This is a genomic window from Legionella fallonii LLAP-10, assembly GCF_000953135.1.
GTDB classification, from domain to species: domain Bacteria; phylum Pseudomonadota; class Gammaproteobacteria; order Legionellales; family Legionellaceae; genus Legionella; species Legionella fallonii.
The window spans coordinates 3,060,970-3,107,500 of the sequence record NZ_LN614827.1 but is presented as its reverse complement, the minus strand read 5'-3'; the positions used below and the strand labels follow the sequence as shown (position 1 = coordinate 3,107,500).

Genomic DNA, 46,531 nt, shown 5'->3' with positions numbered 1-46,531 from the left:
TCGAGCAGGTACGAAAGTAGGTCTTAGTGATCCGGTGGTTCTGTATGGAAGGGCCATCGCTCAACGGATAAAAGGTACTCCGGGGATAACAGGCTGATACCGCCCAAGAGTTCATATCGACGGCGGTGTTTGGCACCTCGATGTCGGCTCATCACATCCTGGGGCTGAAGCAGGTCCCAAGGGTATGGCTGTTCGCCATTTAAAGTGGTACGCGAGCTGGGTTTAGAACGTCGTGAGACAGTTCGGTCCCTATCTGCCGTGGGCGTAGGAAAATTGAGAGGAGCTGCTCCTAGTACGAGAGGACCGGAGTGGACGAACCTCTGGTGTACCGGTTGTCACGCCAGTGGCATCGCCGGGTAGCTAAGTTCGGACGGGATAACCGCTGAAAGCATCTAAGCGGGAAGCCCCCCTCAAGATGAGTTTTCCCATGAAGCCCGTTGAAGACTACGACGTTGATAGGCAAGGTGTGGAAGCGCAGTAATGTGTGAAGCTAACTTGTACTAATTGGCTGATTGTCTTGACCATATAATCTGAGTCGCTTTACAATAGGCGCTTAGAGAATGATACGAATGATGTGTTACCTCAAGATTTACCAGACCCTGTCGGGCGGTTGTTAATGAGTCATTAGCACCTTCCTCTGGGGGTTAAACAGTTTTCCTGGCGACAATAGCGATTTGGAACCACCTGATCCCTTCTCGAACTCAGTAGTGAAACGAATCAGCGCCGATGATAGTGTGAGGTCTCCTCATGCGAAAGTAGGACATCGCCAGGGTTTTATTTTAGATGACAATATTGAATGAAAAAAGTAAAAGTTGTCACAAAGTAGTTTTAAAAGTGTAAAAAGCTAATATGCTGGCGTAGCTCAGTTGGTAGAGCAACTGACTTGTAATCAGTAGGTCCCGGGTTCGATTCCTGGTGCCAGCACCATCTAAAAAGGAGTAGTCGTTAACTAAATATTGACTTTCCTTTGATCTTAAAAGACAATAGCGTTCTTTTTGGAGGGGTTCCCGAGCGGTCAAAGGGATCAGACTGTAAATCTGACGGCTCTGCCTTCGAAGGTTCGAATCCTTCCCCCTCCACCAGTTAAAGAAAAAGATGAAAGCGGGTGTAGTTCAATGGTAGAACTTCAGCCTTCCAAGCTGATAGCGTGGGTTCGATTCCCATCACCCGCTCCAATATATGAGGTAGTGTAGATATTTGCTTGTTCATGTTGGTTAGCAAGCTGATATGTTAAGCCCAGCCCACATAGCTCAGGCGGTAGAGCACTTCCTTGGTAAGGAAGAGGTCGTTGGTTCGAGTCCAGTTGTGGGCACCATGTAAATATTATTTAGCAAACGGGGAGAATTTCCGATGGCGAAGGAAAAGTTTGAGCGTAAGAAGCCACACGTAAACGTGGGCACAATTGGTCACGTAGATCATGGTAAGACAACACTAACAGCTGCGATTACAACAATCATGGCAAAGAAGTTTGGTGGTATAGCTAAGGCATATGACCAAATTGATGCTGCGCCGGAAGAACGTGAGCGCGGTATTACCATATCAACAGCACACGTTGAATATGAATCAGCAAACAGACACTACGCACACGTAGACTGCCCAGGACATGCTGACTATGTTAAGAACATGATTACTGGTGCAGCTCAGATGGACGGAGCTATATTGGTTGTTTCTGCAGCGGATGGTCCAATGCCTCAAACTAGAGAGCACATCCTATTATCACGTCAAGTTGGTGTACCATACATTGTTGTGTACATGAACAAAGCGGATATGGTTGATGATCCTGAGTTGCTAGAATTGGTAGAGATGGAAGTACGTGACTTATTAAGTAGTTACGAGTTTCCTGGCGATGATATTCCTATTGTTGTTGGTTCTGCTTTGAAAGCATTGGAAGGCGACACTAGTGAAATTGGTATTCCATCAATTGAGAAACTGGTTGAGACATTAGACTCATACATTCCAGAACCAGTTCGTAACATTGATAAACCATTCTTGTTACCGATTGAAGACGTGTTTTCTATTTCTGGACGTGGAACAGTAGTTACTGGACGTGTCGAGAGTGGAATAGTTAAAGTAGGTGAGGAAATTGAGATTGTTGGTATTCGCGATACTCAAAAGACGACGTGCACAGGCGTTGAGATGTTCCGTAAATTGCTTGATGAAGGTCGAGCTGGGGACAACGTAGGCGTGTTGTTACGTGGTACTAAACGAGATGAAGTTGAGCGTGGCCAAGTACTAGCAAAACCTGGTACAATCAAGCCTCACACAAAGTTTGAAGCAGAGGTGTACGTGTTGTCAAAAGAAGAAGGTGGTCGTCATACACCATTCTTTAATGGCTATCGCCCACAGTTCTATTTCAGAACAACCGACGTAACTGGTACTTGTGACCTACCGGCTGGTATTGAAATGGTAATGCCTGGAGATAACGTACAATTAGTTGTTTGTTTACATTCACCGATTGCGATGACTGAAGGTTTACGTTTTGCAATTAGAGAAGGTGGCCGTACTGTTGGCGCCGGTGTTGTTGCAAAAATAATCGAGTAAAAGGTAACTGTGTTGGCATAAAATATAATTTTATGCCAATTGAATTTAGGCCAGTAGCTCAATTGGCAGAGTGGCGGTCTCCAAAACCGCAGGTTGGGGGTTCGATTCCCTCCTGGCCTGCCAACTTACCAAGTATATATGAATAGTTCAAACGAAAACCAAAGTAATATTAAGGATATAATGTCATGGCTAGCAGTGGTTCTTATCACTGTAGGGGCCTTTTTTTGTACTTATTACTACAATTTTTCAGGGCCAATCCAAGCGATGATCTGGCTGGGATGGTTTATATTAACTTTATTTTTTGGCTACTTGACTACTAAGGGCAAGCAAGTATTTCTATTTGCCCAAGAAGCTAAAGTTGAATTACTAAAAGTAGTTTGGCCAACACGTCAAGAAACAATCCAGACAACAACTATAGTGATGGTAATGGTTACGGTAACCGGGTTTATCCTATGGGGAATTGATTCTATGATGATGTGGGCAATCGCTAAAATAACACATTTAGGGTAAATACGGTGGACGAACTCAAATCTAAACAGTGGTACGTTGTTCATGCCTATTCAGGATATGAGAATTTTGTAATGCGTGAAATAACGTCACGTGCAGTACACCATAATTTACAAGATAAAATTGGTGAAGTGGTAGTCCCATCTGAAGAAGTGGTTGAAATGCGTTCCGGACAAAAACGGAAGAGTACACGTAAATTTTTCCCCGGGTATGTGTTAGTTAATATGGTTATGGATGATCAAACATGGCACATGGTAAGAGCCATCCCTAGAGTACTGGGTTTTATTGGTGGAACAAGTCAGACTCCAACGCCTATTACCGAGAAAGAAGCTCGAGCAATTATGCAGCGAGTTGAAGATGGTGTCACTAAGCCTAGACCTAAGATTCTCTTCGAGCCAGGTGAAGTTATTAGAGTTAAAGAAGGCCCATTTGTTGACTTCAATGGTGTGGTCGAAGAAGTTAATTATGAGAAAAATAGATTGAGAGTCGCTGTTCTTATTTTTGGACGCTCAACTCCTGTCGAACTTGAATTTAGCCAGGTAGAAAAAACATAACCTGTGCTACATTACAGAACATCATTTATTGATCAAAGTAAAATAAAACAATAATAAAAAGATTGGTTTTTATAAAATCGGGGAGCTAGTAGATAAAGTGATAGCATTTTTGTTGTTGCTACGAGCTAGCGTATGACCCATAAGGAGTAAAAATGGCAAAAAAAGTAGAAGCATATATTAAGTTGCAAATTCCCGCAGGGAAGGCAAACCCAAGTCCACCAGTTGGTCCTGCTTTAGGTCAACGAGGTGTAAACATTATGGAGTTTTGTAAGGCATTTAATGCTGCAACACAACAAATGGAGCAAGGCTTGCCTACTCCTGTTGTGATTACTGTGTATACTGATCGTAGTTTCACATTTATTACTAAAACACCTCCAGCATCAGTTCTTCTGAAAAAAGCTGCAGGGATTCAAAGTGGCAGTGGTACACCTAATACGAAGAAAGTAGCCAAACTAAACGTCAGTCAACTTGAAGAGATTGCAAAGGTCAAGCAACCTGACTTAACTGCAGCAGATTTAGCAGCAGCTGTTAGAAGTATTGCAGGTACAGCGCGCAGCATGGGTATTGAAGTTGAAGGTTTGGAATAAGGGGTTACCATGTCAAAGTTATCTAAAAAACAGAAAAAGATTATAGAAGTGATTAAGCCTAATCATTTATACAACGTTCACGATGCTGTCGCTATAATAAAGCAATTTGCATCTACTAAATTTCGTGAAAGTTTAGATATTAGCGTAAATTTGGGCGTGGATCCACGTAAATCAGATCAAGTTGTTCGCTCTTCAACTAATTTACCAAAAGGTACTGGCAAGGTCGTAAGAGTAGCCGTTTTTGCTCAAGGCGATAATGCAACAAAAGCAAAAAATGCAGGTGCTGATATTGTCGGGTTTGAAGACTTAGCTGAGTCGATAAAAGGTGGCGTAATGGACTTTGATGTTGTTATCGCTACTCCTGATGCTATGCGTATTGTTGGTCAATTAGGACAAATTTTAGGCCCAAGAGGTTTAATGCCTAACCCTAAAGTTGGTACTGTAACAACTAACGTTGAAGCAGCTGTAAATGATGCAAAATCAGGTCAGGTTCGTTATAGAACTGATAAGAACGGAATTATTCATTGTTCAGTTGGTAAAGTTGATTTTTCTGCAGAAGATGTACTCGAAAATATTGTAGCTTTAATTAACGATCTTAAGAAAGCTAAACCGGCTTCTTCTAAAGGACAGTATCTGAAGAAAATATCATTATCTTCAACTATGGGACCTGGATTATCTATTGATATTTCATCAATACCTGTGTAAGATACCAACCCATTTTAAGAATTCACGGCATAGATTAGGTTCCATGTCGTCGAAGACCGCAGGTGCGAAAGCTTAATGTCCTGCGCAGACGGTGAACCGGCTCCGAATATAATCTGAGACGGCCACCATAACTGTCAAATCCATGTGGTTTGTACATATTAGGAGGTCAGTAACGTGACATTAAATTTAGCTGCAAAAAAGGCCGTTGTTGAAGAAGTGACTGCAGTCGCATCTAAGGCTATTTCAGCAGTGGTTGCTGATTATCGTGGTTTAACTGTTAATCAAATGACGCAATTACGTAGTGAAGCGCGTAAGTCTGGTGTTTATCTTCGAGTTGTAAGAAATACTTTAACAAGAAGAGCTTTTAAAAATACTGAATTTGAGTGCTTAAATGACTTACTTGTAGGTCCTTTATTTATAGCTTTATCGCTAGAAGCACCTAGTGATGCAGCTAGACTACTGAAAGAATTCACAAAGACATTTGATAAGCTTGAAATTAAAGCTTTATCTGTTGGTGGAAAAGTTTACAATGCCAATCAAATTGATGCGGTGGCTAGCTTACCAACACGCGATGAAGCAATAGCTAAATTAATGTATGTGATGAAAGCGCCGATTGAGAAATTTGTCCGTACTCTTGCAGAACCTCACGCCAAGTTGGTGAGAACTATTGCAGCAGTAAAAGACAAAAAAGCAGAATAATCCACATAATCATTTATTATTTTATAACTAGGAGCTAGTAATGGCTGTGTCAAAAGATGAAATTTTAGAAACAATCTCCAACATGTCTGTTATGGAAGTTGTTGAGCTTATCGAAGCTATGGAAGAAAAATTTAACGTATCTGCTGCAGCTGCTGCAGTTGCTGTAGCTGCACCTGCTGCTGGTGGAGCTGCTGTTGCTGAAGAGCAAACAGAATTTAACGTAATTATGACTAGCTTTGGTTCTAACAAAGTTGGCGTGATTAAAGTAATTCGTACTATCACTGGCCTTGGCTTGAAAGAAGCTAAAGATCTAGTAGAAGGCGCTCCTTCAACTGTTAAAGAAGGCATATCTAAAGATGAAGCTGCTACTATCAAGAAAGAGCTTGAAGAAGCTGGCGCTACAGTAGAAGTTAAATAATTAAGATATAAAAGTACTATGTGACCCAGTCATGTTTACATGGCTGGGTTTGCGCGTTTGAAGTCATCAATAATTTACAGAGGAAACACCATGGCCGTTGCAGAAGCTAAACCTCAATATTCACATGCTGAGAAAAAACGATTTCGCAAAAGCTTTGGTAAGCAGATTGATCAAATGGCTATACCAAATCTGCTTGAAATTCAACTTAAATCCTATAGGGATTTTCTCCAGACCGATACTCGATTAAGTGAACAACTTAAAACTGGACTACATGCCGCATTCTCATCTGTGTTTCCTATTGAAAGTTTTTCTGGTAATGCAAGACTTGAATATGTGGGATATAAACTAGGTGAGCCCGCATTTGATGTGCGTGAATGTAAACTGAGAGGTTTAACCTACTCAGCCCCCTTACGGGTCACGATAAGACTTGTTGTTCTTGATAAAGACGCAAGCGATGAGCCAAAGCCAGTTAAAGACATTAGAGAGCAAGATGTTTTTATGGGTGAGATTCCTTTAATGACTGATGTCGGTACTTTTGTTGTCAATGGCACTGAAAGAGTCGTTGTATCACAGCTGCACCGTTCTCCAGGCGTTATCTTTGAACATGATAAAGGTAAAACGCACTCATCTGGAAAACTACTATATTCAGCACGTATAATACCTTACCGTGGTTCATGGTTAGATTTTGAATTTGATCCCAAAGATTGTGTTTATGTCCGTATTGATAGAAGACGTAAATTGCCTGTGAGCATATTATTAAGAGCTTTAGGTTACGAAACTGAAGATATTTTGGGTGAATTTTTTGAAGTAACAAATTGTCACCTTAAAAATGGTGAATATCATATTGATTTAATTCCACAACGTTTACGTGGAGAAATAGCTTCATTTGATATTCTTGTTCCTGAAACAGGTGAATTAATTGTTGAACAAGGACGCAGAATCACTGCTAGACACATTAAACAAATGGAAAAAGCCCAAATGCAGGATCTCGTAGTTCCTAGAGATTACTTAATTGGGAAAATATTAGCTAAAAATGTAATTGATACATTAACCGGTGAGTTTTTAGCGAAAGCAAATGATGAAATTACTGAAGAATTATTAGATGCGATGGCTGATAATGGAATTCTTCAAATTGATATGATCTATACTAACGATTTAGATCACGGGTCATACATTTCAGATACTTTAAAGATTGACCCGACGTCAAGTCAGCTCGAGGCCTTGGTTGAAATTTACAGAATGATGCGACCAGGTGAGCCACCTACAAAAGAAGCTGCAGAAGCATTATTCAAGAATTTATTCTTTGTTGATGATCGATACGATCTATCCGCTGTTGGACGAATGAAATTTAACAGACGAGTAGGTAGAAAGAACGATGATGGTCCTGGTACTCTGATTAAAGAAGATATCCTGGCTGTTATTAAGACCTTAATTGATATTCGAAATGGTATCGGTATGGTTGACGATATTGACCACCTTGGTAATCGTAGGGTACGAAGTGTCGGTGAAATGACTGAAAATCAGTTTAGAGTAGGCTTGGTTCGCGTAGAACGTGCCGTTAAAGAAAGACTTAGTCTAGTTGAGTCAGAAAATTTAATGCCTCAAGATTTAATCAATGCAAAACCAGTTTCTGCTGCGATTAAAGAGTTTTTTGGCTCTAGCCAGCTGTCTCAATTCATGGATCAAGTTAATCCATTATCAGGGGTAACTCATAAGCGAAGAGTATCTGCTTTAGGCCCAGGCGGTTTAACTCGTGAACGTGCTGGTTTTGAGGTACGCGACGTACATACAACTCACTATGGGCGCGTCTGTCCTATTGAAACTCCTGAAGGTCCTAACATCGGATTGATTAACTCTCTATCCGTTTATGCTAGAACCAATGATTATGGGTTCATTGAGACACCTTGCCGTAGGGTAATTAATGGTCGTGTAACCGATGAAATTGAATATTTGTCTGCTATTGAAGAAGTTGATCAATACATCGCTCAATCTAGTGTAGAACTTGATGAGCAGGGCAATATTTTGGCTGATTTAGTTCCCTGTAGACATCAGAATGAGTTCTCATTAACGACTCCTGATAAAATTAATTACATGGATATTTCTCCTAAACAGATCGTTTCTGTTGCTGCGTCTTTAATTCCATTCCTTGAGCATGATGATGCGAACAGGGCGCTCATGGGATCAAACATGCAACGACAAGCAGTTCCCACATTGCGCTCTGAAAAGCCACTAGTTGGTACCGGGATGGAACGAATTGTTGCTTCTGATTCTGGGGTTTCCGTTGTTGCAAAACGCGGTGGAATAATAGATTCAGTTGATGCTTCACGTATTGTCGTTCGTGTAAACGATAATGAAACAACAGCAGGTGAAACAGGGGTTGATATTTATAACCTTACTAAATATTTCCGCTCTAACCAAGACACGTGTATTAATCAACGTCCAATCGTATCTACAGGTGATCGTATACAAAAAAGTGATGTTTTAGCCGATGGCCCCTGTACTGATATGGGAGAGTTAGCATTAGGACAAAATTTATTAGTTGCCTTTATGCCTTGGAATGGATATAACTTTGAGGACTCTATTCTTATATCAGAACGAGTTGTCCAAGATGATAGGTTTACAACTATCCATATCGAAGAACTAACCTGTATCGCACGTGACACTAAATTGGGAACAGAGGAAATCACCGCAGATATTCCTAATGTTGGTGAGTCTGCTTTATCTAATTTAGATGAGTCAGGTGTTGTTTACATAGGTGCTGAAGTAAGTGCTGGTGATATATTGGTGGGTAAAGTGACGCCAAAAGGTGAAACACAATTAACACCAGAGGAAAAGTTACTAAGGGCAATATTCGGTGAAAAGGCTTCTGACGTAAAAGACTCTTCACTTCGAGTTCCTTCAGGAATGAATGGTACAGTAATCGATGTACAAGTATTTACTAGAGATGGCTTAGATAAAGATGCTCGTGCTAAGAGTATCGAAGAAGAACATTTAGCGAGAGTTCGTAAGGATCTTATTGATGAGCGACGTATTCGTGAAGAAGATATTTACCATCGTGTATCTAATTTACTTCTAGATAAGGTAGCAAATGGCGGACCTAATAACTTAAAGCCAGGCTCTAAGATCACTGATGATTATTTGTTAAAAGTAGCTAGAGATAAGTGGTTTGATATCCGTTTGGATAATGATGAAATTAGTCAACAACTTGAGCAGTTATCAAAGCAGCTCGAGCTTTTAACAAAAGAAATGGAAAAGCGTTTCAACGATAGCCGTAAAAAAATTATCCAAGGTGATGATTTAGCACCAGGCGTCTTGAAAATCGTTAAAGTCTATTTAGCTGTAAAAAGAAGGATACAGCCTGGTGATAAAATGGCTGGTCGACATGGTAACAAAGGGGTTATTTCCATCGTTGTTCCTATTGAAGATATGCCTCATATGGAGGATGGAACCGCAGTTGATATCGTGCTCAATCCATTAGGCGTACCATCACGTATGAATATCGGACAAGTTCTAGAGACTCATCTAGGATTGGCTGCAAAAGGCCTAGGGATTAAAGTTGCCCAGATGCTTGATAGTAAGCAATCGGCTGAAGAAATTAGAGGGTTTTTGAACAAAATATACAATCATAGTGATATTCAACGAGTTAATCTTGATTGTCTCAATGAAGAAGAACTCTTCAGATTGGCTGACAATTTACGTGCGGGCGTTCCTATGGCAACCCCTGTGTTTGATGGTGCTTCTGAAGAAGAAATCAAGCAAATGCTGCAGTTAGCAGATTTACCCTCTGATGGAAAAACGGTACTAATTGATGGTCGCACAGGAAACAAGTTTGATAATCCTGTCACAGTCGGTTACATGTACATGTTGAAACTAAACCATTTAGTTGATGATAAAATGCATGCTCGTTCAACTGGCTCATATAGTTTAGTAACGCAGCAACCACTCGGCGGTAAGGCACAGTTTGGTGGACAGCGGTTTGGGGAAATGGAAGTTTGGGCACTAGAGGCTTATGGTGCAGCATATACTCTGCAAGAAATGCTAACTGTGAAATCAGATGACGTTGGAGGTAGAACAAAGATCTACAAAAACATAGTCGATGGAGATCATCGTATGGACCCAGGAATGCCCGAGTCTTTCAATGTACTGCTGAAGGAAATTAGAGCGCTGGGAATTGATATCGAGTTAGATCACGGTTAACTGTTCAGCGATAGATACTGACTAACCAAATTTTGGAGGCATAAACTTTGGCTACTCTAAACAACGACCCAATGAGAAAAGCACCTGTAATGAGTGATCTGTTAGGCATCCTCAAACAACAAGGGCAAAGTGAAGAATTTGATGCGATTAAAATTGCACTAGCTTCTCCTGAATTAATCCGTTCATGGTCTTATGGGGAAGTAAAGAAACCAGAAACTATTAACTATCGTACCTTTAAGCCAGAACGAGATGGTTTATTCTGCGCTAAGACATTCGGTCCTGTTAAAGACTATGAGTGTCTATGTGGTAAGTATAAGCGATTAAAACATCGCGGTGTTATTTGTGAAAAATGCGGTGTTGAGCTTGCATTAGCTAAAGTTAGACGTGAGCGTATGGGGCACATTGAATTAGCTAGTCCAGTAGCGCACATATGGTTCTTAAAATCACTTCCTTCAAGAATAGGACTTTTGCTCGATATGACTCTCAGAGATATTGAGCGCGTCTTATATTTTGAAGCATTTGTTGTAGTTGATCCTGGAATGACTGAGTTAGAAAAAGGTCAATTATTAAATGATGAAGCTTATCTTGATGCGATGGAACAATATGGTGATGAATTTGATGCACGAATGGGCGCAGAAGCTATTCGTGACTTGCTTCGCCAAATTGATCTAGAAGATGAGATTAGAAACTTACGTGAAGAATTACCTACTACTAATTCTGAAACGAAAATTAAGAAAATTACTAAAAGATTAAAACTGCTTGAAGCTTTCTTTGATTCCGGGAATAAGCCTGAGTGGATGATTATGGATGTATTACCTGTTCTTCCTCCAGATTTAAGACCATTAGTCCCATTAGATGGTGGTCGATTTGCAACTTCAGATCTTAATGACTTATATAGAAGAGTTATTAATAGAAATAATAGATTAAAGCGCTTACTTGATCTAAATGCGCCAGATATTATTGTTCGTAACGAAAAGAGAATGTTGCAAGAGTCCGTGGATGCTCTGCTTGACAACGGACGACGTGGTCGCGCAATAACTGGCACTAATAAAAGACCTTTGAAATCATTAGCGGATATGATTAAAGGTAAGCAAGGGCGCTTCCGTCAAAACTTATTAGGTAAGCGTGTTGACTACTCAGGTCGTTCAGTAATTGTCGTTGGCCCTACTTTAAGACTACATCAGTGTGGTTTACCTAAAAAAATGGCTCTGGAGTTATTTAAGCCTTTTATCTTCAGTAAATTGGAGTTTAGAGGCCTAGCAACTACTATTAAAGCCGCGAAGAAAATGGTAGAGCGAGAAGAGTCTGTAGTTTGGGATATTTTAGATGATGTTATTCGTGAACATCCTATATTATTAAACCGTGCCCCTACATTACATAGACTAGGTATTCAGGCTTTTGAACCTGTTTTGATTGAAGGGAAAGCTATCCAGCTGCATCCATTAGTTTGTACTGCATACAACGCAGACTTTGACGGTGACCAGATGGCAGTGCACGTGCCTCTAACACTAGAAGCACAATTAGAAGCTCGTTCTCTAATGATGTCTACTAACAATATTTTGTCTCCAGCAAGTGGTGAGCCAATTATTGTTCCTAGCCAGGACGTAGTACTCGGACTGTATTATTTAACTCGAGAAAAAGTAAATGCCCTGGGTGAAGGTAAAATATATGTAAGTGCCCAAGAAGCTCAAAACTTCTATGAGTCAGGGCATCTTGATATTCATGCGAAGATTAGAATTCGTATGCCTAAAGAAAATAGTGAAAATGAATATCATTTAGTTGAAACGACTGTGGGGCGTGCTATTCTCGCAGAGATATTACCCAAAGGTATGTCGTTTTCTAATATAAATCGTACAATGACCAAAAAAGTTATTTCAAAGGTAATTGATAGTTGCTATAGAAATTTTGGTCTAAAAGAGACAGTTATTTTTGCTGACCAGTTAATGTATACCGGTTTCAAATATGCAACACGTTCAGGTATATCCATTGGTATAGAAGATATGGAGATACCAGAGGATAAAGCCTCTATTATTGAACATGCTGATAATGAAGTCAGAGAAATTGAGTCTCAGTTCCGTTCAGGATTAGTAACTAATGGTGAGCGATATAATAAGGTAATTGATATTTGGTCGAGAACTAATGAATTAGTTGCTAAGTCGATGATGGCTAAAATTGCAACCGAAGAAGTCACAAATATTAAGGGTGATAAAGTAAGGCAAGAATCCTTTAACCCTATCTTTATGATGGCAGACTCTGGAGCAAGGGGTTCTGCGGCACAGATTAGACAGCTTGCTGGTATGCGGGGCTTGATGGCTGCTCCTGATGGATCCATTATTGAAACCCCAATTACCGCGAACTTTAGAGAAGGGCTAAATGTATTCCAATACTTTATTTCTACTCACGGAGCGCGAAAAGGTCTAGCGGATACGGCGTTAAAAACTGCTAACTCAGGATATTTGACAAGACGTTTAGTTGATGTTGCACAAGACGTTGTTATTACTGAAGATGATTGTGGTGTTGACACTGGTGTCTTGATGCAGCCATTAATTGAGGGTGGTGATATTGTTGAACCTTTACATGAGCGTGTTTTAGGCCGTGTGGTTGCAGCAGATGTCTATATTCCAACCCAGACAGAACCTGTTGTTAAAGCTGGTACATTGTTAGACGAAGAGTGGGTTGAACACTTAGAAAAGCAAGGTGTAGACCAAATCATGGTTCGTTCTCCAATTACCTGCCAAACGCGTTATGGTCTATGCGCTGCATGTTATGGACGTGATTTGGCTCGTGGTCATAAAGTAAATACTGGTGAAGCCGTAGGTATTATAGCTGCACAATCAATTGGTGAGCCTGGAACACAGTTAACAATGCGTACCTTCCACATCGGAGGAGCTGCTTCTAGAGCAACCGCTGCGAATAATATTCAAATTAAAACAAAAGGGGTTATTCGTTTACATAACATTAAAACGGTAACTCATGAAAACAAAAATTTAGTAGCAGTATCAAGATCAGGTGAGGTAACTATCGTTGATGAGTTTGGGCGTGAGCGCGAACGATATAAGTTGCCGTATGGAGCTGTTATTTCCGTACACGATAATTCGCCTGTTGAGGCTGGACAGATCATTGCTACTTGGGACCCACATACTCACCCAATCATTTCAGAGGTGACTGGTAACTTGAAGTTTGTCGATTTGATTGATGGTTTAACAATGCATAGACAAACAGATGAGTTAACAGGGTTGAGTAACATTGTAATTATTGATGCGAAACAACGTGGTACGGCAGGACGTGATTTAAGACCTATGGTTAAATTAGTTGCCAATGATGGTGAGGATATATTCCTGGCTGGAACAAACGTTCCTGCACAGTATTATTTGCCTGTCGATGCGATTGTTAATTTTGAGGATGGCGGTTTAGTGGGCGTTGGAGACGTTATTGCTCGTATTCCTCAAGAAAGATCGAAAACACGCGATATTACAGGGGGTCTTCCAAGGGTTGCTGATTTGTTTGAAGCGCGTAAGCCAAAAGACTCAGCGGTTATGGCTGAAGTATCAGGATTAGTTAACTTTGGAAAAGAAACTAAAGGTAAACGAAGATTGATAATAAACGTCTCTGAAGATCAGTGTCATGAAGAATTGATACCAAAATGGCGTCATATATCCGTTTTCGAAGGTGAGCATGTTGAACGTGGTGAAATTATAGCGGAAGGCGCGCTAAACCCACATGATATCTTACGACTACTTGGTGTGGGTGCATTAGCAAACTATATTGTAAACGAAGTGCAAGACGTATATCGTTTACAAGGGGTAAAAATTAATGACAAACACATCGAGGTTATTGTCAGACAGATGTTACGTAAGCGAGTAATTACATTTGCAGGTGATTCCAGGTTCTTAGTTGGAGAGCACGTTGAAGAAAGTATAATGCTCGACGAAAACGACAAACTTATCGCTGAAGGAAAACAGATTGCCAGAGGTACGCCGATTTTATTAGGTATTACTAAGGCATCTTTAGCCACAGAATCGTTTATATCTGCTGCATCGTTCCAAGAAACCACTAGGGTTCTCACGGAAGCTGCTGTAAGCGGTAAAATTGATGATTTACGTGGTTTAAAGGAAAACGTGATGGTTGGTCGCTTGATTCCTGCGGGAACAGGTTATGCGTATCATCAAGGCCGAAAGGCAAAAAGAGCAAGAGCTGCAGCAGGTGGCGAACATGCGGTACATACTGTTACTGCAAGTGATGTTGAGCACGCGTTAAGTGAAGCATTAAACGCGGATAATCATGATCACTAATTTGGATTCAAATTCGGCAGATTTAAACTTGACAAATCTGCCGTACCTATATAGAATCCGGCCTCCTTATGCATTCAAAATATTCACAAGAGACAGAGCGGAGTTAAGTACATATGGCTACTATTAATCAGTTAGTAAGAAAGCCTCGTGTGGACGTCAAGAAGAAGAGCAACGTGCCAGCACTAGAGTCATGTCCACAGAGACGCGGAGTTTGTACACGCGTTTACACTACTACACCTAAAAAACCTAATTCAGCTATGCGTAAGGTTGCACGTGTACGTTTGACAAATGGATTTGAAGTAACATCATATATTGGTGGTGAAGGCCACAACCTTCAAGAACACTCTGTTGTTCTAATTAGGGGTGGTCGTGTTAAGGACTTACCTGGTGTGCGTTACCACACAGTTAGAGGTAGCTTAGATACATCAGGCGTGAATGATCGTAAACAAGGTCGTTCTAAGTATGGTACGAAGAAACCAAAAGATAAAAAATAACTGATTGTAGGAAATCGAGATGCCAAGAAGAAGAGAAGTTCCCAAACGTGAAATTTTGCCAGATCCAAAGCATCATAGTGAATTGCTAGCAAAGTTTATTAACGTGTTAATGGTTAGCGGTAAAAAATCTACTGCTGAGAAAATTATTTATGGCGCTTTAGATGTATTAGAAGAGCGTATAAAGAAAACGAAAAAATCTGATGAAGAGGGAGATTCAGGTTCTAGTTCAGGTACTAGTACTGTTCTTCGTTATTTTGAAGATGCATTAGACAATGTTCGACCCAGTGTAGAGGTTCGTTCACGTCGTGTAGGTGGTGCGACATACCAAGTGCCTGTTGAAGTCAGAACAGACCGTAGCATTGCTTTAGGAATGCGTTGGATTGTTCAAGCTGCACGTGGACGTGGTGAAAAAGGTATGATGTTACGCTTGGCAGGGGAACTGATGGATGCCTTTGAAAGCAAAGGTTCTGCAGTGAAGAAGCGTGAAGATACGCATAAAATGGCGAAGGCTAACCAAGCATTTGCACATTTTAGATGGAATTAAGAGAGAGAACAGCCGTGTCAACTACTCCATTAAAACTATATAGAAACATAGGTATTGCTGCACACGTTGATGCTGGAAAAACAACAACAACTGAGCGCGTCCTGTATTATACAGGTATGTCTCATAAGATTGGTGAGGTTCATGACGGTGCTGCAACTATGGATTGGATGGTCCAGGAGCAAGAGCGCGGCATTACCATTACCTCTGCAGCAACGACATGTTACTGGACTGGTATGGACAAACAATTCGACAAGCATCGAATTAATATTATTGATACCCCAGGACACGTAGACTTCATGATTGAAGTCGAGCGTTCGCTAAGAGTATTGGATGGTGCCATTGTTGTATTCGATTCTGTATCTGGTGTTGAGCCACAATCAGAAACTGTCTGGCGTCAAGCAAATAAGTACGGCGTACCACGAATTGTCTTCGTAAATAAAATGGATAGGATGGGTGCTAACTTCCACCGTGTAGTAAGCCAAATTAAACAACGCTTAGGGGCGAATCCTGTTGTTGTGCAATTACCCATTGGCGCTGAAGAAGATTTTAAAGGTGTTATTGACATCATTAAAATGAAGGCCATTCATTGGGATGAAGAGAATAAAGGGATGACCTTTAAGTACTTAGATATCCCCGCAGAGCTAAAAGAAGAATGCGAAGAGTTTCGTGCATTGATAGTTGAAGTTGCGGCAGAGGCTTCAGAAGAATTAATGGAGAAATATCTTGAAGGTGAAGAGTTCTCCGAAGGTGAAATTAAGAAAGCATTACGTCACTTAACAGTGACAAACAAAATCGTTCCTGTATTTTGCGGTTCAGCCTTTAAAAATAAAGGTGTACAAGCGGTTCTAGATGGAGTAGTTGAGTATTTACCTTCACCAATTGACATTCCTGATGTCCAAGGTATTGATGAATATGGCAACGAAACACATCGTAAAACAAGTTATGATGCTCCATTCTCAGCTTTAGCATTTAAAATTGCTACAGACCCGTTTGTTGGTACATTAACCTATTTTCGAGCTTATTCAGGAATATTAAAAAGCGGAGATACTGTTCTTAACTCTGTAAAAGATAAAAAAGAACGTATTGGTCGCTTGCTACAAATGCATGCTAACACTCGTGAGGAAATCAAAGAGGTTCACGCTGGAGATATTGCAGCTGCTGTTGGATTAAAAACAGTAATTACTGGCGATACTCTGTGCGATATTGATAACTTTGTTATTTTAGAGCGAATGGATTTCCCTGATCCTGTTATTGCAGTAGCAGTTGAGCCTAAGACTAAAGCAGATCAGGAAAAAATGGGTGTCGCTTTAGGCAAGTTAGCACAAGAAGATCCTTCATTTAGAGTTCATACTGACGAAGAATCAGGACAGACGATTATTGAAGGTATGGGTGAGCTACACCTTGAAATTATTGTTGATCGAATGAAAAGGGAATTTAATGTTGAGGCTAACGTAGGTAAACCTCAGGTTGCCTACCGAGAAACAATAAGACAAACAGTAGAACAAGAAGGTAAATTCGTGAGACAATCAGGTGGTCGAGGACAGTACGGTCATGTTTGGTTGAAAATTGAACCTCAAGAACCAGGTAAGGGTTATGAATTTATCAACGCTATTGTTGGCGGTGTAATTCCAAAAGAATACATCCCTGCAGTAGATAAAGGGGTACAAGAGCAGTTACAAAATGGTGTTATTGCCGGTTATCCAGTTGTTGACGTTAAAGTCACTTTATTTGATGGATCATTCCATGAAGTAGACTCTAGTGAAATGGCGTTCAAGATTGCTGGTTCTCAGTGCTTTAAGCAAGGTGCATTAAAAGCTAAGCCTGTTTTGCTTGAACCAATTATGGCTGTTGAGGTAGTTACTCCTGAAGACTATATGGGCGATGTCATGGGTGATTTGAATAGACGTCGCGGATTAGTTCAGGGGATGGAAGATTCACCAGCAGGAAAAATTGTTAGAGCGGAAGTCCCACTTGCAGAGATGTTTGGTTATTCAACCGATTTACGTTCTGCTACTCAAGGAAGAGCTACATATACTATGGAATTTTCTAAGTATGCTGAAGCACCAACTAACATAGCTGAAGCAATTATTAAGAAACAATAAAAGTTAATGAGGTTATTGAAATGGCGAAGGAAAAGTTTGAGCGTAAGAAGCCACACGTAAACGTGGGCACAATTGGTCACGTAGATCATGGTAAGACAACACTAACAGCTGCGATTACAACAATCATGGCAAAGAAGTTTGGTGGTATAGCTAAGGCATATGACCAAATTGATGCTGCGCCGGAAGAACGTGAGCGCGGTATTACCATATCAACAGCACACGTTGAATATGAATCAGCAAACAGACACTACGCACACGTAGACTGCCCAGGACATGCTGACTATGTTAAGAACATGATTACTGGTGCAGCTCAGATGGACGGAGCTATATTGGTTGTTTCTGCAGCGGATGGTCCAATGCCTCAAACTAGAGAGCACATCCTATTATCACGTCAAGTTGGTGTACCATACATTGTTGTGTACATGAACAAAGCGGATATGGTTGATGATCCTGAGTTGCTAGAATTGGTAGAGATGGAAGTACGTGACTTATTAAGTAGTTACGAGTTTCCTGGCGATGATATTCCTATTGTTGTTGGTTCTGCTTTGAAAGCATTGGAAGGCGACACTAGTGAAATTGGTATTCCATCAATTGAGAAACTGGTTGAGACATTAGACTCATACATTCCAGAACCAGTTCGTAACATTGATAAACCATTCTTGTTACCGATTGAAGACGTGTTTTCTATTTCTGGACGTGGAACAGTAGTTACTGGACGTGTCGAGAGTGGAATAGTTAAAGTAGGTGAGGAAATTGAGATTGTTGGTATTCGCGATACTCAAAAGACGACGTGCACAGGCGTTGAGATGTTCCGTAAATTGCTTGATGAAGGTCGAGCTGGGGACAACGTAGGCGTGTTGTTACGTGGTACTAAACGAGATGAAGTTGAGCGTGGCCAAGTACTAGCAAAACCTGGTACAATCAAGCCTCACACAAAGTTTGAAGCAGAGGTGTACGTGTTGTCAAAAGAAGAAGGTGGTCGTCATACACCATTCTTTAATGGCTATCGCCCACAGTTCTATTTCAGAACAACCGACGTAACTGGTACTTGTGACCTACCGGCTGGTATTGAAATGGTAATGCCTGGAGATAACGTACAATTAGTTGTTTGTTTACATTCACCGATTGCGATGACTGAAGGTTTACGTTTTGCAATTAGAGAAGGTGGCCGTACTGTTGGCGCCGGTGTTGTCGCTAAAATAATCGAGTAATTATAATGAGTAACAATCAAAACATTAAAATAAGATTAAAATCCTTTGATCACAGGTTGATTGACGTTTCAACTTCGGAAATTGTTGCGACAGCAAAGCGTACTGGTGCACAAGTTCGTGGACCAATACCCTTGCCAATTCGTAAGGAAAAATTTACAGTATTGACTTCTCCTCATGTGAATAAAGATGCTAGAGATCAATATGAATTACGTACTCATAAACGCCTGGTCGTTATTGTTCATCCAACTGAAAAAACAGTAGATGCTCTGATGAAATTAGACCTGGCTGCTGGGGTTGATGTTCAGATAAGCCTTGATGATGAGTAGTCATGGTGAAGGATATTAAAGAGGTGCAACAATGATCGGTTTATTAGGCCGTAAAATCGGTATGACACGTATCTTCACACCAGAAGGAATTTCAATTCCTGTATCTGTTGTAGAAGTACAGCCCAATCGTGTTTCTCAGATTAAATCTGATGAAATTGATGGTTACTCCGCCGTACAATTAACTGGTGGTGAAAAAAAAGCAAATAGAGTGAACAAGCCTATGGCGGGTCACTTTGCTAAAGCAGAAATTAATGCAGGAGATATGCAAGTTGAGTTCCGTACCAATGAAGATGCAGAATTCAAATTAGGGCAAGTAATCTCTATAGCAGATGTCTTTTCTGCAGGACAATATGTCGATGTCTCTGGACTTAGTAAAGGTAAAGGCTTTGCTGGTACTGTAAAAAGATATAACTTTAGAACACAAGATGCGACCCATGGTAACTCCAGATCACATCGTGTTCCAGGATCTATCGGTCAAAACCAAACTCCTGGTCGCGTGTTTAAAGGTAAAAAAATGGCAGGACATTTAGGTAATGCGCGTTGCACAGTACAAAGCCTCGAACTTGTTCGAGTAGATTCTGAAAGAAATCTATTGCTTATTAAAGGTGCTATACCCGGAGCTCCAGGTTCACGAGTAGAAATTAAGCCTGCAACTAAAAAGCAAGTAAGAGGTGAGTGATGGAAATTACTACTATAGATACTAAAACTCAATTACACCTTAATGAAGATGTGTTTGCTTATAACTACAATGAAGGTTTGATTCACCAAGCTGTTGTAACTTATATGAATAATGCACGCAGTGGTAATAGCGCGCAAAAAACAAGATCAGAGGTTAGAGGCGGTGGTAAGAAGCCTTGGAACCAAAAAGGTACTGGTCGTGCTAGAGCCGGAACCATCCGCAGCCCTCTGTGGAGAAGTGGTGGTGTGACGTTTGCTTCTAAAAAACGAGATTATTCGCAAAAACTTAATAAAAAAATGTACAAACGCGCATTACGTAGTATAATCTCTGAACTTTGCCGTACTGGAAATTTAGTTGTTATAAGTGATTTCCAATGCGAAAGCCATAAAACCAAAGATTTTATTCAAAAAATGAATCAGCTAAGTATAAATAATGCACTGATCATCATGAATGAAGTAGGTGAGAATGAGTATTTAGGTTCACGAAACTTAATTGATTATGACATCTGTGATGTTACAACTGTAGATCCTGTTTCCTTACTTAGATTTGAGAAAGTTGTTGTTACAGAAGCTGCGATTAAAAAAATTGAGGAACAGTTACAATGAATGCTGAGAGATTGATGATGGTTCTGCGTGAGCCACATACTTCTGAAAAAGCTACTGTCTTAGCAGACAAAAACAAGCAGTTCACTTTCAAAGTACTGAAAAACGCAACTAAGACTGAAATTAAAATGGCTGTAGAGCATATATTTAACGTTAAAGTTAAGAGTGTATCTGTAGTAAATGTGAAAGGAAAGTCAAAACGTTTCAAACAAATTGCTGGGAAAAGAAGCGATTGGAAAAAGGCGTTTGTATCCCTTCATGCTGATCAAGATATAGACTTTACAGTTACCGAATAAGGCAGATTAAGATGGCACTATTAAAATCTAAACCAACATCGCCTGGTAGACGCGGCCAGATTCGTGTTGTGCATCAAGATATTCATAAAGGCAAACCACATAGCTCCTTAGTTGAAAAACTAAAAAAAACTGGGGGCCGAAATAACCTAGGTCGAATTACTGTTAGACATATTGGTGGTGGTCAACGTCAAAAATATAGATTGATTGATTTCAAACGAAATAAAGACGGTATTGCTGCAAGAGTTGAGCGTATTGAGTACGATCCCAATAGAACGGCTCTTATTGCGTTGTTGGCTTACAAAGATGGTGAAAAAAGGTATATAATTGCTCCTGCTCATCTTGAAGTTGGTGCAACTGTATTAAGTGGTGCAGATTCGCCTATTAGTGTAGGTAATTGTTTGCCACTGAAAAATATCCCCGTTGGAACGACTATCCATTGCGTCGAAATGAAGCCAGGAAAAGGAGCTCAAATGCTCCGTAGCGCAGGCTGTAGCGGTCAATTAGTTGCAAAAGAGGGTATTTATGCGACGTTAAGATTGCGCTCTGGTGAAATGCGTAAAATTCATGTTTTATGTCGTGCTGTAATTGGTGAAGTAAGTAACAGTGAACATAATTTACGTTCATTAGGAAAAGCTGGTGCTAAACGTTGGAGAGGAATTCGTCCAACAGTTCGTGGGGTTGCAATGAACCCAGTTGATCATCCACATGGTGGAGGAGAGGGTCGTACTTCAGGTGGACGTCATCCAGTATCACCATGGGGAGTTCCGACTAAAGGATATAAAACACGTAGCAATAAGCGTACTGATAGCTTTATAGTCAGACGGCGTAAGAAGAAATAATTATTGAGAGGATATCAAGTGGCTCGTTCTATAAGAAAAGGTCCATTCATAGACCAACATTTGATCAGCAAAGTGATGGCTGCTATCGAATCTAAATCAAAAAAACCAATTAAGACTTGGTCTAGACGCTCAACAATCATTCCTGAAATGATTGATTTGACTATAGCCGTTCATAACGGAAAAGATCATGTTCCTGTGTATATAACAGATAATATGGTTGGTCATAAATTAGGTGAGTTTGCCATGACTCGTACGTTCAAAGGCCATTCTGGTGACAGAAAGGCTAAAGGTAAGTAAGAGGTTATGATGGAAGTTACAGCTAAGTTAAAAGGTGCTCCATTGTCTGCACAAAAAGGTAGACTGGTAGCCGATATGATTCGAAACAAGAAGGTATCTGGTGCACTTGATATCCTCAAGTTTACACCGAAAAAAGGTGCACAATTAATGCTTAAGTTATTGGAGTCAGCTATTGCAAATGCCGAAAACAATAATGGGGCTGATATTGATGATCTAAAAGTGGGTATGGTCTGTGTTGATGAGGCAATAACTTTAAAACGCATTAGTCCCAGAGCTAAAGGTCGTGCAAATAGAATATCTAAACGTACCTGCCATATCACGATTAAAGTATCTGACGAGGAATAGCAATGGGACAAAAAGTTAACCCAATAGGCATACGCCTTGGAATTATTAAAGACTGGAATTCAAAATGGTACGCAGGTAAGCGATATGCTGAGTTTTTGATTCAAGATATTAAACTACGTACTGAACTAAAAAAGAAACTAATGGCTGCGGCTGTGAGCAAGATTCTTATTGAACGTCCAGCTAATAATGCTGTTGTTACCATACTGACTGCTAGACCAGGTGTTATTATTGGGAAAAAAGGCGGCGGTATTGAAACGTTACGCAAAGAAATTTCAACTAAATTAGGCGTTCCTGTTCATTTAAATATAGAAGAGATTAAAAAGCCTGAGTTGGATTCGACGCTTGTTGCTGAGGGCATAGCGCAGCAGTTAGAGCAACGCGTAATGTTTAGAAGAGCAATGAAAAGAGCGGTTACATCAGCTCTGAAAGCTGGCGCTAAAGGAATTAAAATTTGTGTTAGCGGTCGCTTAGGTGGTGCTGAAATTGCTCGAAGCGAATGGTATAGAGAAGGCCGAGTTCCATTACATACATTTAGAGCAGATATCGACTATGGTACTGCTGAGTCTAAAACCACCTATGGAATTATCGGTGTTAAAGTCTGGATCTTCAAGGGTGAAATTCTCCCGCAAAAGAAAAGATTATCAGACAGCGCCCAGTGAGTGAGGATTAAGAATCATGTTACAACCAAAGCGTACTAAATACCGAAAACAAATGAAAGGCCGTAATAGAGGCCTAGCTTTGAGAGGCAGTAAAATTAGTTTCGGTGAGTTTGGACTGAAAGCTTTAGAGCGTGGCCGATTGACTGCAAGACAAATAGAAGCTGCTCGACGAGCTATGACACGCCATATTAAGCGTGGTGGTAAAATTTGGATTAGAGTTTTTCCAGATAAACCAATTACCCAGAAACCTTTAGAAGTTCGACAAGGTAAGGGTAAAGGTAGTGTTGAATATTGGGTTGCGCAAATTCAACCTGGCAAGGTTTTATTTGAGATGGAAGGCGTATCTAGAGAATTAGCTAAAGAAGCGTTTGACCTTGCTAAAGCAAAACTTCCTTTCAAAGTAACATTTGAAGAACGGACGGTGATGTAATGAAAAAAATAGATGAATTACGCAATTTAACTACTGAAGAATTGCAAACCGAACTCCTTTCATTACGTAAAGAACAATTTAATTTACGAATGAAAAAAGCAAGTGGCTCACTTGATAAAATCCACCTAATTACATTGGTGAGAAAGTCTGTGGCACGAGTTAAAACATTGTTGACTGAAAAGGCAGGTAAGTAACATGTCTACTAATGAATCAAATGCCAGAACATTGGTTGGAAAAGTAGTTAGCGACAAAATGGATAAAACTATTGTTGTGATGATTGAGCGAACTGTGAAGCATCCTAAATATGGAAAAATCATGAAGCGTAGAACAAAAATTCATGCTCATGATGAAAATCAAGTGTGCCAAATTGGCAATACTGTTAAAGTCCGTGAGTCAAGACCACTCTCTAAAACGAAAAGCTGGGTATTAGTTGAAGTAATTTCTTAATCAACTGCGTTGATTTACTTTTAAAACCCTAAAAGGCCTGATATAATCAGCAGCCTTTTTCTGGTCGAAATTAGAGCTGGAGATTAAAATGATCCAAATGCAGACTGTGCTCGATGTGGCTGATAACAGCGGAGCACGAAAGGTAATGTGTATCAAAGTACTAGGTGGATCACACAGGCGATATGCTCGTGTTGGTGATGTGATCAAAGTTAGTATTAAAGACGCTATACCAAGAAGTAAAGTAAAAAAAGGCGCGGTAATGAAAGCTGTCGTGGTAAGAACTGCTCAAGGCGTGAGAAGAGATGATGGCTCCTTGATAAGATTTGATGGCAACGCTGCAGTGCTTTTGAATAACCAAAATGAGCCAATTGGTACTCGTATATTTGGCCCCGTTACTCGCGAGCTACGAGAGAGATTTATGAAGATAATATCTCTGGCTGCAGAAGTTTTGTGAGAAGGATTAAATATGAAACGTATTAGAACAGGTGATGAAGTAATCATCATTGCCGGTAAAAGTAAAGGTCATATAGGCAAAGTGCTAAGTGTGCATGAAAATAAAGTTGTTGTTGAGGGTGGTAACTTAATTAAGAAACATGTTAAGCCCAATCCTCAGAAGCCTGAAAATAAAGGTGGAATAGTCAGCCGAGAAAATTCATTGCACGTTTCAAATGTTGCCCATTATAATCCTGTTACTAAAAAAGCGGATAAAATAGGCTTTAAGTACCTTGAAACTGGCGGTATTACTAAGAAAGTTAGATATTTTAAATCTAACGATGAAATAATTGACCGTGTTTAAGTAGGTGATTGAAATGGCAAGACTTAAAGAATTTTATAAAAATGAAGTCGCTTCTATGATGATGAAACGATTTAATTATTCCAGTATTATGGAAGTACCGAAAATATTGAAAATCACCCTAAACATGGGAGTTGGTGAAGCTGTTGGTGATAAAAAAGTCATGAATCATGCTTTAGAAGATATGACTCTTATATCAGGTCAAAAGCCAGTTGTTACTAAAGCAAAAAAATCTCTTGCTGGTTTTAAAATCAGAGAGGGGTGGCCTATAGGATGTAAGGTAACTCTTCGACGTGAACGCATGTATGAGTTTTTAGATAGATTAATTGCTATTACATTGCCTCGGGTAAGAGATTTTCGTGGGTTAAATCCTAAGTCTTTTGATGGAACAGGTAACTATAGCATGGGTATACATGAGCAAATCGTATTCCCAGAAATTGATTATGATAAAACTGATGGCATACGTGGTTTAGATATTTGTATTACTACAAGTGCTAAAACAAATGAAGAGGCTAAAGCTTTATTAGAAGCATTTAATCTTCCATTGAAAGATAGAGATAAAAAATAAAAGGGTGAAATTGTGGCTAAAAAATCAATGCTTGTGCGAGAGTTAAAGCGTGCTAAACTGGTAAAAAAATACAGAGAACGCAGAAACGAATTAAAACGATTGATTAAATCATCTGATGATTTCCAAGTAATCATGGATTGTCAGGCAAAGTTAGCAAAATTACCAGTTAATTCAAATCCTGTTCGCCATAGTACTCGATGCCAGCAATGTGGTAGACCACACGCAGTATATCGCAAGTTTAGTCTTTGCCGAATTTGTCTTAGACAACAACTTATGGTTGGTAACGTACCCGGCGGTAGAAAATCAAGCTGGTAAATTATTTTGATTGGAGAACGATTGTGAGTATGCATGATCCAGTTGCTGATATGCTGACCAGAATTAGAAATGGTCAACAAGCGAAACATCAGCAAGTAACATTGGTTTCTTCTAAGTTAAAAGAAGAAATTGCTCGTGTTTTAAAGGAAGAAGGATATATTGAAAATTTCTTTGTGGAAACTTTAGATAACAATCTTAAGTCCATTACTCTGAAACTAAAATATTATCATGGACGGCCGGTTATTGAGCTTATAAAAAGAATCAGTCGACCAGGCTTGAGAGTATATAAGTCTTATAAAGAGCTATCTTCTATCCCCGGTTTTGGTGTGGCTATATTATCTACATCGAAAGGTATAATGACTCATGTATCTGCAAAGTTAAAAGGTGTTGGTGGCGAAGTCATTTGTGAAGTGGCTTAATACTTGAGAGGAATAATATGTCTAGAGTAGCAAAAGCCCCTGTTGTCCACTCATCAAATGTTGAAATAACACTTGCTGAGGGATCAATAACTGTAAAAGGGCCTAAAGGAACACTAACCCAACCTATTAATAGGTTAGTTAGTATTACTAAGAGTAAAGAATCTAACCAATTAGAATTTGCCCCCGCCGCAAATGACCCCAAAGCTTGGGCTCAGGCAGGTACAGCAAGAGCATTAGTTAATAATATGGTGCGTGGTGTTACTGACGGATTTACAGTAACTTTAGAATTGGTAGGTGTTGGTTATAGAGCACAAGCTAAAGATAAATCTGTTAGTTTATCTCTAGGTTTTTCACATCCTGTTGAGTATGATTTGCCAAAAGGTGTGGCTGTTGAAACTCCTAATAATACTACGATAGTACTAAAAGGCGTTGATAAACAACTTTTGGGGCAAGTAGCTTCAGAAATTAGAGCTTTTAGACCGCCTGAGCCATATAAAGGTAAAGGAATCAGATATGCTGGTGAAGTAATTGTTCGAAAAGAAGCGAAGAAGAAATAGGGTATAAAAAATGAATAAGCATAACTCACGAGAAAGACGTGGATTGAAGACAAAAGCTTTAATTCGTAAATCGGGTAGATCAAGATTAGTTGTTTATAGAAGTGGTACACATATCTATTCTCAAATAATTACATCGGATAAGCTCGGAGATAAGGTATTAGTTGTTTGTTCAACTATTGATAAAGAATTAAGAGCCAGTTTATCTGGAAAATGCAAAGTAGAACAAGCCAATTTAGTTGGTAAGTTACTTGGTAAGCGTGCTAATGAGCAAGGTATTACTCAAGTTGCATTTGATCGTGCTGGTTATAAATATCACGGCCGAGTTAAAGCCCTTGCCGAAGGTGCTCGTGAAGCCGGTTTAGATTTTTAAGGAACGATTATGGCATTCGAAGAATTACCCAAGTCAGATGGATATCAAGAGAAATTGGTATCAGTAACTCGTACCGCTAAAGTAGTTAAGGGTGGACGTGTTTTTGGCTTTGCTGTTTTAGTCGTTGTAGGTGACGGAAAGGGCAAAGTTGGGTTTGGTAGAGGTAAAGCACGCGAGGTTCCAATCGCTATTCAGAAAGCGATGGATCAAGCAAAGAAAAATATGGTTTATATTCCACTATCTGGAACCACTATATATCACGAAATTACTTGGAATTATGGTGCTTCTAAAGTATTTATGAAGCCTGCTAGTGAGGGTACCGGAATTATTGCTGGCGGCGCGATGAGAGCTGTTTTAGAAGTATTAGGTGTACAAAATATTCTAGCAAAGAGTATTGGTTCAACTAATCCAAGCAATATTGTACGAGCAACAATTGGTGCTTTAACAAACATTGGTACTCCAGATTATGTAGCAGCCAAACGTGGCAAAACTGTTGAAGAAGTAATGGCGGGCTAATATGGAAAAGAAAATAAAAATTACTTTGGTAAAAAGTATAATTGGTAGAAAGCCAAAACATGTTGGTATTGCTAAACAATTAGGTTTAGGCAAAACGAATTCAAGCGTACTTCATAGCGATACGCCTGCAATACGCGGCATGATTAATATGATTAGTTATCTATTGCTAGTTGAGGAGAGTGTATAATGAATTTAAATTCACTATCACCAGATCCAGGCTCACGTCCACCTAAAAGACGTTTAGGACGTGGTATAGGATCCGGATTAGGTAAAACTAGTGGTAAAGGACATAAAGGTCAAAAAGCTAGAGCTGGCGGATATCACAAGATCAACTTTGAAGGGGGACAAATGCCCATTCAAAGACGACTGCCTAAAATGGGTTTCAAATCTCGTGTTGGTAGAAGTGTTGATCAAATTTGTTTAGGTGAGTTAGCAAAACTTAAAGCAGACGTTATTGATCTTGCTGTTTTACGTGAAGCAGGATTAATTAATAACGCTATAAAAGATGTGAAGGTAATTCTTTCAGGAGAGCTAACCTCTGCTATCAAGCTTAAAGGTTTAAGAGTCACTAAAGGAGCTCGAACAGCTATTGAGGGTTTGGGCGGTAGTATAGAAGAGTGACTATGAAAAACCAAAAACATAATGGAAGCCAATCCCGTGGTGGGTTGGCAGAGTTAAAATCCCGATTGTTATTTGTTATTCTTGGAATTTTAGTTTATAGATTAGGTGCTCATATACCAGTTCCTGGATTAGATCCTACAAAACTAGCTAATTTCTTTAATGAACAACAAAATACAATTTTCGGATTGTTTAATATGTTTTCTGGTGGTGCCTTATCGCGTGTAACGGTATTTGCTATCGGTATTATGCCTTATATTTCAGCCTCAATCATCATTCAGCTTTTTTCAGTTGTTTCTCCCAAGTTAGAGCAACTTAAAAAGGAAGGTGAGTCAGGGCGTAGAAAAATAAACCAATACACTCGGTATTTGACTTTGCTGTTGTCTATATTTCAATCTTTAGGTATGGCACGATGGCTTGCTGGACAGCAAATTGCTCTACAACCAGATTTTTCGTTTTATTTTACAGCTGTTGTTACTCTGGTAACAGGGACTATGTTTTTAATGTGGTTAGGAGAACAAATTACTGAGAAGGGAGTAGGAAATGGTATTTCTCTAATCATTTTCTCTGGTATTGTTTCTAGCATGCCTAGGGCGATTGCATCAGTTCTTCAACAAGTTAAAGAAGGACAAATGCAAGCATTAACATTAGTTGTGGTTGCTGCTGTAGTAGTTGTTGTAACCGGTTTTGTTGTTTTCATGGAACGAGCACAAAGACGCATAAGAGTTAATTATGCGCAGAGAACGCAGGGTAGAAAGGTTTATGCGGCTCAAACGAGTCACTTGCCTCTAAAAATAAATATGTCTGGGGTTATTCCTCCAATTTTTGCATCCAGTATCATATTATTACCTGCAACTTTAGCGCAGTTCTTTTCACATACGAAAGGAATGGGGTGGCTGTCTGATGTTGGAATGGCATTATCACCTGGACAACCGTTATATCTAATTGTTTATGCCGTCGCTATATTGTTTTTTGCTTTCTTTTACGCTGCATTAGTGTTCAATCCAAAAGATACAGCAGAAAACCTGAAAAAATCAGGAGCCTATATTCCAGGAATTAGACCAGGAGAGCAGACTACTAAATATATTGATTCAGTGATGACTCGATTAACTTTAGTTGGCGCTATATATCTAGTTCTTGTATGCTTATTGCCCCAGATTTTAATGTATACATGGCATGTCCCATTTTATTTTGGTGGTACATCATTATTAATTATCGTTGTTGTTATTATGGATTTTGTTGCTCAGATACAAGCCCATTTAATGACTCAACAATATGATTCTTTAATGAAAAAGGCTAATTTTAAAGGTACAAAATTACCTGGTCTACTATGATTTTTATCGGAGTTAGGAATGAAAGTAAGAGCATCAGTTAAACGAATTTGTCGCAATTGCAAAATAATAAAGAGAAGTGGCATTATTAGAGTAATTTGTAAAGATGCCAGACATAAACAAAAGCAAGGTTAATACCTACTTGATTTTATTTTATAAAAATAGTATTCTTCTGTCCCTTTCGACAGAACAAAATAACGTTCGGAGAAGTTAATGGCTCGTATTGCAGGAGTGAACATACCGGATCACAAACATGTAGTGATTGCTTTAACAGCTATATATGGTATCGGTAAGACTACATCATTAAAGTTGTGTGCAACGGTTGATATTAATCCTTCTACTAAAGTTTCGCAGTTAACAGATGCTCAGTTAGAAGCTTTAAGAACTGAAATAGCTAAGATGACTGTGGAAGGTGATTTGCGTCGCGTAGTTACAATGAATATTAAGCGATTAATGGACTTAGGCTGCTATCGTGGACTAAGACATAGAAGAGGATTACCCGTGCACGGACAACGTACGAAAACCAATGCTCGTACAAGAAAAGGCCGTAGAAAAGGCACTAGTTCTTGATTTTTTATGTAGGAAAATAAGATGGCAATTACAAAGTCAAAGCAGCAAAAAGTAAGAAAAAAGGCAAAGCGTGTCGTATCTGATGGCATAGTTCATGTTCATGCATCTTTTAATAACACAATTGTTACATTTACTGATAGGCAAGGCAATGCATTATGCTGGGCTACATCAGGTGGATCAGGCTTTCGTGGCTCCAGAAAAAGTACCCCTTATGCGGCGCAAGTTGCAACTGAAAGAGCTGCTGCCGTTGCAAAAGAATATGGTATGAAATCTGTCGCGGTATTTGTTCATGGTCCTGGTCCTGGTAGAGAGTCCACTATTCGTGAATTAATATCCCAGGATTTTAAAATTGTTGAAATAACCGATGTTACTGGCATACCTCATAATGGTTGTAAGCCACCTAAAAAACGTCGTGTGTAAGACTCAGGAGTAATTAATGGCTAGATATCTTGGTCCAAAGTGCAAATTATCACGTCGTGAAGGTTGTGATTTATTGCTTAAAAGTGGTGTTCGTGATCATAAGTCCAAGTGTAAATCTGAAAAACTACCAGGACAGCATGGTGATAAAAAACCACGTTTGAATAGTTATGGTATTCAGCTTAGAGAGAAACAGAAAATTAGAAGATTGTATGGTGTTCTTGAAAAGCAATTCCGAAACTACTATAAATTAGCTGCCGGTCAAAAAGGTTCTACTGGTGAAAATCTGATGGCCCTTTTAGAAAGACGACTTGATAATGTTGTTTATCGTATGGGTTTTGCAAGTACCCGCGCTGAAGCGAGACAGTTAGTAACTCACAAAGCAATACTTGTTAATGATAAAATTGTTAACGTACCTTCTTTTTTAGTTAAACCAGGGGACGTAATCACTGTTCGCCAAAAGGCTAGAGGACAAGGTCGTGTTGGAGCTGCTTTAGCTCTATCAGAACAAAGAGTTCCTTGTGATTGGATTACTGTAGATGCTGCATCTTTTAAAGGTACATTCTCTACGGCGCCGACGTTAACAGACTTATCTTCAGACTACAACGTAAACCTTGTTGTAGAACTTTACTCTAAGTAAGCTCGGAGAAATAGCTGAATGTATACTGAAATCAATGAAATGCTGACGCCCAAGGTGCTTAAAGTACAAGCTGAATCACCGTACAAGGCTAGAATAGTTTTAGAGCCTTTGGAGCGAGGTTTTGGTCACACTCTCGGCAATGCTTTGAGACGTATATTGTTGTCATCTATGCCTGGAAGTGCGATCACTGAGGCTTCAATAGATGGTGTTCTTCATGAATACAGTACTATCGAAGGCGTTCAGGAAGATGTGGTTGATTTGCTGCTTAACCTCAAACTCGTGGCTATTAAAATGACTGTCGGCGAAGAAGGGCTAGTTACTTTAAATAAAGAAGGGCCCTGTCAAGTTACAGCTGGAGATATTCAATTAACTCATGGTGTAGAGATCGTTAACCCTGAGCTTGTTATTGCCACATTGAATGAAAAAGGCAAATTGAATATGACTTTAAAAGTCGAAAGAGGGATAGGTTTTCATAATACAGATTCTTTCATTAGACATTTTGATGATGAAATTGAACAGAAATCTGTAGGAAAATTGAAGATCGATAATAGTTTTTCACCTGTCAAAAAAGTGGCTTATGTAGTTGATAGTGCGCGGGTAGAGAATCGTACCGATCTTGATAAATTAACAATAGAATTAGAAACAAATGGAACAATTGATGCAGAAGAAGCAATTCGTATTTCTGCAAGCATTCTTCAAAGACAACTTCATGCTTTCGTGGATATGAAGTTTGAAGAATCTCGTTCTGATAATAAGGAGCGCAATGATTTTGATCCTATTTTATTACGTTCTGTTGATGATTTGGAATTAACTGTTCGTTCTGCTAATTGTTTAAAAGCAGAAAACATTCATTATATTGGCGATTTAGTTCAAAGAACTGAAAATGAACTTCTAAAAACACCTAACTTAGGTAAAAAATCCTTAACTGAAATTAAGGATGTTTTAGCATCACGTTCATTATCGCTTGGAATGAAACTTGAGAATTGGCCGCCAGCAAATTTAGGCGAGTAATATTTAGGAGTCTTTGTTATGCGTCACCGTAATTCAGGGCGTAGTTTTAGCCGTACAAGTAGTCATCGTAAAGCCATGTTTTCTAACATGTGCTGTTCTTTAATTGAGCATGAGATCATTAAAACTACTCTGCCTAAGGCTAAAGATTTGCGCCGCTACATAGAGCCTTTAATTACTGTTAGTAAAGCTGACTCAGTTGCGTCTCGCCGTCGTGCTTTTGACATCTTACGTTCTAAAGCTGCAGTTGGAAAACTGTTTACTGATTTAGGACCACGTTTTGTCAAGAGACCAGGTGGATATATTCGGATTATTAAATGCGGGTATAGAGCAGGTGATAACGCCCCTATGGCTATAATTGAACTACTTGACAGACCAAAAAATAATAGTGAAGTAAATGAATAATAAAAAATAGATTGTGAGTTAAATCTATTTTCATTTAGTTGAGTTATTAATAAAAAGGCCGGTGTTCTAAAAGCACCGGCCTTTTTGTATTTAAAGATTTACTAAATTAAATGATAAAGTACAGCTGGCCGGGCGCAATTGAGAAAAAGAATAGTTGTATGTCGGGTAGCAAATCGCCCGACGTTTTTGTGTGCGCGAGAGCATTATTTCAAGCATTTATAACGACTTTGCCTGTGTGGTTTAGCATGTTTCTATGCTTCTTCAGCTGAAAGTTTCGGCAAGGGCGTTATCGAGTAATTTGTTGCTGAGCCTACAGTGCTCATACTAGGGACGTGGGGCCTAATCTACGTAGAAAACATTAGGATAAGGCAATAAGCTTTATCCTAATATTAGTAGTGAAGTGTTTTCGTGGAGACTACATTAGAAAGGAATATCATCGTCCAACTGATCGAATGCATCTTGTGCTGCTTGTGGCGATTGTTGTTTATTCGCATTTTGTTGATGTGTTGGCGCAGATTGTTGCATTTGCGGTACATCATCATAATTAAATGAACTGTTGCCTCCCCCTTTACTATCAAGCATTTGAATGTCTGAGGCAACGATTTCAGTCGTATATCTGTCCTGACCTTGCTGATCTTGCCATTTACGTGTTCGTAAGCTACCTTCAACATAAAGCTTAGAACCTTTACGGAGATACTCTCCAGCAATTTCACCTAAACGATTGAAGCAAACTACACGATGCCACTCAGTACGATCTTGCTTTTCGCCTGTAGTCTTATCCTTCCATGATTCACTGGTAGCAATGGACAGGGTGGTTACTGCATTGCCATTTGGTAAATAACGAACATCAGGATCTACTCCCACATTACCAATTAATATTACTTTATTTATTCCTCTTGCCATCAATTATCTCCTCTCAGCACAGTAAGTTAGATTATACCTAATTAATGTGCTGTTGCGTAGCAAGTGTGTCGAATTAAATGGATACTAAGAGTTTACTATTGATGTTAAAGCTTGTTCCGCGCTTCCGTTTTGATAATTCTCTTCATCTATACGTAAATAAATAGTGCTCTCATCTTTTGCCAATGCAACATCTTTAATACCTGGGACATTTTGTAATACGTGAAGAACCTCTTCGTCATTTTTAGCCGTAGCTGTATAGTGTAATATTAGTGAAGAAAGATAGGTATTGGGTTTCATATAACATGCAATAATAAACCATAAAGCACCAAGTATGGTATTTGCGATAAAGATTCCTTGACTACCGCTCCACTGGTATACTATTCCGGCTAGTGACCCGCCTGCAAAGATGCCTAAAAATTGGCCTGTTGAATAAATGCCCATTGCCGTACCTTTATTATTTGGATTGGCTTGCTTTGATATTAGCGATGGCAGAGACGCTTCGAGGATATTAAAAGCAATAAAATAAAGAAACATAAGTAGACAGAGGCTAGCCCACATTGAGTGCGCCCACGCGAGTAGGGCCTGAGAAATAGTAGTAGTAAGGACTGACAATAAAAATATAGGCTTCATCAGTTTTCTCTTTTCCGCCGCAATAATAAAGGGAATCATAAAAAGGAAGGAGCCTACCATTAGTGGTAAATAGAAATGCCATTGTTGTGTCAGGTGTCCTGCTTTAACTTGTTCACTAAGAATCATTGGGATAGCAAAGAATGTTGCCGTTAAAATAAAGTGTTGGCAGAAAATTCCAATATTTAATCTTTGCAAATGTCGGTTATTTAAGACTGATTTAAATAAGCTCGGATTAGCTTCGCTATCCGCATGGAATAATTCTTTTCTGGGAGTTGGGATAACAAAGTGAAGTAACAATAAACCTATACTTGCTAAAGCCATTGTTACATAAAAAATCCCTGCTAAGCCAAAGCGGGAGGATATAGCAGGACTGATAACCATAGCTAAACTGAACGAGGTGCCTATAGTCATACCGATTACAGCCATTGCTTTGGTGCGTTGGTTATTAGGTGTTAAATCCGCTAACAATGCAATTAGAACAGAGCCTATTGCCCCCATACCCTGCATCGTTCTAGCGACAATAACCCCGTAAATAGAGTCAGTAATTGCACCGATTAAGCTTCCAAGGATAAAAAGGAGTAGACCTAAGGTTAAAATGGGTTTACGACCAAACTTATCAGAGAGCATACCAAAAGGGATTTGCAAGAGTCCTTGCGTCAACCCATAACCGCCTAATGCAATACCTATTAGAGCTGGGGTTGCGTGGTTTAATTGTGCAGCATAAACCGAAAATACGGGGATCAGTAAAAATAATCCCAACATACGAAAGGAAAAAATTGCAGCGATAGGAAAAACAGTTTTAGACCAAGAGTAAGCCATTAAATTTATATACTAATTATGATGGAGTGCAAATGGTACAAAGTTAGGGCTAGAGAAACAAGGGAATTTATTACTTGATTCAAGATCTGTATGTATTTGTGAGTAAAATAAGAGCGGTAATTTGCGCAAAATCTTGTTTACTTTAGATAACTTAGACTATGGGATAGGTTCTGTGGGCTTTTACATACTTGTCTTAATCAATCATGGTAATTAATGAAGAGTACTTTATGGTTTGTCAAAACAATTATTTATTGATGAAATAAGAAAGGATAGCGAATGTTTTTAATTGACATGACTCTATAATCGCGGTAGTTTGGTGCTTTTTTATACTGGGGATGTCTTTATGAGCTCTATCTTTGCTGGAAAAGTTGGATTAATTACAGGCGGCGCGCGAGGTATAGGCAAAGCGACGGCGTTAAAATTAGCTCAAGCAGGGAGTGACATCGCTATAGTTTATTATAATAGCTCTGACGAAGCGCAGAGCTTAGTTCAAGAAATTCAAGACATGGGGCGAAAAGCGGTAGCATTGCAAGCTAATGTTGCTGATCATCAATCGGTAAAAGACATGTTTTCTCAGTTTCGTGAGCATTTTACCCATCTTAATTTTTTAGTCAGTAACGCTGCCAGCGGCGTTTTAAAACCGGCGCTAAAAATGTCTACTAAACACTGGCGATGGTGTTTGGAAACTAATGCTTTGGCGTTAAACCACCTGGTTTCTGAGGGACGGGAGTTGATGCCTAAAGGCGGAAGGGTTGTTGCTCTATCAAGTTTGGGGGCTTCACGAGCTATTCCCAACTATGCATTTATAGGGGCATCAAAAGCGGCGTTAGAATCATTAGTACGTTCATTAAGTCTTGAATTAGCTATATATGGCATTACTGCAAATACAGTATCTGCCGGGGTTGTTGATACGGATGCTTTAAAACATTTTCCTAATAGAGAGCAGCTCCTAGATGAATATCAATCTCGTGCTTTGGCGGATAGGCCTTTAACTCCCCAAGATGTGGCTGATACAGTATACCTCCTTTGCTTACCCGAAGCATCTATGATTAATGGTCACACTTTATTTGTTGACGCAGGCTACAGCCAGATTGGATAGGTTAAATATTATACTTTTCCCGTATTAGGTGATTAAAACAATTTTTATGATATAATCGCTAGCTTTGTAATCTAGGTGAGTTCTGAGGAAGAATTATGAATATGGCTGACGTTTACCCTAAAGTTAGGGAAATTATTGCTGATGTGTTAGTAATTGATCAAGATGAAATCTCTTTAAATAGCCGTTTAATCACGGATTTAGGTGCAGAGTCTATTGATTTTCTTGATCTGGTTTTTCAATTGGAAAAAGAATTTAAAATTAAAATCCCTCGTGGACAATTAGAAAAAAATGCCCGTGGGGATTTAGCTGAAGATGAATTCGAAAAGGGCGGTGTTATTACTGCTGTAGGCCTTGAGGCGTTAAAAAACTATTTAACAGAAGTCCCTGCGGATCAATTTAAATCAAATATGAAAGTTAATGAAATCCCAATGCTGTTTACCGTTGAAACATTTTGCAAATTAGTCGTTTCTGCAGCGGTTCAGCAACAAAGTCTGGAAACTACTGCTTAATGAGTTTTTTGTTTGTCGATAGAATTGTTGAGCTAACCTCGGGTGAATGGATTCGAGGGGTTAAGCATATTAACAGAGATGATTTTTATCTAACTACTGATGCACAAGGTAAGCTTTGTTTTATCTCGTCCCTAATTGGTGAGACATTAGGGCAGTTAGCTGCTTGGAATGTGATGCAGCGCAATGAGTTTACCTTAAGACCTGTTGCTGGTGTTGTTAGTTGTGCCAAATTGCATCGTCCTGCATACGTGGGGGAAACGCTCTTACTTGAGTCTTACATAGATTTGATTGACGATAAGGTCGTGCAATATCACAGTGAAGCGAGGGTTGGAGATGAGCTGGTTTTTAGCATTGAAGGGGCTTTAGGTCCATTATTGCCAATGAGTGATTTTATTGGCATAGGAGAGATTAAACGTCAATTTGCTGAAATATACCGTCCTGGTGATTGGGCTGCAATAAGTACCATAGTAAATAGTGATGCAATAGATGATCAACTTAATGCGTCATTTAACACAGCTATAGCTCCAATGATGTTTGACCGAGTTCTTTTAAGTGAGCCCGGAAATAATCTTGTTGCTGAAAAGCGGATAAGTAAGTCTGCACCATACTTTCCTGATCATTTTCCCTATAAACCTGTATTGCCAATGACAGTATTATTGGAATGTAAGATAAATTTAGCTAAAGAGTTTATAGCTCGTGCGAAATATGATGTAAATTATCAAGTAAGCGAACTACGTAAAATCAAAATGAATGATTTTATTCTGCCAGGTGATGTCATTGTTTGCCATGTAAAAGTAAAGAAGCAAACGGATGATGAATTAATATTGACTTATCGTAGTGAAGTTGATGGTAAGCGTGTTTGTGTTGTGGACGTAGTGCTTATACCCCAATAGGTAAATAATATGAAGAAAAGACGAGTAGCAATTACAGGGCTAGGCGCTGTTTCAGCAATAGGCCATGATGTTCAATCAACTTGGACTAATTTAATGGCTGGACAATCCGGAATCGCCCAGATAACTCATTTTGATGCCAGTGCTTTTCCAACTTATATTGCAGCGGAGGTAAAGGATTTTAGCCCAAACCCTGCATTGAAAAATAAACATACACGTTTTGCAATGTCTTTTACCCATTTTGCTCTAGAAGCAGCAAAACAGGCGTTCAATGATGCTGGAATTTTGCCTACGCAACAGAGTTCGTCGCGATGGGGCGTTGTTACTGGTAGTGGAATGATGACTGCTGAGTTTGATTATCTCCGTCGATTTCAACAGGCTTGTGCTCAGGATGGAGAGACGAATTGGGAACTTTTAAACACCAATACCAGTGAATTTTATAAACTAGTCGATTTTGGAAAAACCACCTCAAACTCGGGCTTATCATTATTGATTCAACAATTTGGTATATCTGGTTACGCTTCTTCCGTTCATACCGCGTGTGCGTCAGGAGGCCAGGCTTTGGGGTTGGCTATGCAGGTGATTCGTCGTGGCGAAGCAGATTATATGCTTGCTGGGGGATTTGACTCCATGATCAACCCTTTAGGCTTATCTAGTTTCTGTTTGTTAGGTGCTTTGTCTACTTATAATGACACACCGGAAACGGCCAGTCGTCCTTTCGATGCGACACGTAATGGGTTTGTATTGGGTGAGGGTGCTGCGTTTTTAATCCTGGAAGAATGGGATAAAGCAAAAGCGCGCGGTGCTCGCATCTATGCGGAATTAGCTGGCGAAGGAAATTCTTTAAGTTCTTACCGCATCACGGACTCCCATCCCAATGGTGATGGAGCAATCCAAGCCATAGAACGGGCCCTTCATGATGCCGGTTTGAAAGCCAATGATGTGGATTATATTAATGCCCATGGTACGTCGACTAAAATGAATGACTTAAGTGAAACCAATGCGATTAAAGCCGTTTTTAGTGATAGAATTGCTAATCTACCGGTAAGTTCTACTAAAAGCCAGACAGGGCATTTAATTGCGGCTGCGGGAGCGCTGGAGGCTGTGCTGTCAGTTAAGGCGATAGAACAGAGTCGAATTCCTCGAACAGCAAATTTAACAACTCCAGATCCAGAATGCGATCTAGATTATGTGGTTGATGGTCCTCGAGAAAAATCTTTAGGAGTCGTTTTATCGAATTCTTTTGGTTTTGGTGGTTCAAATAGTTGTTTGTTGTTTAAGCATCCTGAGTTTGAAGGAGCAAGTGAATGAGTGGTCTCAATAGAGTATTTATTACAGGCCGAAGTGCCCTGACTGCTTCTGGATCCACTGCTGATGAGACGTGGAATGCAGTGCTTACAGGTAGTTGCGGAATTGATGAGATTAAACAATGGGATCTAACAGGTTGGTCACATCGCCTGGGGGGAGAATTAAAAAATTTTCAACCGGCTAAAATGCTACCAGATCGTAAACTGATAAAAGCTATTTCTCGTCAAGATGTAATAGGCATAAATGCAGCTGTTCAAGCTATTGAGCACAGTCAAATGATTGCCTATAGAGATACTCTTGAGTGCAGTGATTCTTTTAACGAACAAACAGCCCTCTATGTAGGATCTCCTGGGAATAAATATTTTCAACAATATGATTTTTTACCTTTAATGGCGAAAACTAAAGGGGACATGCAGCGTTTTGCTACGCAATTGTTTGATGAAGTGCATCCTATGTGGTTATTGCGAATTTTACCTAATAATGTGCTTGCTTACACCGGTATTACATACGGATTTAAAGGACCCAATCATAATATTACAAATCATGCTGTAAGTGGGGCACAAGCTATATTGGAAGCCTACCACGCTATTCGTACTGGCCAAGCAGAACGTGCAGTGGTTGTTGCTTATGATATGGGTATAGAACCACAAGCTTTATTTTATTATAACCAGCTAGGTGTGCTCAGTGAGCGCCATTTAAAGCCTTTTGATAATGAGCATGATGGAACGATTTTAGCTGATGGCGCTGCCGCCCTTGTTTTGGAAAGCGAGGCTTGTGTTAAAGCTCGATCAGCGACTTGTTATGGCGAGCTCATTGGTGGTTTATCTGCCAGTGAGGCGGATGGATTATTTTCCTTAGAAGCGGAAGGTAAGCCATTGATTCACCTTATTCAGCAAACTTTAGCGACTGCGGGGTTATGCACGAAAGATATTGGTTTGATCGTCACCCATGGTAATGGTAATCGTAAATCAGACAATAGCGAGGCGCTGGCTATTGGGGAAGTTTTTACTGAAAATAGTGTACCTGTTACGGCCTTTAAATGGTCAACAGGACATACTTTATGTGCCTCTGGAATTTTAGATGCAGTAATGACCACATACGCTCTCGAGACAAATTGTGCCCCAGGGATTGCTAACTTGCAGCAAATTGCAGCTTCTTGCGAGCACTTGTCATTAAGTAGAGACCATCAAAAAATAAATGGTTCTTCTTCCGCATTGATGATTAATAGAGGGTTCGCTAGTATGAATGCTTGTTTGGTGATTAAAGCTTGTGACTAAAATGGCCCAACAAATTGAAGCGCTGCCCGTCAATTTAATGGGGCGATTTATTTATTATTTTTTGCCCTATAGGCGACAATTAATTTTGGCTAATATCTCTCAGGTATTTAAAGATCGCCTTGATGAACAGCAAAAGAAACACTTGGCTAAATCTTATTATTCGCATCTCGTGACCTCACTTAAGGAAACATTGAAATCACGATTTATGAGTGAAAATAAAATGCGTGATTGTGTTACCGTCAAGGGGCATGAACACATGCTTTCTATAGTGGCTCAAAAAAAAGGAGTTTTAGTACTTACCGGGCATTTTGGTAATTGGGAATTTGCTCCTTTAGGCGGTGTGTTAAGTTTTAAAGAATTTTTGGGGCAATTTCATTTTATCAGACGAACTTTGCGTTTTAAGGCATTGGAAAAAATAATGTTTAAACGTTATTACCAAGCCGGCTTGAATGTAATTCCTAAAAAAAACTCCTTAGACCAAGTGTGTACCGCATTAGAAAGGAATCACGCAGTAATTTTTGTGCTGGATCAGCATGCGTCTCTAGTTAATCGCGATGGTATTGCTGTAGAGTTTTTTGGTAAGAAGGCAGGAACCTATCGTAGTCTGGCGATGTTATCACGTAATACTGGTGTTCCTGTTGTACCTGCAGCAAGTTATCGGTTACCCAGTGGGAAACATATTTTAGAGTTTCATGAACCGATTCCCTGGAAAGACTATGATTCAACTAACGAGTCACTTTATCAGAATACCCTTGCATATAATCGGGCTCTAGAGCAGATTATTTTGGCACATCCTGAGCAATGGAATTGGATGCATAAGCGCTGGAAACTATGATTTTCATTACTGCTTGCAAACGTTAGGATGGGTATTATTGTAATGATACAATTTTTTTGTAACTTCAGATTATATAAGCGACAAAATAATATAAATAATGTTAAAATTGCGACCATCTAATCGATAGATTTCTTCATAGTAATTACCCATATGTTTTTAAAATTAAAAAAATCTTTATATACTAGAAATCATAGCCGTGAAAAAGAGATTGGCGATATTTTCAATAAGACGTCTACGAGCTTAAGCTATATTATGACATTAGCTATTACCGTCTTTTTTACTCCTGCAGTGATCACAACTAGTTTTTTTTCAAAGGAAAGCATAGTGGCTCTAGCCAATTTATCACTGAGCTTGGGCTATTTAACCAATTTTGCTTATAGAATCTATCAAGGTGAGGTTAGTAAAGCGGAATTATTGATCTCATCATTAACCTTAGCGGCGTTTTTAACCATTGCTTATTTTTTATGTCCACCTATTGCGGCATTTTCCTTTTTTAGTGCACTGGCCTTTTTAAATCAAATGGCTATTGCTACTAATTTGTTTTTTTTAATGAAACACGTTGTTGTTCCTCCTTGTAAAAAATTCATTGAGAATATTGCTCAATATCTGGGATTTAATATTGCTGCCCGGTATTACTCAAAACCACCGTTAACACTAGAGAATGATCGTTACGTTCTTGATTTATTATTGATGAAAACTTATGGGCACGATAGTTTCTCTCCCGACTTCAAAGAATCAGAGATTGAGAGTTTTAATAACTTATTATCTAAGTTAACAGAATATATTGATAAATATGATGAGTCTATTTTAGGCTATATAGCCAATAAAGAGGCCATAGTTGATTTGGAAAAGCAAATTGCTCAACTCACTACTCGCGGAGTAACTGATTCAAGTTATGCTTTTATTAGAAGAAAAATTGGATTTAAAACAACTAAAATAAATCTGTTGAATGAGGCTAAAAACTCAGTGCTTACTGCGCTTGAGGAGCCGAAAAATGATGCATTACATGCTTTACGTTTCTTTACAAATGTTGATGAACGTGAGTTGAACGAAAATGGAGAGGACCTATTATGCAGAGGGCTTGAAACTCTAGAGTTTGAAATTGCCAGACAACAGGAGAAGATAGAGTCGTTAAAAGCCTGTTTACCTCCAGCAAGGTAACCATTTCATGTAATGATATCTTAAGGCTTTTATACGTAGCCGTATTAGCACAATGTAATGCGGGAGTGTATGATTATGACTTTGTCTACTTCGGCTCTACATCCTTAAGTTGGCACTAATAATCGTTCATCATTGCTGCTTAAGGTCGATTATATGCTTGTTTACTGTGTTCATCTCTCAAGTTCTTTAATACTAAAAAGAGTTTATCTATTTCATCTTCATTTTTAAAAGTTAAAACCATAGTGTTTTTTTGAACTTTTGAAATTTCATAATGAAGAAGCATTGAGAAATTATGAATACTTAATTCAATTATCCCTTGTTGCCCCACATCACGGTTATTTTTAATTACTAAGGCACCAGATGAAGATATATTAATAATGTCTAATGAGCCGTTACTTGTTTTAGCATGGATTATTCCTTTATTTTTAATGCGGAAGAATCCTCTTCTCTCATCCATAATAATGTCCTGATTGTAATCTTATTGTTTTATTTTAGAGCTTTCGCGGTAAATCCGTCAAGCGACAAAAGCCCTATCCCTGCTAATATGTACCTAGGTATCTAATTCTAGGTACATACCACGAGTGAATTAATGCATTGTTAAAGAGGGCTCCAGTGATTCTGTTGTTGCGGACGATGTTAGTGGCTGAAATAATGAGCTTAATCCCTCTTTTGCCCAACTATATGCGTTGTAGGCTAGTTCGGTGGTGGTTTCTATGGTGGACTCTAGAGTTGCTTCTAAAGTTGTTAAATGACTCACTTCAGCTTCTGATTGAACAGTCACAACCGCAGTTTTTTCTTCTTTTTGTTCGAGAGGAGGGCAAATTAATTCTTCAGTAATTTGTTGTAAAGAAGGGGCTATTTCTTTGATTTGCTTCAACAAGTCTTGTAGTTCAGCATGTTGATCTTTTATTAAAGTCAACTCTAATAAGCGGGATAAGTTAGCAATCACGAGCGTTTGGTTTTGCTCTAACCAGCTATGCAGCGCTTTATCTTCTGCACTATGCTCATGAAATTTTAAGAGCAACAGATGAAGTTTTTGCCTTATTTCTAGCTCATTTCTTGTCTTGGGCTTTAATGAATAGTTATTTATTGCTTCAGCTAGTTGTTCAAGACTTTCTTGAGTCATTGGTAATGTTAATTCTTTCAATAGGCTTGTTATATTCAACTCTGGTTTATAAGAAAGTATGGAGAGCATTGGAGGGGAATTGAATAACGGTTCTTCTTCCGGAGCAATAGGCTCTGAAGACGCAAGAGCAACATAGGTAGGAGGGTTTGGCACAAAAAAACCCGTCCAGCCGTAGTACCAACACCGTCTTAGTCGCATGAATACACGAGCAAAAAATCCCGTTTCTTGACTAAAACTTAATTCACGCTCTGCTTCAGTTTTTGCTTTAGTTGCAATATCAATAATTTCTTGATGTTCTCTTGTGTCTAATTTTTGCAGAGCCCAGGTACATAAGTTGATAACCTGAGTATAGTTTTTTTCTCCTCCTTTTAAGCCAAAATGTTGTATTGCTTTTGTGGCATCAAATATGAAGAGAGCAAAACTTATTTGTTTGTCATATAAATCGGAGTGACGCAAAAAAGAAGTAAATAGTTCTTCTCTAATAGCAATATCTAGTTCTGGTCTAATCATTAGAGCCGCAATTTGATGTATCAATTTGCGGCGGCTACCAGTGCACCCTTCATGGATATAGAAGTCTAAATAATCATTAATTACGTTGCTGATTTTAGTTCGATCTCCCTTAAAATAAATTAAAAAGTAATTCAATGAGGTGATTGGTCTTCTACTGTCTATAAGTGTCTCAATTAACGAATGTTCGGGGGTAATTACCTCTGCTTCTGGCTTTTTAACTTCTTCCGATTTGCCACTTAATAAGTTGGAAAAAAATCCTCCTGATTTTTCATGTTTAGGTGTGATGGTCGGCTTTAATTGTATTGGTTGATTCATGCGCTCGATATTTAATCTGTTGCTATCATAAAATAATCCTATCTCTCCCGATTGAGCATTCGCCCTCAAATAATGATTGGTTAAAAGAGCTGTTTTATTACTTAATTCAGAAAACTCATGTTGGTTACACAGGGAAATTAATAATTGGATAGCGTGTAAGGAAAACTGGTGATCTTTTTCCAATAAACTTCCAGTTAATTTATTGATATAATTGACATAATTTTGATGTTGATGTCCATGAAGAAAGAGACGAATGGCCAGAATAAGGCGTTGTTCTTCATTATGTCCCATTAATGTTTTGGGGATCGAGGGAAATAAGTCTAAATGCTGAATTATTTTAGTAATAATAGCCTCTTTTTTGTTTTCATCCATTTTGTTTAATGCGCTTTCAATATGAGTGTCGGCAACTTTCATTAAGTGGGCTAGAGGAAAATGAGCATTAGGCAAAGACGAATAGTGATTCATCCAATAAATAATAACCTCAGGATGAGGATGTTTTTTAAGTAATGCATCAATTTGTTCTTCCTTTAGTTGATGAAAATGGGGTATAGAACAAAGAATACTTACTGCTGTTTCTGTTGGTAGTTTATCGAGTACGGCCTCGGTTAGGATGCTGATATCTAGCTGATGAACAAGAGCATTAAGACGGGACGGGCTGTAAATTTGATTATTATCTAGCCTACTTAAAACAGACTCTCCTTTCAAGCTTGCCAGATATTCCTGTTGAGTTAAGAGGTGGATAATCAATAAGGAATGTACTTGTTGATTAGGTACTATTTTAATTAACGCCAGTATTTGTTGAGGGGTAAATCTGTTAATTTCCAATATAGTTAGAAAAGCTAATTGATTTTTTTCATTTTCATTAATGCTTTTTATGTATGCACCATTTCCTAAGGCTGCTGTTAATAACTCAAAATTTTGTGGTGCGCTATTTTTCATATAACTCTCCAGCCAACCCCATGAGCGAAGGTTAATAATAAAAGGAAATAAAGTGCTGTCTTGCGGAGCTATCAGCATGCTCTGTTCGCAAAGCCAGGTTATTTGTGAAGGAGTTAACTCTTGAGTATGCTCGACAACATGTTGGAGTACTTTGGCCAATATTTTTTGTTCTATAAGATGTTGTAGTAACTTATGTAACTCTGATGCCTCTTCCAGTTGTTTTTCATCTAAGGTGCTAAGCCAATGCAAAAATCCGTCGGTGACAGGAGTCATATTGTGATTGGTAGTACCAGAAATAAAGGAGTTCCAACTCAGCCAATAATATTGTACTAAAGGATAATTCACTTTCTGTTTTGTCGTTATCTCATGCATTGTCGCGGCATATGCTTTTATACTTTTTTGACTGTGCTGAGTCAGCCATGAAGTGCTTTTTTTAAGAGGAGCATTTGCTTTTTTCTCTATATTGAGCATAGCCGCATAAATACTGGCATCGGCACAAAACTGTTGTCTCTGTTTGAGAGTTTCTGGCTGTTCTGCTGATGTAGCAAACGATGTAAATTCCGCCATTGGATTACTTAAGAAGAGTAAACGCTGTAGCGATAAAATACTGTTGAGTTGTTCATATGAGTAACATTCAATCTGTTCGGCACTAAGATCCGCAATACTTGTAGGTTGGGGATCCTTATTTTGTTTTATTTGTTTATTGAACTCCATTTGCAAGTCATGCAGGCATAGTTCCCCATGTGAAGAATGAATTATTTTTTCTAGTAATTCAGCATAACGGGAGGGGGCGTTAATAGAGGCATGAATAATGTGCTTGACTAGTTGTACATTAAGGCGTTGCAGAATTTCTTGGGCTCTGCGTGGACTGTCTAATATTTTATTTAAACTTTGGAGAAAGGGATGAGGATCATTGCTGGGACTGATAAATATTGCTTCATAAGAGTTTAAGCAATGGATCAACGTTTCATTTGACAGATGATTTAACCTTTTCTCAGCTAAATAAGTTAATCGTTCCTCATTAGTCTCATCTGGCGTATAACTAAAGCCTAATTGTGTTAAGTGTTCAAGTCTTTGAGATGCGTGAGCAATACGCTGAGTCATCAGTTGTAGCTCTATGTGTAACCAATCAGCATGATGGGCTGTGTGTAATGTTGAGGATAAACATAGTGTAGCAATTTGCTCCTCATTTAATTCACTATTTTTAATAGGTATGATTAAACAAAGAATATTTTTTAAGGCCAATAAATTGAGTGACTCAGTGACTGCTATTAATTGATGTAGTACGGCCGCATCTAGAGTTAATAATTGTTTAATTAATTCGGCTCTCGGCGTATGTAGGTTGATCTTTTGTAATAGTTGTTGTGCTTTGTAAGAGGCTTGGCTTTGTTCGGAAAAAGAATTAAGTAGAGTAGATAGTTCTGCAGGTGTAATTGATGTAATGAAATTTTTTAAGAATGCATCATTTATGGATGCAGATAAAAAAGAAAAAAGAGCGTATTGAACAAGCCATTGATTTTGTTCATCATTATTTTGAGTAAGTGATGCTGCTTTTAACCCGACTGTTAATACCTCTGAAAAATTAATGTCTGGTTCTAAGCTAAAGCGCTTTAACCACTCGGTGTGTAATACACTAGCATTTTTTAGTAAGTCTATGTTTTCTTGCCGAGGTGGTATTGCCGCTATGTCCGTCGTAAACCAATCAAATAGTTGCGGGAGAGAAAAAAACCTCATAATTTGCAACTGAGAAGAATAACCATTTAGGGTATTTTGCAGCAATTGATAATGTTCTTGCTCTAAAGGAGCGATCTTTGAGCAATAAGATTGTAATAAAGAAACTAATTGATCTGATAAGGTCTTTTCTAGTCCTTCATTTTGAGGAGAGGTTATCAATGGGAGTAAAATTGCTGAA

General features: G+C 39.0%; 52 protein-coding genes, 5 tRNA genes and 2 rRNA genes (2 of these 59 running past the window's edge). 55 read left to right on the top strand and 4 right to left on the bottom strand.

Annotated elements, in window-relative coordinates; genetic code table 11:
• From LFA_RS12910 to rplQ, 48 genes are all read left to right on the top strand, one after another.
• Positions 1–525 (top strand): 23S ribosomal RNA (locus tag LFA_RS12910) (it extends 2,372 nt beyond the left edge of the window).
• Between the two features lie 131 nt (positions 526–656).
• Positions 657–772 (top strand): 5S ribosomal RNA (gene rrf / locus LFA_RS12905).
• Between the two features lie 79 nt (positions 773–851).
• Positions 852–927 (top strand) — tRNA-Thr (locus tag LFA_RS12900).
• Between the two features lie 70 nt (positions 928–997).
• Positions 998–1,082 (top strand) — tRNA-Tyr (locus LFA_RS12895).
• A 19-nt stretch (positions 1,083–1,101) separates the two neighbouring features.
• Positions 1,102–1,175, top strand: a tRNA-Gly gene (locus LFA_RS12890).
• A 64-nt stretch (positions 1,176–1,239) separates the two neighbouring features.
• Positions 1,240–1,315, top strand: a tRNA-Thr gene (locus LFA_RS12885).
• Positions 1,316–1,350: 35 nt separating this feature from the next.
• Positions 1,351–2,541 carry an elongation factor Tu gene (tuf, locus tag LFA_RS12880; RefSeq protein ID WP_045096555.1) on the top strand — a complete coding sequence of 397 codons (1,191 nt, stop codon included), beginning with the start codon at positions 1,351–1,353 and terminating at the stop codon, positions 2,539–2,541.
• Between the two features lie 47 nt (positions 2,542–2,588).
• Positions 2,589–2,664 (top strand) — tRNA-Trp (locus LFA_RS12875).
• Between the two features lie 15 nt (positions 2,665–2,679).
• Positions 2,680–3,051, top strand: coding sequence for a preprotein translocase subunit SecE (secE, locus tag LFA_RS12870; RefSeq protein ID WP_045097594.1), 372 nt, complete (start codon positions 2,680–2,682; stop codon positions 3,049–3,051).
• A gap of 5 nt (positions 3,052–3,056) precedes the next feature.
• On the top strand, positions 3,057–3,602 hold the full coding sequence (gene nusG / locus LFA_RS12865; protein WP_084602177.1) for a transcription termination/antitermination protein NusG: 546 nt from the start codon (positions 3,057–3,059) through the stop codon (positions 3,600–3,602).
• Between the two features lie 152 nt (positions 3,603–3,754).
• A complete protein-coding gene (rplK, locus tag LFA_RS12860; RefSeq protein ID WP_045096562.1) occupies positions 3,755–4,189 on the top strand; it encodes a 50S ribosomal protein L11 in 435 nt (144 codons plus the stop codon).
• A gap of 9 nt (positions 4,190–4,198) precedes the next feature.
• Complete coding sequence (rplA, locus tag LFA_RS12855; RefSeq protein WP_045096561.1) at positions 4,199–4,894, top strand: 50S ribosomal protein L1; 696 nt, start codon at positions 4,199–4,201, stop codon at positions 4,892–4,894.
• Between the two features lie 174 nt (positions 4,895–5,068).
• Positions 5,069–5,593, top strand: a complete 525-nt coding sequence (gene rplJ, locus LFA_RS12850) for a 50S ribosomal protein L10 (RefSeq protein ID WP_045096560.1) — start codon at positions 5,069–5,071, stop codon at positions 5,591–5,593.
• A 40-nt stretch (positions 5,594–5,633) separates the two neighbouring features.
• Entirely contained in the window at positions 5,634–6,011 is a 378-nt protein-coding gene (gene rplL, locus LFA_RS12845; protein WP_045096559.1) for a 50S ribosomal protein L7/L12, read from the top strand.
• Positions 6,012–6,101: 90 nt separating this feature from the next.
• A complete protein-coding gene (rpoB, locus tag LFA_RS12840) occupies positions 6,102–10,208 on the top strand; it encodes a DNA-directed RNA polymerase subunit beta (protein WP_045096558.1) in 4,107 nt (1,368 codons plus the stop codon).
• An 89-nt stretch (positions 10,209–10,297) separates the two neighbouring features.
• Positions 10,298–14,500, top strand: a complete 4,203-nt coding sequence (rpoC, locus tag LFA_RS12835) for a DNA-directed RNA polymerase subunit beta' (protein ID WP_045097592.1) — start codon at positions 10,298–10,300, stop codon at positions 14,498–14,500.
• A gap of 113 nt (positions 14,501–14,613) precedes the next feature.
• A complete protein-coding gene (rpsL, locus tag LFA_RS12830; RefSeq protein WP_004450478.1) occupies positions 14,614–14,994 on the top strand; it encodes a 30S ribosomal protein S12 in 381 nt (126 codons plus the stop codon).
• Between the two features lie 19 nt (positions 14,995–15,013).
• A complete protein-coding gene (gene rpsG / locus LFA_RS12825; RefSeq protein WP_045096557.1) occupies positions 15,014–15,538 on the top strand; it encodes a 30S ribosomal protein S7 in 525 nt (174 codons plus the stop codon).
• Positions 15,529–17,640 (top strand): elongation factor G, encoded by a 2,112-nt coding sequence (gene fusA / locus LFA_RS12820; protein WP_045096556.1) that lies wholly within the window; start codon positions 15,529–15,531, stop codon positions 17,638–17,640. Before rpsG ends, fusA begins: the two co-directional genes overlap by 10 nt.
• A 20-nt stretch (positions 17,641–17,660) precedes the next feature.
• Positions 17,661–18,851, top strand: coding sequence for an elongation factor Tu (gene tuf, locus LFA_RS12815; protein ID WP_045096555.1), 1,191 nt, complete (start codon positions 17,661–17,663; stop codon positions 18,849–18,851).
• Positions 18,852–18,856: 5 nt separating this feature from the next.
• Positions 18,857–19,177, top strand: a complete 321-nt coding sequence (gene rpsJ / locus LFA_RS12810) for a 30S ribosomal protein S10 (RefSeq protein WP_045096554.1) — start codon at positions 18,857–18,859, stop codon at positions 19,175–19,177.
• A 31-nt stretch (positions 19,178–19,208) separates the two neighbouring features.
• Positions 19,209–19,856 carry a 50S ribosomal protein L3 gene (gene rplC / locus LFA_RS12805; RefSeq protein WP_045096553.1) on the top strand — a complete coding sequence of 216 codons (648 nt, stop codon included), beginning with the start codon at positions 19,209–19,211 and terminating at the stop codon, positions 19,854–19,856.
• Positions 19,856–20,461: a 50S ribosomal protein L4 gene (rplD, locus tag LFA_RS12800; protein WP_045096552.1), complete on the top strand. Its 606-nt coding sequence runs from the start codon at positions 19,856–19,858 to the stop codon at positions 20,459–20,461. Before rplC ends, rplD begins: the two co-directional genes overlap by 1 nt.
• Entirely contained in the window at positions 20,458–20,754 is a 297-nt protein-coding gene (rplW, locus tag LFA_RS12795; protein WP_045096551.1) for a 50S ribosomal protein L23, read from the top strand. The genes rplD and rplW overlap by 4 nt, the downstream gene beginning before the upstream one ends.
• An 11-nt stretch (positions 20,755–20,765) precedes the next feature.
• Entirely contained in the window at positions 20,766–21,593 is an 828-nt protein-coding gene (gene rplB / locus LFA_RS12790; protein ID WP_045096550.1) for a 50S ribosomal protein L2, read from the top strand.
• An 18-nt stretch (positions 21,594–21,611) separates the two neighbouring features.
• Positions 21,612–21,890 (top strand): 30S ribosomal protein S19, encoded by a 279-nt coding sequence (gene rpsS, locus LFA_RS12785; RefSeq protein WP_045096549.1) that lies wholly within the window; start codon positions 21,612–21,614, stop codon positions 21,888–21,890.
• Between the two features lie 9 nt (positions 21,891–21,899).
• Positions 21,900–22,235: a 50S ribosomal protein L22 gene (gene rplV, locus LFA_RS12780; RefSeq protein ID WP_045096548.1), complete on the top strand. Its 336-nt coding sequence runs from the start codon at positions 21,900–21,902 to the stop codon at positions 22,233–22,235.
• 2 nt (positions 22,236–22,237) lie between these two features.
• Entirely contained in the window at positions 22,238–22,894 is a 657-nt protein-coding gene (gene rpsC / locus LFA_RS12775; RefSeq protein WP_045096547.1) for a 30S ribosomal protein S3, read from the top strand.
• A gap of 16 nt (positions 22,895–22,910) precedes the next feature.
• Positions 22,911–23,324, top strand: coding sequence for a 50S ribosomal protein L16 (rplP, locus tag LFA_RS12770; protein ID WP_045096546.1), 414 nt, complete (start codon positions 22,911–22,913; stop codon positions 23,322–23,324).
• The gene (gene rpmC / locus LFA_RS12765) at positions 23,324–23,518 is read left to right on the top strand and encodes a 50S ribosomal protein L29 (RefSeq protein WP_045096545.1); all 195 of its coding nucleotides are present in this window, start codon (positions 23,324–23,326) and stop codon (positions 23,516–23,518) included. The genes rplP and rpmC overlap by 1 nt, the downstream gene beginning before the upstream one ends.
• A 1-nt stretch (position 23,519) precedes the next feature.
• On the top strand, positions 23,520–23,771 hold the full coding sequence (gene rpsQ / locus LFA_RS12760) for a 30S ribosomal protein S17 (protein WP_045096544.1): 252 nt from the start codon (positions 23,520–23,522) through the stop codon (positions 23,769–23,771).
• 88 nt (positions 23,772–23,859) lie between these two features.
• Complete coding sequence (rplN, locus tag LFA_RS12755; protein WP_045096543.1) at positions 23,860–24,225, top strand: 50S ribosomal protein L14; 366 nt, start codon at positions 23,860–23,862, stop codon at positions 24,223–24,225.
• Positions 24,226–24,237: 12 nt separating this feature from the next.
• The gene (gene rplX / locus LFA_RS12750; RefSeq protein ID WP_045096542.1) at positions 24,238–24,567 is read left to right on the top strand and encodes a 50S ribosomal protein L24; all 330 of its coding nucleotides are present in this window, start codon (positions 24,238–24,240) and stop codon (positions 24,565–24,567) included.
• A gap of 13 nt (positions 24,568–24,580) precedes the next feature.
• Positions 24,581–25,132, top strand: a complete 552-nt coding sequence (gene rplE, locus LFA_RS12745) for a 50S ribosomal protein L5 (RefSeq protein ID WP_045096541.1) — start codon at positions 24,581–24,583, stop codon at positions 25,130–25,132.
• 12 nt (positions 25,133–25,144) lie between these two features.
• The gene (gene rpsN / locus LFA_RS12740) at positions 25,145–25,447 is read left to right on the top strand and encodes a 30S ribosomal protein S14 (protein WP_045096540.1); all 303 of its coding nucleotides are present in this window, start codon (positions 25,145–25,147) and stop codon (positions 25,445–25,447) included.
• A gap of 29 nt (positions 25,448–25,476) precedes the next feature.
• Positions 25,477–25,866, top strand: coding sequence for a 30S ribosomal protein S8 (gene rpsH / locus LFA_RS12735; RefSeq protein ID WP_197541218.1), 390 nt, complete (start codon positions 25,477–25,479; stop codon positions 25,864–25,866).
• Positions 25,867–25,883: 17 nt separating this feature from the next.
• Positions 25,884–26,423, top strand: coding sequence for a 50S ribosomal protein L6 (rplF, locus tag LFA_RS12730; RefSeq protein WP_045096538.1), 540 nt, complete (start codon positions 25,884–25,886; stop codon positions 26,421–26,423).
• A gap of 10 nt (positions 26,424–26,433) precedes the next feature.
• On the top strand, positions 26,434–26,793 hold the full coding sequence (gene rplR / locus LFA_RS12725) for a 50S ribosomal protein L18 (RefSeq protein ID WP_045096537.1): 360 nt from the start codon (positions 26,434–26,436) through the stop codon (positions 26,791–26,793).
• A gap of 9 nt (positions 26,794–26,802) precedes the next feature.
• Positions 26,803–27,309 (top strand): 30S ribosomal protein S5, encoded by a 507-nt coding sequence (gene rpsE / locus LFA_RS12720; protein ID WP_045096536.1) that lies wholly within the window; start codon positions 26,803–26,805, stop codon positions 27,307–27,309.
• A gap of 1 nt (position 27,310) precedes the next feature.
• A complete protein-coding gene (gene rpmD / locus LFA_RS12715) occupies positions 27,311–27,496 on the top strand; it encodes a 50S ribosomal protein L30 (protein WP_045096535.1) in 186 nt (61 codons plus the stop codon).
• On the top strand, positions 27,496–27,930 hold the full coding sequence (rplO, locus tag LFA_RS12710; protein WP_045096534.1) for a 50S ribosomal protein L15: 435 nt from the start codon (positions 27,496–27,498) through the stop codon (positions 27,928–27,930). Before rpmD ends, rplO begins: the two co-directional genes overlap by 1 nt.
• Before the next feature lie 2 nt (positions 27,931–27,932).
• Positions 27,933–29,261 carry a preprotein translocase subunit SecY gene (gene secY / locus LFA_RS12705; protein WP_045096533.1) on the top strand — a complete coding sequence of 443 codons (1,329 nt, stop codon included), beginning with the start codon at positions 27,933–27,935 and terminating at the stop codon, positions 29,259–29,261.
• 18 nt (positions 29,262–29,279) lie between these two features.
• Positions 29,280–29,393 carry a 50S ribosomal protein L36 gene (gene rpmJ, locus LFA_RS19535; protein WP_078061441.1) on the top strand — a complete coding sequence of 38 codons (114 nt, stop codon included), beginning with the start codon at positions 29,280–29,282 and terminating at the stop codon, positions 29,391–29,393.
• A gap of 78 nt (positions 29,394–29,471) precedes the next feature.
• Complete coding sequence (rpsM, locus tag LFA_RS12700; RefSeq protein WP_045096532.1) at positions 29,472–29,828, top strand: 30S ribosomal protein S13; 357 nt, start codon at positions 29,472–29,474, stop codon at positions 29,826–29,828.
• Between the two features lie 21 nt (positions 29,829–29,849).
• Positions 29,850–30,248: a 30S ribosomal protein S11 gene (gene rpsK / locus LFA_RS12695; RefSeq protein WP_003633055.1), complete on the top strand. Its 399-nt coding sequence runs from the start codon at positions 29,850–29,852 to the stop codon at positions 30,246–30,248.
• 16 nt (positions 30,249–30,264) lie between these two features.
• Positions 30,265–30,885, top strand: a complete 621-nt coding sequence (rpsD, locus tag LFA_RS12690; RefSeq protein WP_045096531.1) for a 30S ribosomal protein S4 — start codon at positions 30,265–30,267, stop codon at positions 30,883–30,885.
• A gap of 18 nt (positions 30,886–30,903) precedes the next feature.
• The gene (locus LFA_RS12685; RefSeq protein ID WP_045096530.1) at positions 30,904–31,896 is read left to right on the top strand and encodes a DNA-directed RNA polymerase subunit alpha; all 993 of its coding nucleotides are present in this window, start codon (positions 30,904–30,906) and stop codon (positions 31,894–31,896) included.
• 18 nt (positions 31,897–31,914) lie between these two features.
• Entirely contained in the window at positions 31,915–32,298 is a 384-nt protein-coding gene (gene rplQ, locus LFA_RS12680; RefSeq protein ID WP_045096529.1) for a 50S ribosomal protein L17, read from the top strand.
• 420 nt (positions 32,299–32,718) lie between these two features.
• On the opposite strand, the gene ssb is transcribed toward rplQ, so the two are convergent.
• A complete protein-coding gene (ssb, locus tag LFA_RS12675; protein ID WP_045096528.1) occupies positions 32,719–33,201 on the bottom strand; it encodes a single-stranded DNA-binding protein in 483 nt (160 codons plus the stop codon).
• A gap of 84 nt (positions 33,202–33,285) precedes the next feature.
• Entirely contained in the window at positions 33,286–34,650 is a 1,365-nt protein-coding gene (locus LFA_RS12670) for an MFS transporter (RefSeq protein ID WP_045096527.1), read from the bottom strand.
• Between the two features lie 343 nt (positions 34,651–34,993).
• Between LFA_RS12670 and fabL the strand changes: the two genes are divergently transcribed.
• The 7 genes from fabL to LFA_RS12635 all read left to right on the top strand — a co-directional run bounded on the left by fabL (position 34,994) and on the right by LFA_RS12635 (position 41,729).
• Complete coding sequence (fabL, locus tag LFA_RS12665; RefSeq protein WP_045096526.1) at positions 34,994–35,749, top strand: enoyl-[acyl-carrier-protein] reductase FabL; 756 nt, start codon at positions 34,994–34,996, stop codon at positions 35,747–35,749.
• Between the two features lie 95 nt (positions 35,750–35,844).
• The gene (locus tag LFA_RS12660) at positions 35,845–36,258 is read left to right on the top strand and encodes an acyl carrier protein (protein ID WP_045096525.1); all 414 of its coding nucleotides are present in this window, start codon (positions 35,845–35,847) and stop codon (positions 36,256–36,258) included.
• Entirely contained in the window at positions 36,258–37,151 is an 894-nt protein-coding gene (locus LFA_RS12655) for a hydroxymyristoyl-ACP dehydratase (protein WP_045096524.1), read from the top strand. Before LFA_RS12660 ends, LFA_RS12655 begins: the two co-directional genes overlap by 1 nt.
• A 9-nt stretch (positions 37,152–37,160) precedes the next feature.
• Positions 37,161–38,459 carry a beta-ketoacyl-[acyl-carrier-protein] synthase family protein gene (locus tag LFA_RS12650; RefSeq protein ID WP_045096523.1) on the top strand — a complete coding sequence of 433 codons (1,299 nt, stop codon included), beginning with the start codon at positions 37,161–37,163 and terminating at the stop codon, positions 38,457–38,459.
• Positions 38,456–39,733 (top strand): beta-ketoacyl-[acyl-carrier-protein] synthase family protein, encoded by a 1,278-nt coding sequence (locus LFA_RS12645; protein ID WP_045096522.1) that lies wholly within the window; start codon positions 38,456–38,458, stop codon positions 39,731–39,733. Before LFA_RS12650 ends, LFA_RS12645 begins: the two co-directional genes overlap by 4 nt.
• Positions 39,726–40,568, top strand: coding sequence for a lysophospholipid acyltransferase family protein (locus LFA_RS12640; protein ID WP_045096521.1), 843 nt, complete (start codon positions 39,726–39,728; stop codon positions 40,566–40,568). Before LFA_RS12645 ends, LFA_RS12640 begins: the two co-directional genes overlap by 8 nt.
• Before the next feature lie 150 nt (positions 40,569–40,718).
• A complete protein-coding gene (locus tag LFA_RS12635; RefSeq protein ID WP_045096520.1) occupies positions 40,719–41,729 on the top strand; it encodes a hypothetical protein in 1,011 nt (336 codons plus the stop codon).
• Positions 41,730–41,868: 139 nt separating this feature from the next.
• Here the strand turns inward: LFA_RS12635 and LFA_RS12630 are convergent, their stop codons facing one another.
• Together LFA_RS12630 and LFA_RS12625 are read right to left on the bottom strand one after the other, a co-directional pair.
• Positions 41,869–42,186 (bottom strand): hypothetical protein, encoded by a 318-nt coding sequence (locus LFA_RS12630; protein ID WP_045096519.1) that lies wholly within the window; start codon positions 42,184–42,186, stop codon positions 41,869–41,871.
• Positions 42,187–42,315: 129 nt separating this feature from the next.
• Positions 42,316–46,531, bottom strand: partial view of a hypothetical protein gene (locus LFA_RS12625; protein WP_045096518.1) — the 3' portion only. The gene runs 4,097 nt beyond the window's last position; the window shows 4,216 of its 8,313 coding nt (coding positions 4,098–8,313); its start codon lies beyond the right edge, outside the window; the stop codon is at positions 42,316–42,318.

Coding starts and splice junctions, on each gene's coding strand:
- rpsL (WP_004450478.1), top strand. CDS start 14,614: ATGGCTACTATTAATCAGTTAGTAAGAAAGCCTCGTGTGGACGTCAAG.
- rpsK (WP_003633055.1), top strand. CDS start 29,850: ATGGCAATTACAAAGTCAAAGCAGCAAAAAGTAAGAAAAAAGGCAAAG.
- rplB (WP_045096550.1), top strand. CDS start 20,766: ATGGCACTATTAAAATCTAAACCAACATCGCCTGGTAGACGCGGCCAG.
- rpmD (WP_045096535.1), top strand. CDS start 27,311: ATGGAAAAGAAAATAAAAATTACTTTGGTAAAAAGTATAATTGGTAGA.
- rpsE (WP_045096536.1), top strand. CDS start 26,803: ATGGCATTCGAAGAATTACCCAAGTCAGATGGATATCAAGAGAAATTG.
- rplE (WP_045096541.1), top strand. CDS start 24,581: ATGGCAAGACTTAAAGAATTTTATAAAAATGAAGTCGCTTCTATGATG.
- rplR (WP_045096537.1), top strand. CDS start 26,434: ATGAATAAGCATAACTCACGAGAAAGACGTGGATTGAAGACAAAAGCT.
- rpoC (WP_045097592.1), top strand. CDS start 10,298: ATGAGTGATCTGTTAGGCATCCTCAAACAACAAGGGCAAAGTGAAGAA.
- rpsH (WP_197541218.1), top strand. CDS start 25,477: ATGCATGATCCAGTTGCTGATATGCTGACCAGAATTAGAAATGGTCAA.
- rpsG (WP_045096557.1), top strand. CDS start 15,014: ATGCCAAGAAGAAGAGAAGTTCCCAAACGTGAAATTTTGCCAGATCCA.
- rpsJ (WP_045096554.1), top strand. CDS start 18,857: ATGAGTAACAATCAAAACATTAAAATAAGATTAAAATCCTTTGATCAC.
- LFA_RS12660 (WP_045096525.1), top strand. CDS start 35,845: ATGAATATGGCTGACGTTTACCCTAAAGTTAGGGAAATTATTGCTGAT.
- ssb (WP_045096528.1), bottom strand. CDS start 33,201: ATGGCAAGAGGAATAAATAAAGTAATATTAATTGGTAATGTGGGAGTA.
- rpoB (WP_045096558.1), top strand. CDS start 6,102: ATGGCCGTTGCAGAAGCTAAACCTCAATATTCACATGCTGAGAAAAAA.
- rpsD (WP_045096531.1), top strand. CDS start 30,265: ATGGCTAGATATCTTGGTCCAAAGTGCAAATTATCACGTCGTGAAGGT.
- rplC (WP_045096553.1), top strand. CDS start 19,209: ATGATCGGTTTATTAGGCCGTAAAATCGGTATGACACGTATCTTCACA.
- rplD (WP_045096552.1), top strand. CDS start 19,856: ATGGAAATTACTACTATAGATACTAAAACTCAATTACACCTTAATGAA.
- rpmC (WP_045096545.1), top strand. CDS start 23,324: ATGAAAAAAATAGATGAATTACGCAATTTAACTACTGAAGAATTGCAA.
- rpsM (WP_045096532.1), top strand. CDS start 29,472: ATGGCTCGTATTGCAGGAGTGAACATACCGGATCACAAACATGTAGTG.
- fusA (WP_045096556.1), top strand. CDS start 15,529: ATGGAATTAAGAGAGAGAACAGCCGTGTCAACTACTCCATTAAAACTA.
- LFA_RS12655 (WP_045096524.1), top strand. CDS start 36,258: ATGAGTTTTTTGTTTGTCGATAGAATTGTTGAGCTAACCTCGGGTGAA.
- rplO (WP_045096534.1), top strand. CDS start 27,496: ATGAATTTAAATTCACTATCACCAGATCCAGGCTCACGTCCACCTAAA.
- rplW (WP_045096551.1), top strand. CDS start 20,458: ATGAATGCTGAGAGATTGATGATGGTTCTGCGTGAGCCACATACTTCT.
- tuf (WP_045096555.1), top strand. CDS start 17,661: ATGGCGAAGGAAAAGTTTGAGCGTAAGAAGCCACACGTAAACGTGGGC.
- rplQ (WP_045096529.1), top strand. CDS start 31,915: ATGCGTCACCGTAATTCAGGGCGTAGTTTTAGCCGTACAAGTAGTCAT.
- rplL (WP_045096559.1), top strand. CDS start 5,634: ATGGCTGTGTCAAAAGATGAAATTTTAGAAACAATCTCCAACATGTCT.
- LFA_RS12670 (WP_045096527.1), bottom strand. CDS start 34,650: ATGGCTTACTCTTGGTCTAAAACTGTTTTTCCTATCGCTGCAATTTTT.
- LFA_RS12650 (WP_045096523.1), top strand. CDS start 37,161: ATGAAGAAAAGACGAGTAGCAATTACAGGGCTAGGCGCTGTTTCAGCA.
- secE (WP_045097594.1), top strand. CDS start 2,680: ATGAATAGTTCAAACGAAAACCAAAGTAATATTAAGGATATAATGTCA.
- rplP (WP_045096546.1), top strand. CDS start 22,911: ATGTTACAACCAAAGCGTACTAAATACCGAAAACAAATGAAAGGCCGT.
- rplK (WP_045096562.1), top strand. CDS start 3,755: ATGGCAAAAAAAGTAGAAGCATATATTAAGTTGCAAATTCCCGCAGGG.
- LFA_RS12685 (WP_045096530.1), top strand. CDS start 30,904: ATGTATACTGAAATCAATGAAATGCTGACGCCCAAGGTGCTTAAAGTA.
- tuf (WP_045096555.1), top strand. CDS start 1,351: ATGGCGAAGGAAAAGTTTGAGCGTAAGAAGCCACACGTAAACGTGGGC.
- fabL (WP_045096526.1), top strand. CDS start 34,994: ATGAGCTCTATCTTTGCTGGAAAAGTTGGATTAATTACAGGCGGCGCG.
- rplV (WP_045096548.1), top strand. CDS start 21,900: ATGGAAGTTACAGCTAAGTTAAAAGGTGCTCCATTGTCTGCACAAAAA.
- LFA_RS12635 (WP_045096520.1), top strand. CDS start 40,719: ATGTTTTTAAAATTAAAAAAATCTTTATATACTAGAAATCATAGCCGT.
- LFA_RS12630 (WP_045096519.1), bottom strand. CDS start 42,186: ATGGATGAGAGAAGAGGATTCTTCCGCATTAAAAATAAAGGAATAATC.
- secY (WP_045096533.1), top strand. CDS start 27,933: ATGAAAAACCAAAAACATAATGGAAGCCAATCCCGTGGTGGGTTGGCA.
- rplA (WP_045096561.1), top strand. CDS start 4,199: ATGTCAAAGTTATCTAAAAAACAGAAAAAGATTATAGAAGTGATTAAG.
- rpmJ (WP_078061441.1), top strand. CDS start 29,280: ATGAAAGTAAGAGCATCAGTTAAACGAATTTGTCGCAATTGCAAAATA.
- rpsQ (WP_045096544.1), top strand. CDS start 23,520: ATGTCTACTAATGAATCAAATGCCAGAACATTGGTTGGAAAAGTAGTT.
- rplN (WP_045096543.1), top strand. CDS start 23,860: ATGATCCAAATGCAGACTGTGCTCGATGTGGCTGATAACAGCGGAGCA.
- LFA_RS12645 (WP_045096522.1), top strand. CDS start 38,456: ATGAGTGGTCTCAATAGAGTATTTATTACAGGCCGAAGTGCCCTGACT.
- rplF (WP_045096538.1), top strand. CDS start 25,884: ATGTCTAGAGTAGCAAAAGCCCCTGTTGTCCACTCATCAAATGTTGAA.
- rpsC (WP_045096547.1), top strand. CDS start 22,238: ATGGGACAAAAAGTTAACCCAATAGGCATACGCCTTGGAATTATTAAA.
- rplX (WP_045096542.1), top strand. CDS start 24,238: ATGAAACGTATTAGAACAGGTGATGAAGTAATCATCATTGCCGGTAAA.